57 protein-coding genes (2 of these 57 running past the window's edge) are annotated in these 57671 nt (G+C 32.1%); 21 read left to right on the top strand and 36 right to left on the bottom strand.

Features of this window, described 5'->3' with window-relative positions:
- The 10 genes from DG508_RS00745 to DG508_RS00700 all read left to right on the top strand — a co-directional run.
- Positions 1–1500, top strand: partial view of a TonB-dependent receptor gene (locus tag DG508_RS00745; protein WP_108866329.1) — the 3' portion only. 768 nt of this gene lie to the left of the window's left edge; 1500 of the gene's 2268 nt are visible here — the last part of the coding sequence; its start codon lies off the left edge, out of view; the stop codon is at positions 1498–1500.
- A 1-nt stretch (position 1501) separates the two neighbouring features.
- The gene (locus tag DG508_RS00740) at positions 1502–1969 is read left to right on the top strand and encodes a thioredoxin family protein (RefSeq protein ID WP_108866313.1); all 468 of its coding nucleotides are present in this window, start codon (positions 1502–1504) and stop codon (positions 1967–1969) included.
- A 1-nt stretch (position 1970) separates the two neighbouring features.
- Positions 1971–2888 (top strand): metal ABC transporter solute-binding protein, Zn/Mn family, encoded by a 918-nt coding sequence (locus DG508_RS00735; RefSeq protein ID WP_108866312.1) that lies wholly within the window; start codon positions 1971–1973, stop codon positions 2886–2888.
- Between the two features lie 161 nt (positions 2889–3049).
- The gene (locus DG508_RS00730; protein WP_108866311.1) at positions 3050–3787 is read left to right on the top strand and encodes a metal ABC transporter ATP-binding protein; all 738 of its coding nucleotides are present in this window, start codon (positions 3050–3052) and stop codon (positions 3785–3787) included.
- Positions 3788–3936: 149 nt separating this feature from the next.
- Complete coding sequence (locus tag DG508_RS00725) at positions 3937–5067, top strand: metal ABC transporter permease (RefSeq protein WP_108866310.1); 1131 nt, start codon at positions 3937–3939, stop codon at positions 5065–5067.
- The gene (locus DG508_RS00720; protein WP_108866309.1) at positions 5060–6220 is read left to right on the top strand and encodes a metal ABC transporter permease; all 1161 of its coding nucleotides are present in this window, start codon (positions 5060–5062) and stop codon (positions 6218–6220) included. The genes DG508_RS00725 and DG508_RS00720 overlap by 8 nt, the downstream gene beginning before the upstream one ends.
- Before the next feature lie 33 nt (positions 6221–6253).
- Entirely contained in the window at positions 6254–6619 is a 366-nt protein-coding gene (locus tag DG508_RS00715; protein ID WP_108866308.1) for a hypothetical protein, read from the top strand.
- A 379-nt stretch (positions 6620–6998) separates the two neighbouring features.
- The gene (locus tag DG508_RS00710; RefSeq protein WP_108866307.1) at positions 6999–9482 is read left to right on the top strand and encodes a TonB-dependent receptor; all 2484 of its coding nucleotides are present in this window, start codon (positions 6999–7001) and stop codon (positions 9480–9482) included.
- Positions 9483–9671: 189 nt separating this feature from the next.
- On the top strand, positions 9672–9974 hold the full coding sequence (locus tag DG508_RS00705) for a hypothetical protein (protein WP_108866306.1): 303 nt from the start codon (positions 9672–9674) through the stop codon (positions 9972–9974).
- A complete protein-coding gene (locus tag DG508_RS00700) occupies positions 9974–12058 on the top strand; it encodes a PepSY-associated TM helix domain-containing protein (RefSeq protein ID WP_108866305.1) in 2085 nt (694 codons plus the stop codon). Before DG508_RS00705 ends, DG508_RS00700 begins: the two co-directional genes overlap by 1 nt.
- 48 nt (positions 12059–12106) lie before the next feature.
- Here the strand turns inward: DG508_RS00700 and DG508_RS00695 are convergent, their stop codons facing one another.
- The 7 genes from DG508_RS00695 to recR form a co-directional block, all read right to left on the bottom strand.
- Positions 12107–12829 carry a GNAT family N-acetyltransferase gene (locus DG508_RS00695; RefSeq protein ID WP_159090570.1) on the bottom strand — a complete coding sequence of 241 codons (723 nt, stop codon included), beginning with the start codon at positions 12827–12829 and terminating at the stop codon, positions 12107–12109.
- 54 nt (positions 12830–12883) lie between these two features.
- Positions 12884–13333: a DMT family transporter gene (locus DG508_RS00690; RefSeq protein ID WP_108866303.1), complete on the bottom strand. Its 450-nt coding sequence runs from the start codon at positions 13331–13333 to the stop codon at positions 12884–12886.
- Positions 13330–13959 (bottom strand): NAD(P)H-dependent oxidoreductase, encoded by a 630-nt coding sequence (locus tag DG508_RS00685; RefSeq protein ID WP_108866302.1) that lies wholly within the window; start codon positions 13957–13959, stop codon positions 13330–13332. The genes DG508_RS00690 and DG508_RS00685 overlap by 4 nt, the downstream gene beginning before the upstream one ends.
- A gap of 63 nt (positions 13960–14022) precedes the next feature.
- Entirely contained in the window at positions 14023–14628 is a 606-nt protein-coding gene (locus DG508_RS00680; RefSeq protein ID WP_108866301.1) for a Crp/Fnr family transcriptional regulator, read from the bottom strand.
- A gap of 12 nt (positions 14629–14640) precedes the next feature.
- Entirely contained in the window at positions 14641–15858 is a 1218-nt protein-coding gene (locus DG508_RS00675; protein ID WP_108866300.1) for an SMI1/KNR4 family protein, read from the bottom strand.
- A gap of 282 nt (positions 15859–16140) precedes the next feature.
- Positions 16141–17472 (bottom strand): dihydrolipoamide acetyltransferase family protein, encoded by a 1332-nt coding sequence (locus DG508_RS00670; protein WP_108866299.1) that lies wholly within the window; start codon positions 17470–17472, stop codon positions 16141–16143.
- A 173-nt stretch (positions 17473–17645) separates the two neighbouring features.
- Positions 17646–18266, bottom strand: coding sequence for a recombination mediator RecR (recR, locus tag DG508_RS00665; RefSeq protein ID WP_108866298.1), 621 nt, complete (start codon positions 18264–18266; stop codon positions 17646–17648).
- 107 nt (positions 18267–18373) lie between these two features.
- Here recR and DG508_RS20915 point away from each other — a divergent pair, with 107 nt between their 5' ends.
- The 5 genes from DG508_RS20915 to secA all read left to right on the top strand — a co-directional run bounded on the left by DG508_RS20915 (position 18374) and on the right by secA (position 23542).
- Positions 18374–18541, top strand: coding sequence for a hypothetical protein (locus DG508_RS20915; protein WP_159090568.1), 168 nt, complete (start codon positions 18374–18376; stop codon positions 18539–18541).
- A gap of 14 nt (positions 18542–18555) precedes the next feature.
- Positions 18556–18990, top strand: coding sequence for a GNAT family N-acetyltransferase (locus tag DG508_RS00660; protein WP_108866297.1), 435 nt, complete (start codon positions 18556–18558; stop codon positions 18988–18990).
- Positions 18991–19017: 27 nt separating this feature from the next.
- Positions 19018–19593: a cob(I)yrinic acid a,c-diamide adenosyltransferase gene (locus DG508_RS00655; RefSeq protein ID WP_108866296.1), complete on the top strand. Its 576-nt coding sequence runs from the start codon at positions 19018–19020 to the stop codon at positions 19591–19593.
- A gap of 139 nt (positions 19594–19732) precedes the next feature.
- The gene (locus tag DG508_RS00650; RefSeq protein ID WP_008272287.1) at positions 19733–19954 is read left to right on the top strand and encodes a DUF2795 domain-containing protein; all 222 of its coding nucleotides are present in this window, start codon (positions 19733–19735) and stop codon (positions 19952–19954) included.
- Positions 19955–20185: 231 nt separating this feature from the next.
- Positions 20186–23542 (top strand): preprotein translocase subunit SecA, encoded by a 3357-nt coding sequence (gene secA, locus DG508_RS00645; protein WP_108866295.1) that lies wholly within the window; start codon positions 20186–20188, stop codon positions 23540–23542.
- 161 nt (positions 23543–23703) lie between these two features.
- On the opposite strand, the gene DG508_RS00640 is transcribed toward secA, so the two are convergent.
- The 3 genes from DG508_RS00640 to DG508_RS00630 all read right to left on the bottom strand — a co-directional run bounded on the left by DG508_RS00640 (position 23704) and on the right by DG508_RS00630 (position 25977).
- On the bottom strand, positions 23704–24576 hold the full coding sequence (locus tag DG508_RS00640; RefSeq protein WP_108866294.1) for a type IV pili methyl-accepting chemotaxis transducer N-terminal domain-containing protein: 873 nt from the start codon (positions 24574–24576) through the stop codon (positions 23704–23706).
- A 431-nt stretch (positions 24577–25007) separates the two neighbouring features.
- Entirely contained in the window at positions 25008–25406 is a 399-nt protein-coding gene (locus tag DG508_RS00635; protein ID WP_108866293.1) for a hypothetical protein, read from the bottom strand.
- Positions 25390–25977, bottom strand: coding sequence for an RNA polymerase sigma factor (locus DG508_RS00630; RefSeq protein ID WP_108866292.1), 588 nt, complete (start codon positions 25975–25977; stop codon positions 25390–25392). Before DG508_RS00630 ends, DG508_RS00635 begins: the two co-directional genes overlap by 17 nt.
- A 153-nt stretch (positions 25978–26130) precedes the next feature.
- On the opposite strand from DG508_RS00630, the gene DG508_RS00625 reads away from it, so the two are divergent.
- Complete coding sequence (locus tag DG508_RS00625) at positions 26131–26496, top strand: DUF6249 domain-containing protein (protein ID WP_108866291.1); 366 nt, start codon at positions 26131–26133, stop codon at positions 26494–26496.
- A gap of 285 nt (positions 26497–26781) precedes the next feature.
- On the opposite strand, the gene DG508_RS00620 is transcribed toward DG508_RS00625, so the two are convergent.
- The 4 genes from DG508_RS00620 to DG508_RS00605 form a co-directional block, all read right to left on the bottom strand.
- Positions 26782–27429 (bottom strand): hypothetical protein, encoded by a 648-nt coding sequence (locus tag DG508_RS00620; protein ID WP_159090566.1) that lies wholly within the window; start codon positions 27427–27429, stop codon positions 26782–26784.
- A gap of 602 nt (positions 27430–28031) precedes the next feature.
- Positions 28032–29408, bottom strand: coding sequence for a hypothetical protein (locus tag DG508_RS00615; RefSeq protein WP_108866289.1), 1377 nt, complete (start codon positions 29406–29408; stop codon positions 28032–28034).
- Positions 29392–30003 (bottom strand): hypothetical protein, encoded by a 612-nt coding sequence (locus DG508_RS00610; protein WP_108866288.1) that lies wholly within the window; start codon positions 30001–30003, stop codon positions 29392–29394. The genes DG508_RS00615 and DG508_RS00610 overlap by 17 nt, the downstream gene beginning before the upstream one ends.
- Positions 29987–30478, bottom strand: coding sequence for an RNA polymerase sigma factor (locus tag DG508_RS00605; protein ID WP_108866328.1), 492 nt, complete (start codon positions 30476–30478; stop codon positions 29987–29989). The genes DG508_RS00610 and DG508_RS00605 overlap by 17 nt, the downstream gene beginning before the upstream one ends.
- A 402-nt stretch (positions 30479–30880) precedes the next feature.
- Between DG508_RS00605 and DG508_RS00600 the strand changes: the two genes are divergently transcribed.
- Positions 30881–31435: a DUF2911 domain-containing protein gene (locus DG508_RS00600; RefSeq protein ID WP_108866287.1), complete on the top strand. Its 555-nt coding sequence runs from the start codon at positions 30881–30883 to the stop codon at positions 31433–31435.
- A gap of 85 nt (positions 31436–31520) precedes the next feature.
- Entirely contained in the window at positions 31521–32594 is a 1074-nt protein-coding gene (gene meaB / locus DG508_RS00595) for a methylmalonyl Co-A mutase-associated GTPase MeaB (RefSeq protein ID WP_108866286.1), read from the top strand.
- Positions 32595–32687: 93 nt separating this feature from the next.
- On the opposite strand, the gene DG508_RS00590 is transcribed toward meaB, so the two are convergent.
- The 3 genes from DG508_RS00590 to DG508_RS00580 all read right to left on the bottom strand — a co-directional run bounded on the left by DG508_RS00590 (position 32688) and on the right by DG508_RS00580 (position 35211).
- Complete coding sequence (locus tag DG508_RS00590; protein ID WP_108866285.1) at positions 32688–33929, bottom strand: acyloxyacyl hydrolase; 1242 nt, start codon at positions 33927–33929, stop codon at positions 32688–32690.
- Between the two features lie 186 nt (positions 33930–34115).
- A complete protein-coding gene (locus tag DG508_RS00585; RefSeq protein ID WP_108866284.1) occupies positions 34116–34649 on the bottom strand; it encodes a hypothetical protein in 534 nt (177 codons plus the stop codon).
- Between the two features lie 268 nt (positions 34650–34917).
- A complete protein-coding gene (locus DG508_RS00580; protein ID WP_199912737.1) occupies positions 34918–35211 on the bottom strand; it encodes a hypothetical protein in 294 nt (97 codons plus the stop codon).
- A 332-nt stretch (positions 35212–35543) separates the two neighbouring features.
- Between DG508_RS00580 and DG508_RS00575 the strand changes: the two genes are divergently transcribed.
- Together DG508_RS00575 and DG508_RS00570 are read left to right on the top strand one after the other, a co-directional pair.
- Positions 35544–37040, top strand: coding sequence for a BCCT family transporter (locus DG508_RS00575; RefSeq protein ID WP_108866283.1), 1497 nt, complete (start codon positions 35544–35546; stop codon positions 37038–37040).
- Between the two features lie 53 nt (positions 37041–37093).
- On the top strand, positions 37094–39325 hold the full coding sequence (locus tag DG508_RS00570) for a transglycosylase domain-containing protein (protein ID WP_108866327.1): 2232 nt from the start codon (positions 37094–37096) through the stop codon (positions 39323–39325).
- A gap of 5 nt (positions 39326–39330) precedes the next feature.
- Here DG508_RS00570 and DG508_RS00565 read toward each other — a convergent pair whose 3' ends face one another.
- The 16 genes from DG508_RS00565 to DG508_RS00490 all read right to left on the bottom strand — a co-directional run bounded on the left by DG508_RS00565 (position 39331) and on the right by DG508_RS00490 (position 54970).
- Entirely contained in the window at positions 39331–39912 is a 582-nt protein-coding gene (locus DG508_RS00565) for a phosphatase PAP2 family protein (protein ID WP_108866282.1), read from the bottom strand.
- Positions 39913–39933: 21 nt separating this feature from the next.
- On the bottom strand, positions 39934–40161 hold the full coding sequence (locus DG508_RS00560) for a hypothetical protein (protein WP_103865581.1): 228 nt from the start codon (positions 40159–40161) through the stop codon (positions 39934–39936).
- A gap of 71 nt (positions 40162–40232) precedes the next feature.
- Positions 40233–41318 (bottom strand): OmpA family protein, encoded by a 1086-nt coding sequence (locus DG508_RS00555; protein WP_108866281.1) that lies wholly within the window; start codon positions 41316–41318, stop codon positions 40233–40235.
- A gap of 155 nt (positions 41319–41473) precedes the next feature.
- Positions 41474–42844: an MATE family efflux transporter gene (locus DG508_RS00550; RefSeq protein ID WP_108866280.1), complete on the bottom strand. Its 1371-nt coding sequence runs from the start codon at positions 42842–42844 to the stop codon at positions 41474–41476.
- A 192-nt stretch (positions 42845–43036) separates the two neighbouring features.
- Positions 43037–43579 (bottom strand): hypothetical protein, encoded by a 543-nt coding sequence (locus tag DG508_RS00545; RefSeq protein ID WP_108866279.1) that lies wholly within the window; start codon positions 43577–43579, stop codon positions 43037–43039.
- Between the two features lie 116 nt (positions 43580–43695).
- Entirely contained in the window at positions 43696–44556 is an 861-nt protein-coding gene (locus DG508_RS00540) for a GNAT family N-acetyltransferase (protein ID WP_108866278.1), read from the bottom strand.
- Between the two features lie 117 nt (positions 44557–44673).
- On the bottom strand, positions 44674–46062 hold the full coding sequence (locus DG508_RS00535; RefSeq protein WP_108866277.1) for a M20/M25/M40 family metallo-hydrolase: 1389 nt from the start codon (positions 46060–46062) through the stop codon (positions 44674–44676).
- A gap of 19 nt (positions 46063–46081) precedes the next feature.
- Positions 46082–46960 (bottom strand): PPK2 family polyphosphate kinase, encoded by an 879-nt coding sequence (locus DG508_RS00530; RefSeq protein ID WP_108866276.1) that lies wholly within the window; start codon positions 46958–46960, stop codon positions 46082–46084.
- A 106-nt stretch (positions 46961–47066) separates the two neighbouring features.
- Positions 47067–47588, bottom strand: coding sequence for a hypothetical protein (locus tag DG508_RS00525; RefSeq protein WP_108866275.1), 522 nt, complete (start codon positions 47586–47588; stop codon positions 47067–47069).
- A gap of 179 nt (positions 47589–47767) precedes the next feature.
- Entirely contained in the window at positions 47768–48931 is a 1164-nt protein-coding gene (locus DG508_RS00520; RefSeq protein WP_108866274.1) for a sigma-54-dependent transcriptional regulator, read from the bottom strand.
- Positions 48931–49776, bottom strand: a complete 846-nt coding sequence (locus DG508_RS00515; RefSeq protein ID WP_108866273.1) for a DUF6268 family outer membrane beta-barrel protein — start codon at positions 49774–49776, stop codon at positions 48931–48933. Before DG508_RS00515 ends, DG508_RS00520 begins: the two co-directional genes overlap by 1 nt.
- 79 nt (positions 49777–49855) lie before the next feature.
- Entirely contained in the window at positions 49856–50743 is an 888-nt protein-coding gene (locus tag DG508_RS00510; RefSeq protein WP_108866272.1) for a mechanosensitive ion channel family protein, read from the bottom strand.
- A 4-nt stretch (positions 50744–50747) separates the two neighbouring features.
- A complete protein-coding gene (locus DG508_RS00505) occupies positions 50748–52058 on the bottom strand; it encodes an ABC transporter permease (protein WP_108866271.1) in 1311 nt (436 codons plus the stop codon).
- Positions 52051–52980, bottom strand: a complete 930-nt coding sequence (locus DG508_RS00500) for an ABC transporter ATP-binding protein (protein WP_108866270.1) — start codon at positions 52978–52980, stop codon at positions 52051–52053. Before DG508_RS00500 ends, DG508_RS00505 begins: the two co-directional genes overlap by 8 nt.
- 319 nt (positions 52981–53299) lie before the next feature.
- Complete coding sequence (gene dnaJ / locus DG508_RS00495) at positions 53300–54412, bottom strand: molecular chaperone DnaJ (protein ID WP_108866269.1); 1113 nt, start codon at positions 54410–54412, stop codon at positions 53300–53302.
- Between the two features lie 6 nt (positions 54413–54418).
- Positions 54419–54970, bottom strand: coding sequence for a nucleotide exchange factor GrpE (locus DG508_RS00490; RefSeq protein WP_108866268.1), 552 nt, complete (start codon positions 54968–54970; stop codon positions 54419–54421).
- A gap of 164 nt (positions 54971–55134) precedes the next feature.
- Here DG508_RS00490 and DG508_RS00485 point away from each other — a divergent pair, with 164 nt between their 5' ends.
- Positions 55135–55809, top strand: coding sequence for a YceI family protein (locus DG508_RS00485; RefSeq protein WP_108866267.1), 675 nt, complete (start codon positions 55135–55137; stop codon positions 55807–55809).
- Positions 55810–55897: 88 nt separating this feature from the next.
- Here the strand turns inward: DG508_RS00485 and DG508_RS00480 are convergent, their stop codons facing one another.
- From DG508_RS00480 to DG508_RS00470, 3 genes are all read right to left on the bottom strand, one after another.
- Positions 55898–56803 (bottom strand): TIGR01777 family oxidoreductase, encoded by a 906-nt coding sequence (locus DG508_RS00480; RefSeq protein ID WP_108866266.1) that lies wholly within the window; start codon positions 56801–56803, stop codon positions 55898–55900.
- Positions 56804–56888: 85 nt separating this feature from the next.
- The gene (mnmC2, locus tag DG508_RS00475; protein ID WP_108866326.1) at positions 56889–57563 is read right to left on the bottom strand and encodes a tRNA (5-methylaminomethyl-2-thiouridine)(34)-methyltransferase MnmC2; all 675 of its coding nucleotides are present in this window, start codon (positions 57561–57563) and stop codon (positions 56889–56891) included.
- Positions 57564–57574: 11 nt separating this feature from the next.
- Positions 57575–57671 carry the end of a DUF4920 domain-containing protein gene (locus tag DG508_RS00470; protein ID WP_108866265.1) on the bottom strand. The gene runs 407 nt beyond the window's last position, so only the last 97 of its 504 coding nucleotides appear in the window; the start codon falls outside the window, past its right edge; it ends in the stop codon at positions 57575–57577.

Genomic DNA, 57671 nt, shown 5'->3' with positions numbered 1-57671 from the left:
AATGTAGGTTCTGCAACAGCTTTGGTTGGTGCTAATTATTTTCTGTATGATCAAATCATTGATAATAATGAGGATGGTTTTACCGATCTAACCTTACAGGATCGTATATCGGTATTCAACAAATGGAATTTCAAAAGAAAAAGTGGTAAAAACTTTACACTAGCAGGTAGATTCTACTATGAAGATCGATGGGGAGGAGAAAATGAATGGGATAAAACATATAGAGGTAGTGATCAAGTATATGGCGAAAGCATATATACAAATCGATATGAACTATTAGGTAACTATGAATTACCAATAAAAGAATCTGTAGCATTGTCATTTTCTTACACAAATCATGATCAAAATTCCTATTACGGAGATGTATCTTACCAAGCTGAACAACGAATTGGTTTCACACAGCTTACTTGGGATAAGAGAGTGAAATCACATGACCTACTTGCAGGGATTGCTTATCGCTACCAATATTATGACGATAATACACCTGCAACAGCCATTAGCACTACTAATGCCCCAGAAGAAAAAAATGTACCAGGAGTATTTCTGCAAGATGAGATAACAATAACTCCAAAACAAAAATTATTACTAGGAACTCGATTTGACTATGATGATGATCACGGAACTATCTTTACTCCTAGAGTAGCGTATAAATGGAGTATCAATCCTAATAATATTGTTAGAGTGAATGCTGGTACAGGTTTTAGAGTAGTTAACTTATTTACAGAAGATCATGCTGCACTTACAGGATCTAGAGATGTAATTGTTGAAGAGGATCTTAATCCTGAGGAATCTTATAATATCAACATCAATTACGTTAAAAAGATTTTTCTTGATAATGGATCATTCATTGGTTTAGATGCTTCTGCATGGTACACACATTTCTCTAATGCTATTCTACCTGATTATGAGACAGACCCACAAGAGATACGCTATAGTAATCTTGATGGGTATGCGGTTTCTAAAGGTGTAAGTTTAAATTCTAATGTTAATTTTTCTAATGGGTTAAAACTCATGGCAGGTATAAGTGCACTAAATGTTTCTAGAACAGAAAATGGTGTACGATCTCGTCAGGAATTAACAGAGAGCATTACTGGAACATGGGGAGTAACTTATAAAATACAGCCCTTGCGTCTTACAATTGATTATACTGGTAATCTATACGGCCCAATGCGCTTACCAACATTAGGTCCTAATGACCCTAGAAGAAAAAACTCTCCTTGGTGGAGTATCCAAAATATACAATTCACTCACGCTTCCAAAAACAATTTGGAAATTTATGGAGGAATCAAAAACTTATTAAACTGGACTCCTAACAAAGGAAATCCATTTTTAATTTCACGTGCAGAAGATCCTTTTGATAACAATGTTCAATTTGATCAAAACGGAGATGTTTTGGTAACTCCAGACAATCCATATGGACTTACATTTGATTCTACTTATATTTATGGCCCAAATCAAGGAATGCGAGCTTTCCTAGGAGTTAGATACAACCTTTTATAATATGAGAATAATAAATAACATACTCATCTTTGCTTTATTTATAGTATGCCAAAGTGTAGTATCACAAATAAAGATAAATTCTTTTGAGTCTCTTGAAGATGCTATGAAAATTGACCCAAAACCTGTGGTTGTTTTTATTCATACAGATTGGTGTATGTATTGTAAAAATATGGAAAGTACCACTTTCAAAAACAATCAGATCATTCAAAAACTGAATACCAATTTTTATTTTATATCCTTAAATGCAGAAAGTCGTGAAACGATTAACTTTCTTAATAATGACTTTCGTTTTAACTCAAATGGACATAAAACAGGAATACATCAACTAGCAAAAGAGCTTGCCGTTGTAAACAATAAAGTTGCGTATCCTACATTAACAATACTTAACAAAGAATATGAAATTATATTTCAGAAACAATCTTTTTTAAGTGCAAATCAACTTCTTAAAATTTTAGAAAAAATATCTTAAAATGATCAAACACATACTACTTATATGCGCATGTATTGCAACTCTATTTTCTTGTAAAAAAGAGGTTAAAGATAAAAACGAAAAACTCAATGTAGTGACTACAACTTCTATGATTACTGATTTAGTAAAAAACATTGGTGGTGATCTAATTGAAGTCAATGGATTAATGGGTAGTGGTGTAGATCCACATTTATATAAAGCCAGTGAGGGTGATGTCTCTAAGCTAATAAATGCTGATGTGGTATTCTACAATGGCCTCCACCTAGAAGGAAAACTTGTAGAGGTATTTAAAAAAATGGCACATCAAGACACCAAAACTATTGCTATTGGAGAAAGTATCGACAAAAACACATTGATCGGTTCAGACTATTTTGCTTCAAACTACGATCCACACATATGGTTTGATGTGGCAAATTGGAAAATTATCACCACATTCGTTATTGATCAACTCAAAACTATTGATCCAAAAAATGCAGAAGCTTTTGCTAGTAACGGAAAAATATACCTAGATCAACTTGATAAGCTAGAAACTACTTTAAAAAACACGATCAATACACTACCCATAGAAAAACGAATTTTGGTTACTGCTCATGATGCTTTTAGTTATTTTGGTAAAGCTTATGATTTTGAAGTAGTTGGATTACAAGGATTATCAACAGCTACAGAAGCTGGAGTACAAGATGTACAAAAATTGGCTAATTTTATCATTGATAACAAGGTGAAAGCTATTTTTGTAGAAAGCTCTGTACCTAAACGAACTATAGAAGCACTACAAGCCGCAGTAACATCAAAAAATCATCAAGTCACTATCGGAGGCACATTATTCTCTGATGCTCTTGGCAACCCAAACACCAAAGAAGGAACGTATATCGGTATGTTTGAATACAATGTAACTACAATTATAAATGCGCTTAAATAACTATCATATAAAAAAGGGTTATTTATTACTATTTTAATATGATATGTCATATCAAAATTACATCGAAAAACATTTATTTTTATTGATCTATTCTGCTATATTTATCAATATTTCTCTGATGTGGCAATATGCTTACTATTGTCTCTTTAACAAAATGATATATGAGTAACAAAATTGCAGTTCAAATAGATGACCTTACTGTAGCTTACAACTACAAACCTGTATTATGGGATATTGACCTAACAATCCCCGAGGGTGTACTTATGGCAATTGTAGGCCCCAACGGAGCTGGAAAATCTACTTTGATTAAGTCTATTTTAAATATCATAAAGCCTATTGCGGGAAGTATTCAAATCTACGGAAAGCCATATCACAAACAACGCTCACTAGTTGCTTATGTTCCTCAAAAAGGAAGTGTAGACTGGGATTTCCCTACAACAGCATTAGATGTTGTAACGATGGGTACTTACGGTAGTCTTGGATGGATCAAAAGACCTGGTCAGAAAGAAAAAAAAGCCTCTCTCGAAGCTTTGGAAAAAGTAGGAATGCTCGCTTTCAAAAACAGACAAATCAGTCAACTATCAGGAGGACAACAACAACGTATCTTTCTAGCAAGAGCCTTAGTACAAAATGCCGCTATTTATTTTATGGATGAACCTTTTCAGGGAGTTGATGCAACGACAGAAAAAGCAATTATCAATATACTAAAAGAGCTGAGAAAATCAGGAAAAACAGTTATCGTAGTACATCATGATTTACAAACCGTTCCTGAATATTTTGATTGGGTAACATTTTTAAATGTAAAAAAGATCGCTACTGGTCCTGTAAAAGATATCTTTAATGATGATAATTTGACAAAAACATATGGTATTAATTACAAGGTTAGTGTACAACAATAAAAATTAGTTTTTAGAAAAAAAGGACTCGTAATTAAAAGATAGAAACGAGTTATAAAATAATTTATGTCAGAAATGAAATTTAACTTTGAAGATTTAATAGCTACCCCATGTTATAAATTTCCTAAAACAAAAAAATTACCTAAACATTAATGGATATAAAAGAATACATAGAACTTGTTTTTACCGATTACACGCTACGTACCATTACATTAGGAACTGCTATACTAGGAGCTATATGCGGTATGTTGGGTAGTTTTGCAGTATTGCGTAAGCAAAGCTTATTGGGAGATGCCATTTCTCATGCTGCATTACCAGGTATTGCAATTGTTTTTCTTATTATTGGCACCAAAAACAGTTCCCTATTTTTGTTAGGTGCTTTAATTAGTGGGTTGGTAGGAACATTCTGGATTCGAGGGATAATTAGTAAAACCCATCTTAAATCAGACACAGCTTTAGGATTAATATTATCTCTTTTCTTTGGCTTTGGAATGTTATTATTAACATATATTCAAAAAATGCCTAACTCAAATCAAGCTGGATTAGAAAGTTATCTTTTTGGACAAGCAGCAACTCTTCTAGAAAGCGATGTATGGCTTATGGTTATCGTTACAGCAATCAGTCTGGTTGTTTTGTTACTTTTCTGGAAAGAACTAAAAATATTGCTATTTGATTCTGATTACACCAAAACACTAGGTTTTAATACCCAGTTTTTAGATATACTCATCACCACCTTTATTGTCATTGCCATTGTATTAGGTTTACAAACTGTAGGTGTAGTACTTATGAGTGCCATGCTACTTGCCCCTGCTGCTGCTGCAAGACAATGGACCAATAGTCTTGGAGTTATGGTTACACTCGCGGCAATATTTGGAGCATTTTCTGGTGTTTTAGGAACCGCTATTAGTGCCAGTCATAATAATCTATCAACTGGCCCTGTGATTGTATTGGTAGCTGGTGTCTTTGTATTGTTTTCCTTTATTTTTTCTCCAGGCCGAGGGTTATTATTTAGAGAAATCCGATTTAGAAAAAACCGAAACGATTTACAATTACACAAAACATTATCTTTTATGTATGACATTGCGAGTACACATGAGGATATTTCTCATCCACATGCAATTAAAATTTTAAATAACTTTCAAGGGTTTACCAGAAAATCACTTCAAAAATTAGAAGATAAGGATTATGTAAAAATTCAAGGTAATATGTGGCACATGACAGAATCAGGATATCATACTGCTTCTAATTTATACAACCAATTAATCAAAGAAGAAGATGAGTAGTGCACAAATAGAAATACAACTCATTGCAAGCCTTGTTGCAATAGCATGTGCTATTCCTGGTACTTTTCTTGTATTACGAAAAATGGCACTAATTACAGATGCTATTAGTCACTCTATACTACCTGGAATTGTTATTGGTTTTTTTATTACTCATGATTTATCCTCTCCATTATTAATTATTTTGGCTGCTGCAAGTGGTGTTCTAACGGTAGTATTAGTCGAATTTATTCAAAAGACAGGATTGGTTAAAGAAGATACAGCTATTGGTCTTGTTTTTCCAGCCTTATTTAGTATCGGTATTATACTTATTGCTCAAAACGCTAATGATGTACATTTAGATGTTGATGCTGTATTACTAGGGGAATTAGCCTTTGCTCCTTTTGATCGTTTATATATAAGAGGTACAGATGTAGGGCCAAAATCCTTATGGATTATCGGTTGTATTGTTGTTATTACTTTAGGTCTTTTATTTACTTTTTTTAAAGAACTAAAAATTAGCACGTTTGATACTGGTCTTGCCGCCGCTCTAGGGTTATCACCAGTTATAATGCATTATGGATTAATGACCGTTGCCTCGATAACTACAGTTGGAGCCTTTGATGCTGTTGGTGCTATTTTGGTAATTGCATTAATGATCGCTCCTGCTGCTACAGCTTACCTATTGACAAATGATTTAAAAAAAATGCTTCGACTTGCAGTATTTTTTGGTGTGAGCAGTGCCATTATAGGGTACTGGGTAGCACATACACTAGACACTTCTATTTCTGGATCAATGACTACTGTTTTGGGGCTTATATTTTTATTTGTGTATTTATTTGCCCCCAACAAAGGGCTATTCTCTGTACTATACAGACAAAAACAGCAACGCATTGAGGTTTCTTTACTTACTTTTCTTCTGCACCTAGGAAATCACAAAGAAGAAGATGAACGCCATGTAAAACATCTAAATGAGCATATTAACTGGCAAAAAGTACAATCAAAATCTGTTCTTGATCTGGCACTTAAAAACAATATGATTACTATTGATAATGATATTGTTTCTTTGACAAAGAAAGGCAAAAAGTTTACCACAAAAGCTATTGACTATATCATAAGCAATAAAAACTCTGAAATAGAAACCATGAAAGATCGTTTCTTCTTATTCAGGGGATAAACAAAATAATTACATATAACTCACCTATATCATATGGCTATAGTATCTTCTAAGTATTATCAACTTCTATTCGTAATTCTATTCTTTACAGTTATATCTGGGCACAGTCAAGTAGACACTGTACACTTAGTAGAAAAAAAGTTAAAAAAACGTACAATCATATATGTACAAAACGATACCGATGAAGAAAAGAATGTGTTTTTAAAAATAAACCCTGTAGGATATAGAAAAAGTGCACAGCGACCAATTATCAAAAATATCCCTGCCAAAAGCAAAATACAGATGCGTATCCTCATTCCGTTACTTAATGTAGAATCTCACTACACATATGATTTGATTGTAAACAAAGAAGCAGAAACTATAGATTTAAACAATGTAAAACAAAAAGATAGCCTGTAACAAGAAGCTCTTTTTATCTAAACCAATAATTCTTCACAAAAAAAAGGTTGAAGGTAGCCTGTTACTTTTCTACACAGTTACATAGTATTCTAACTTTGAAATAACTCTATTCAATTTTTCTTTTTAACTAAATTAAAAACCTCCCCCTCCCATTTAACCAAATTCAAATAAAAACTGGTATAAAAAGCCTTTCTGTTACTTTAAATTATTAAGTAAAAATTAATAATCATATAAAAAATCATAGTAATCTTCTTATTTACCTAACAATCTCTTAATGAATTCTATTTTTATTTAGATTTATTACAAATAATCTTGGATAATTATCATCACCCCACTACATTTGCGCGAAATGGACTACTTAAAATAACAAATAAAAGTAATGAAAAATCAATTATCAATCTTATTCTTTTTAACCCTAGGCGTCTTTGGGTTTTCCCAAAATGGGACAGTCAAAGGAACAATATCCGATAATACTCAAGCTGTATTATCTGGAGTTAACGTATTAATAAAAAACTCAACTCGAGGAGTACAAACCAATGAAAATGGAATTTTTGAAATAGCAAACATACCTAATGGGGACCATACACTAGTAGTGTCTTATTTAGGATTTAAAACCAGAGAGTTCTCTCTTACAATAGCTAATAACGAAACAAAAGAACTGGGGGCTATCATTTTATATGAAGGAAATGAAATACTATCAGAAGTCTTTCTGGTAGGAGAACAAGCGAATAAATTTTCTAGAAAAAAGACAGCATATGTAGCTAAATTACCATTAAAAGATTTAGAAAACCCTCAAGTATACAGTACAGTTACTTCTGAGTTATTAGAATCTCAACTAGTAACTAGTTTTGACGATGCTTTAATCAATGCTGCTGGAGTCAATAAACTTTGGGAAGCTACAGGACGTTCTGGTCAAGGGACCAGTTATTACAGTATGAGAGGTTTTTCTGGCCAATCTTCATTTATTGATGGTCTTCCTGGGTTTACATTTAGTGCTGTTGATCCTTCTTATATAGAACGTATAGAAGTATTAAAAGGCCCTACCGCTACCCTTTTTGGTAGTACTGTGCCATCATTAGGAGGGCTAATTAACGTAGTTACCAAAAAACCATATCAAGGCTTTGGAGGAAGTGTTACTTACACTGGAGGTTCTTTTAATACACATCGAGTATCTGTAGATATCAATACTCCTCTAGGAAATTCAGAAAATCTTTATTTTAGATTAAACACTTCTTATCTTACACAAGATAGTTTTCAGGATGCAGGGTTCAAAAAAACATTCTTTATTGCACCTTCTCTTTCATATAGAGTAAATAATCGACTTAATCTTTCTTTTGGTATTGAATATTCACGTACTAAACAAACCAATCCTTTAATGATTTTCTTACGTAGAGGGTATCCATTGGTTTCTAATACTATTGAAGAATTTGGACTCGATAATGATAAATCATTTACCAATGATGATATCTTCTTGACAGTACCTACCTTGACTACACGAGCAGTAGGAGATTACAAAATTTCTGACCAATGGACTTCTCAAACTATAGTAGCCACTAGTAATACAGATAGTGATGGATATTACCAATATATAGTAGAAGGGGCGGCAGTACCATTATTAGCTTCTCCTGACCCTAATACTCAAGCTTTTGCCAATCAACTTTTACAACAAGATGTACTTACCAGAGTAATAGACAAAAGAGATGAATATGCCTCTACTATAAACGTTCAACAGAATTTCATAGGAGATTTTAAAATCGGTAAAATACGTAACAGAATGGTACTCGGTTTGGATTATTTCACAAAATCCAGTGGGTTTCGCAACAAATTTAGCAATCCTAATCTTCCAGGGTTTCCATTTTTTGATGCTTTCTTTTTACCAAATGGAGAGGTGTTACCAACCCCTTTTACACCAAACAGTAATTATAGAATTACCAGAGCAGAACTTGATCCTATTTTTGATTTGATGCCTGCTACTATTATCGATACTAAATCTCAAACTTTTGCTGCATACGCATCTGATGTAATCAATTTTTCTCCCAACTTATCTGCAATGATTGGATTACGTTTAAACTATTTTGATCAGGATGGTGACGAGAACGAACCTTTGGATGACTATACTAAAACAACATTTTCTCCAACTGCAGGAATTGTATATCAACCTATATTAAACAAACTATCTTTATTTGCTAATTACCAGACTGGTTTTATCAATGTTGATCCTAATGTTGGTACTGATGGTACTGTAACGACTTTTGATCCTTTAAAATCAGAGCAATTTGAAGCTGGGGTTAAAACCAATTTGTTCAACGGTAAACTTAATGCAGGAATTAGTTATTATCATATCATAGTGAATGATAAAGATGCTCCCGATCCTACCGACCCATTATTAGTACGAAGAATTTCTATTGATGAAACAATAAGCCAAGGAGTTGAAATTGAAATTAATGCAACTCCTATTAATGGATTAAATATAAGAGCCTCTTATTCTTATAATGAAAGTGAGATTTCTAGTACTGATTTTGATGTTTTAAAAGATACTAGACCAGAAGAAGCTGGACCAGAAACTCTTTATAATTTTTGGGCAGATTATAAATTCCAAAAAGGAACATTTTTAGAAAACTTTGGTATCGGAGCTGGTTTTAATGGAGCTTCTGAATACTTCACACTAAACAATAATACCTCTGGTCAATTTACACTTCCTGAATACACTATAGTAAATGCTTCATTATATTATGATGCTAAAAAATTCAGAATAGGTATAAAAGCTAATAATCTTACAGACGAAGAGTACTATAAAGGTTGGAGCACAATAAACCCACAAGCGCCACGTGCATTTTTGGGTACTATATCATATAAGTTTTAACACCTCTTATAGTTGATATTAATTCATATTTGAAACCCCAAATAACTCTAAGTAAAACAGCTTAGAGTTATTTGGGTTATAACAAACAGATAGTTATTAGTACTAATATTTCATTATAAAAATTACTATACAGGTTTATTTCGAATTCTATTTTACACATTTTTAATCTTCTAATTTATATTCTAAACTATGCCAGCAAACCCTAAATATTTAAATAAATCACCTTGGCAGCAATTTGCCAAAATTTCGGCAGGAATAGTAGGTGGTTATATTATCAGTGCTTTATTGCATATGTGCTTACCACTATTTTTACCTAATCCTAAAGAAATTTTAATTTCATCAATATTCACTTCATTTATTATCTGGTGTACGTTTTTGATTATCCCTTTCTTATTCAAAAATGGATGGAAAGCTTGGCTATTATACCTTACTATCACAGGAGTACTCTTTGGAATATATTATTTAGGAAATCAAAATAATCCATTTATCTAATGAATAAAAGAAATCACAACGTATTATTCAACACACATACTGTAAGTGGCATTGTTATAAGTTTTGCATTATACGTAATTTTCTTTGCAGGTGCATTTGCATTGTTTAGGGAAGAAATCACAATATGGGAAGAGGGAAAAACAAAAACACATATTGAAGGAAAAGACATTGATTATGATCATATACTAAAAAAATTAGATACCGAATATGAATTAACTGGTAGGGATATTCAGTTTAACATAGAGACTCAAGCTAATAAACTTTATGTATCTATGGATGTTAGCAAAGATTCCTTGGCATCCGAAAAAGGAAAAGAGTATCATTATTTATATTTAGACATTAATTCATTAGAAACACAATCATATACCGAGTATTATAGTCTAGGTGAATTCTTATATCGATTACACTTCTTTGATCAGTTCTCTTATATAGGTATATATCTTGCTGGTTTTGTATCCTTATTTTTCTTATTCGCTATTGTCACAGGTGTTATTGTTCACTGGAAAAAAATTATCCCTAATTTTTATGCTTTCAATCCCAGAGCCACGCTAAAACGCCTTTGGACAGATGCACATACGGCTTTAGGAATAATAGGACTACCTTTTCAATTTATCTTTGCCGTAACAGGTGTATATTTCTGTTTAAGTCTATTGGTACTTATTCCCGCAAATTTTCTATACAATGGCGATCAAGATAAACTTATAAAAGATTTACGTCCAGAAAGTGAAGTTTTTGAGTGGATTAAAAAGACGGATCAAAATATTCCTGAATTCAATAAATTTGCTCAGCAAGCATCGAATCGTTGGGATAACTTTCATCTAAAAAAAGGGTTTATTCGTAATTACGGAGGAACCAATATGAAATATATTTTGAATGGAGAATTGGAAAGTGATCAACGTTTTATTGGTAAAGGACGTCTTTCTTATACGATTACAAAAGGGAAAATTGAAGTAGAAAAAGACCCCTATGAAACGGTTTACAAAGAAGATGTTCAACGAGTACTAGGACGTCTTCATTTTGCTGATTATGGAAATATTGCTGTAAGAATCGCGTATTTTATTCTAGCATTGATTACTTGCTTCGTCATTATTACAGGTGTTTTAATTTGGATCGAAGCGCGTAATAAAAAGAATATGACGATTAGTCAACGATTATACACTGCCAAAGTAGGACATATCTATATGGCAATCTGCTTATCAATGCTTCCTGTTACTGCACTGGCATTTATATTTGTCAAAATATCAAATGGACATTTTGAAGATAAGTTAACTGCTATTTACTACTTCTATTTCATTACATGGTTAATCACAATTCTATTTTTTAGGTTCAAAAGAGATAATTATTTCACAAACAAATGCAGCCTATTACTTGGTGCAATATTTGGTTTTTTAATTCCAATTATTAATGGGTTTGTATCAGGGAATTGGATATGGGATACCTATACCAATCATCAATTTGATATCTTATTTATTGACCTTCTATGGATTATCATAGCAGTATTTTCTTTGATCTTTTATTTTAAAATACAACCTCAGGTAAAAGAGCAAAGCGCATACAACAAAAACCCTATAGACTATAAAAACATTGCTTCTTTAAAAGAAGAAGAAAGACAACTTACTAGGCAAAGTATAGATACCTCTCTAGTAAGTGAATCATCAGAAGTAGAACAAAACAATTCAAACTATCTCCCTATGAAAACAAAAATTATTGTATTATGGATGCTTATCATCCTAGGATTTATATTTCACCATATTTATGGACTAGCGACTGTATTCTTTAATGAATCTGTATTTATTGAAGGCTCTACAGGAGAAACTCCTTTTTGGGCACATCAATGGCGTATCTTGATGGAAGGTCTTGCCTTTTTGTTTGCTGTGCTCACAGTGCAACTATCTCAAAAATGGTTTCGATGGACCTCATTTATATGGGCAATCATCGTTGCGCTTTTTAATGTATACCATGTGGCAGAAGCAATTATGCATGAAGCCTCCAATTACTCAGAAATATGGATTCTTTTATTGATGGCAGTAGCTAGTATCCTACTCGTTATCAATTTACATAAATGGAAAAAAGAAAATAACTAAACCATATGTATCTAACAAGCTCAGGTCCTTATCAGACCTGAGCTTTTATCATATTATATAGTTCTTTATTATAAATTGTTCTTCAAACCCTAAACCGAGATATATATTTTTTCCCATCGCAGAGGCTTGTAATGTCATATACTCACTTCCTCTAGTAATAGCATCGTTTATTAATAATTTCATGATTTGCCCAGCAAACCCTCTTTTTCTCATTGTTGGGATAACACCAATACCATGCACTCCTGTGATTTTGCCAGTTTGATGTACTATTATTGTTGCAATAGGTTGATTTTGGTAATATGCTAAATGATATTGAATATCTTTTTGAGTTCTCATCAATATTTCAGAAGATATCCTATATCCAAATGCCATAGGATATAATTCTGCCCATATGCTTGCTTCTTCCTCTTTTGTAACTGGTTTTATGGTAACTGTTTTTTCTATCTCAAAAAAATCATGTAATCTTAAATGCATTCCTACTTGTTCAAATTTTAGCTTGAATCCATTTTTTTCAAAAAGTTGATATGAATCACCTCCTTTTATATCCCAATGAGGAACAACCAAACCTGAGGTTCTTATTTTTTCTTTAGTCAAGTCAATATTTTTTTGCTCTACTTTCTTATGAAACCACAATCTATTAGGCCAATCTCCTTTTTTTATTGCTAAACAATAGTCAAATTCTGGCGTTGTTGTATAAGTATCAAAAGGAACACCTGCTGTTTTCCATAAAGAGGTAAGGTTATTGATATTAGACACTATCATTTTTGACATTTCTTTCATGTATTTAATTATATTATTATTTTAATATGAAAATTTGCGATGATTTTACTTTATGGTAATAAGTATAATCCCTATACTCATCGAGACTACTCCTATTATTCTTTTGAGTGTCATAGGTTCTATAGGCAAGTTCAACCACCCAAACTGACCCGCGAATAATGAAAAAACTAGCTGTCCACATAGTCCAAGTGAGATCATTGTTGCAATACCTAATTTTGGAATTGTATAATAATATATGCTAACTCCAATAACACTACATAATCCACCTGTAAACCATAAATAAACAGGCACTTCCTTTAATTCACTCAAATTTGGCACATCTCTTACACTTACAACTATACATATAAATGCAAAAACTAGACTGCTAAAAAAAGCTACAGCAGATGCCATTAATGGGTTTTTTAAAATCACTCCAAGATGCGCATTCAATCCCCCTTGCATTGCCAGAAATACACCTCCTACAAAAGCTAAAACTACCAAGACATACTGATTCATAGAGTTTCAAATAATTTATCAGCAGGTTTTCTCGTTTTTGGTGTAAATTGTGTTTGATCCTGATCTGATCGATACCCTATTGTCGCAATAACCGCTGTACTTAACCCTTTTTCTGTAAGCTTTAATATTTCATTATATTTCTCAGAAACAAACCCTTCTATTGGGCAAGCATCAATTTTAAGATCAGCGCAAACATTCAATAAATTACTAAGAACAATATAAGTTTGTAAAGCAGTCCAATGAGCAATTTCTGATTTTGACTTTTCTTTAATTTTACTTTTTATAAAATCGCCATACTGTACCAAATCATTCTTACTTGCTTGTGTCATTACCTCTTTGAGTCCTATATATTGATCTATATCTTGATCTGTTACCGTAGTATAGTTACAAAATACAATGAGATGAGATGCATCTGTTATCTGGTTTTGGTTCCATGAAAATTTCTTTAACTCCTCTCTCAATTCTTGATTTTGTATGATTAATATCTTATACAACTGAAGACCATACGAAGATGCTGATAACCGAAGTACTTCTTTTATTGTAGCTAAATCTATATCAGATATTTTTTTTGAAGGATCAAAAAGTTTTGTGGCATAACGCCATTCTTGGTTCTGTAATACTGTCATATCTATCTTAATTTAGCACAAAAATAAAATAGAGTACTCAGCTATGCATTTACATATGTTGATTCAAGAATTTTTCTTTATCTCTTTTCTTATTCTACTAAGCTGAGTAGGCGTTACTCCAATATGTGATGCTATATGTAATTGTGGTATTCTTTGATCTATATTTGGATATTCTTGTAAAAGTTGAAGATATCTTTGTGTTGCATTCTCCATAACCAAAGAGATTTCTCTTTGCTCTTTTTCTATTACCCAGTTTTTTTCGAGATAAGCGATATAGAAATTTTTGAGATCTTCTTTTTTTGTAATGAGATCTCTATATTTCTTATAATTAATAGCTATTAATACAGAATCTTCTAAGGCTTCTAATGTAAAAGCTGAAGGTGTCTTTTGTAAATAGGATACTGTTGATCCTGCAAAATCATTTTCAAGAAAAATATTTTTATTATACGTATCCCCATCACTATTAGTAAAATATGCTCTTAATGCTCCCCTACACACGTAATAAAAGTTCTTTGCGACCTCTCCATGCCTAAGCAAAACTTCTTCTCTTTTCAATGTTTGAAAACTAATGATGGATCGCATCAACAACCAGGATTCTTGCTCTATAGAAGCATAACTTTCGAATTTTGATTTGAGTTCTACAATACATGCCTCTTTATCAGTTATCATTTTTAATACTATTTATTCTATTTCAGATAATAAATCATCTATAGCCTCATCTACCAAAATTCTTATATGTTTGTCAAAGCCTCTGGTATTACACATTTCTTTTCTTTCGTCTTCTATAAAATACCCCCATTCATCTTGATTGAAGTTTACAATGCTTACTTCTCCTGTTTCTTTATTAAGAGTATTAAAATCTAAACAATGATAATACACGCTTTGCAATGATTCATCGCCCGTAGAGAATATAAATACCTTATTCAACCTTTCTTTTGCTTCTATTGAATCTTCTTTTTCTACATCAATATTCCAATAATCTTTTAGTGCATCTGTCATAGTTTCATAATCAAGAAACATCTTTCTATTACATTGACTTTCTTTTCCAAATATCAATAAACCATATTTTACCACAAATTCTTTATAACTAGGAGGAAATACAATCCCTAGAGATATTTCATGCTTTTGTAGCTCATCTTCTGATATTTGCTTATAAAAATAAGGCTTCCAGTACAATTCGAGATCTTCTTCAAAATCTTCTGTAATATCCACCTCTTTCTGGATAGTTTTAATTACTTTTTCATAACGCCTTATAGCTTGAATTGCTGTTTCGCTATCAGGCCCTTTTACATATCTGGTAAAATCGACATCTTGTCGATCTAACAACTCTCCTGATTTATTGTAGAAATTATAATTCAAAGGAGAGACTCCTACTTTTCTAGAAGCTTTCCAGACACCTTTTAATTTACATTCTTCATCAGGAAAATACTCTTCTGTTTCTTGAGTACATCGATAATAGTTTCTTATCTCATATCCATCACTATTATATGACATCTCCATTGCTATTTCTCCATTAGGATGATATCTCTTTGCCGACTCCATATTCCCTTCATTATCAAAAAAGGTATGACAACATAAATGACCCGTTGGAGCCAACCACCATTTCCACTCACCTATTTCATCTCCTTCTTCATTTCTTTCTCCTTGTCCCCACTCCATATCATCTTCATCCCAAACAGCATCTTTTGGCACATGAGCTGGAGGAAAATAAGTTTCAGATATTTCTTCTCCATATTCATCAAAAACAATTCTTAAATACAAACGCCCATCTGGCAACCAATAATTCCACTCCCCAATTTTCACTCCTTCTTTATTTTCTTTTCCTACTCCCCAATCCTGATCCGATTCATCCCATATTGCTTCTGAAGGAACGGTTTCTGGTCTTTTATCTGCCTTCATTACTATTTTTGTTATACTATTTAAGAGTTTCTTACTCTATCTTATAGGTTCTCACAGTATAAATATAAGTTATCTGTCTATAATATTGATATTACAAAATATAAATAGTTACTACTACTTACCCCCCTCTTTTTCGGTGAAAAAACACTGTATTCACATCCCATTTTCAATCAAAAAAAAATCAAAATGCATTAGATACTAGTATAACTACAGGATATGACATAAAAAAAATACCACTCTGATGGGTGGTATTTTTTTATGTTATAACAAAGATGTAAGAGACTAGAACTCTCTATTCACATCCCAAGCTTCAAGGTATTCTTGTACTCGTTGTACAAACTGCCCACCTAAAGCACCGTTTACAACTCTGTGGTCATATGAATGCGATAAGAACATTTTATATCGAATACCTATAAAATCTCCTTCTGGAGTCTCAATTACTGCAGGAACTTTTCTTATTGCTCCTAATGCAAGTATACCTACTTGTGGTTGATTGATTATTGGTGTTCCCATGATACTACCAAATGTACCTACATTGGTTACTGTATATGTTCCTCCTTGTATATCATCTGGTTTTAAAGCATTATTACGTGCTCTATTTGCCAAATCATTTACTGCCTTTGTCATTCCTACCAAATTCAATTGATCTGCATTTTTGATAACAGGAACTATCAAATTACCATCTGGTAATGCTGCGGCCATACCAAGATTTATGTTTTTCTTTTTAATGATGGTATCTCCAGAAACAGAAATATTCATCATTGGGAAATCTTTGAGAGCCTTAGCTACTGCTTCCATAAAGATTGGAGTAAACGTAAGATTTTCTCCTTCTCTTTTCATAAAATCAGCCTTTATTCTCTTTCTCCAATTCCATATATTGGTTACATCGGCTTCTATAAATGACTGTACATGTGCTGATTTTTGAATAGATTCTACCATATGATGAGCAATTAGTTTACCCATTCTGGTCATTTCTATAATTTCATCTTCTCCTGATGCTACTACAGGAGCTACTTTTGACACTTCTTTTTGTTTGGCAGGAGTTGCTTTTGCTTTCACTTCTTCTTTTACAGGCTTAGCTGCTACCTTTCCATTCTTACGATCATCAACAAATTGTAAAATATCGTTTTTGGTTACACGACCATCTTTACCTGTTCCTGATATAGAATCCAATTCGTTTAACGAAATACCTTCTGCTGTTGCAATATTTTTAACTAATGGAGAATAAAACTTACTACTCTCTGAGAAATCTGTAGTAGCAGTTCCTACTACTTCTGTAGCTTCTGCTATTTGCGTTTCTATCTCTACTGCTTCTTTTGGAGTTTCTGGAGATGTTGTTGCTTCTTCTACTGCTGATTCTACAGTTCCTTCTCCTTCTGTCTCTATAACAGCTATTACCTGACCTACCTGCACAACATCATCAACCTCAAAAAGTTTTTCGATCAGTACTCCTTCTACCTCACTAGGTACTTCACTATCTACCTTATCTGTTGCAATCTCTACAACTGCATCATCTAGTTCGATAGTATCCCCAACTTCTTTTAACCAAGTTGTTATTGTTGCTTCTGCAACACTCTCACCCATTTTTGGAAGCTTTAGCTCAAATTTTGCCATATCCTTAATCAAAAGTGTTTATTAGTTATCTTTTTTGCGAATTTAATTAAATTTAAGCTTAAAAGTTAGTTTTTATCTAAAATTTAGCTTTTCTATTGTTTTTCAACCTATCATATCTATCAACCCAGAAGGTCAAAATCTCTACAACTATTTTATTCTTTCTATATTCTATATTACGAATTCTTTAATGCTTTTTCAAAAGGAATTCTATTACGTATACTTCTTCCTAAAGTAACTTCATCTGCATACTCTAATTCATCATTAACACCAATTCCTCTTGCTATGGTAGAAGTTGTTATATCAAAATCTTCTAATTGTTTATATATATAAAAATTAGTTGTATCTCCTTCCATAGTTGCACTCAGTGCAAATATCAATTCTTGCACTTCTCCTGATTCAACTTTTTGAATCAATGAATTAATAGTCAATTCTTGTGGGCCAATACCATCCATCGGACTAATCTTACCGCCAAGCACATGGTATAAACCTTTGTATTGTCCAGTACTCTCAATAGCCATCACATCTCGTATATCTTCTACGACACAAACAATCCCTCTATTTCTAGATGGGTTACTACAAATATCACATATATCAATATCGCTTATACTATGACATGTTTTGCAAAACTTGATATCTTGTCTCAATGTCCCCAATGCATTTACCAAATGCTCTGTCTGAGCCTTGGGTTGTCTAAGTAAATGTAATACCAATCTCAGTGCAGTACGTTTTCCTATACCTGGTAATTGTGATATTTCATACACTGCATTTTCTAATAATTTTGAAGAAAATTCCATAGCGCAACAAATTTAGCATTTTTAATGAACAACTCTTTATAAATAGTATAGTAATCTTACTGTGAGATTGAGACCTTTTTTGCTATTTTTACTTCAAAAGTAAAATAATGCTAGATTCACTTTCTCAAGAAACTCAACTTATTCTTATGGTTATAGCCATAGGAATTCTATTTGCTCTTGTTTCCTGGAACACTAAACGAAATAAAAAGAAGCTATATAATCGTGATGAACGAAATTTCAGGAAAAATTATTCTAAAAAGAAAAGCAGAAAATAATTGCACTTACTAGAATGAAAAAAATACATGTAAGAAAAGCTACCCTCAAAGATCTAACATGGATAAATACTACTTATCAAAATATAGACTTTTTACCCTCAGATTTTAATACTGAGTATATTGCTCTAGCAGAAATAGAAGGTATAAAATGTGGACTAGGGAGAATTATTTATGTCGATAAAAATAACTTGGAGTTAGGAGGTATATATGTATTAGAACAATTTCGAGGAACAGGAATCGCAAAAGAGATTATCTTACATTTATTAAAAAATCATGAACACTATAAAAAAATATGGTGCTTACCATTTAAGTACCTTTGTTCTTTTTATTCCAAACTAGGTTTTCTAGATCAAAAAATACACAACTACAAAATTCCAGACAAAATAGATCATAAATATAAATGGTGTAATCAAAACTATAATAAGGAGGTACTTTTATTAGTTAAGTAATTATCTACCATAAAAAATTGCAATTCAATGAAAATATATACAAAAACTGGAGACAAAGGAACTACTGCTCTCTTTGGTGGTACTAGAGTACCAAAACATCATATTCGTATTGATAGTTATGGTACTGTTGACGAGTTAAATTCTTATATAGGGCTTATCAGAGATCAAAAAATAGACTCTCAGAGTACGCAAACGTTAATAGATATTCAAAATAAACTTTTTACTGTGGGAGCTGTTCTTGCAACTGATCCAGAAAAGGCAATCTTGAAAAACGGTGAAAAGCGTTTAAATATACCTACCATATCTAGTAAAGATATTGAGTTACTTGAAAAAGAAATTGACAAAATGAATGAATCGCTTCCTCCCATGACACATTTTGTATTACCAGGAGGACACCAAACCGTGTCATTCTGTCACGTTGCGCGTTGTGTATGTCGAAGAGCAGAGCGTTTGGCTACCGCATTATATGAGATAGAGCCATTTGAAGAAACCACACTACAGTACTTAAACCGACTATCTGACTATCTTTTTGTACTGGCACGAAAGTTGACACTCGATCTTAAAGCAGAAGAAATTGAATGGATTCCTAAAAAAAATTCTTAACTTTTAGAAACTGTATAAAATTAACGAGGGAAACCTTATAAAAAATCACGTTCTTATTATTATTGTTGAAATAATCAATTTTTTACTTGACTTTTTAAACTAAAAAATTATTTTTGCAAAAAATTAAACCAGTAAGCATATGTATTGGACTTTAGAATTAGCATCTTATTTAAGTGATGCGCCCTGGCCAGCTACAAAAGACGAATTAATCGATTACGCAATTCGTACTGGAGCACCTTTGGAAGTTGTAGAAAACCTACAAGCAATTGAAGATGAAGGAGATTCATACGACTCTATAGAAGAAATATGGCCGGATTATCCTACAGATGAAGATTATCTTTGGAATGAGGATGAATATTAAATTAACGAAATAGTATTAAAAGTCTCGCAAGAGGCTTTTTTTTTGCGTAAATTACGCCTCTCTTGTGATGATTTTACATTACAAAAGTATTGTATAATATGGCCTATATAGGTCCTGAGATAACAATAGACTTCCAAATATTGGATTAGACTAGAATGTTACCCTATTGAAAAAATTAATAGTTTCTTTTTTTTGAAACTAAAATCTCATTAAACACACAACCATAAAATTATGGGAATATTAGATTCTGTATTAAAAGTATTTGTTGGAGATAAATCCAAAAAAGATATAAAAGAAATTCAACCCAAAGTTGAACTTATAAAAAAAGCAGAGAAAACTGTAGAAGGGCTTTCTCATGATGAATTACGTGCTAAAACTGTTGAATTTAAAAACAGAATAAATGACGCCCGTACTGAAATCAATTCTAAAATAGAAGCACTTACCGAAGAAGCTAATACTACTGAGGATATTGACAAAAAAGAAGATATCTACGGAGAAATCGACAAACTAAAAGAAGAAGCTTATAAAGCAACAGAAAAGGCATTGAATGAGATTCTTCCTGAAGCTTTTGCTGTTATAAAAGAAACTGCCAAACGTTTTGCTAATAATGATTCTATAGAAGTTACTGCTTCTGCATATGATCGTGAGCTTTCTGGTAACAAAGAACATATCACTCTTACCGATGAAAAAGCAATTTGGGCTACAAGCTGGGATGCCGCTGGTAAAGAGGTGAAATGGGATATGGTTCACTATGATGTACAGCTTATAGGGGGTATTGCTCTACATGAAGGGAAAGTTGCAGAAATGCAAACTGGAGAAGGAAAAACACTTGTAGCTACACTTCCTGTATATCTTAACGCATTATCTGGCAATGGTGTTCATCTGGTAACCGTAAATGATTACCTAGCACGTCGAGATAGTGAATGGATGGCGCCTATTTTTCAGTTTCATGGACTTACAGTAGACTGTATCGATAATCACAGACCTAATTCTGAAGAGCGTAGAGCAGCATACAACGCTGATATTACTTACGGAACTAATAATGAATTTGGTTTTGATTACTTGAGAGATAACATGTCTCATGCACCAAAAGACTTGGTACAACGCCCGCATAACTATGCTATCATAGATGAAGTAGATTCAGTATTGATTGATGATGCACGTACTCCTCTAATTATTTCAGGTCCTATACCAAAAGGAGATATCCATGAGTTTGATGAACTAAAACCTAAAATTGCAGATATTGTTTCTGTACAACAAAAATACCTTACTACAGTGCTGGCAGAAGCTAAAAAACTGATAAAGGAAGGAGATGCAAAAGAAGGAGGTTTTAAACTATTACAAGTATATAGAGGAATTCCTAAAAATAAAGCGTTAATTAAGTTTTTGAGTGAAGAAGGTGTAAAAATGCTTCTTCAAAAGACAGAAAACTTTTATATGCAAGATAACAACCGTGAGATGCATAAAATTGATGCAGATCTGTATTATGTTATCGAAGAAAAGAATAACCAGATTGACCTTACCGATAAAGGAGTTGATCACCTTTCTGGGAAAGATGATCCTGATTTCTTTGTTTTACCACAAATCGGTATGGAAATCGCCAAAATCGAAGGCTTAGAGCTATCTAAAGAAGAAGAAGCCGAAAAGAAAGAAGACCTTTTTAGAGAATATAGCGTAAAAAGCGAGCGTATCCACACCCTACGCCAGTTACTAAAAGCATACTCATTATTTGAAAAAGATGTAGAGTATGTAGTAATGGATAACAAGGTAAAGATTGTTGATGAACAAACTGGTCGTATCATGGACGGTCGTAGATACAGTGATGGACTACACCAAGCTATTGAAGCAAAAGAAAATGTAAAAATTGAAGATGCAACCCAGACTTTTGCAACAGTAACACTTCAAAACTATTTCCGTATGTATGGTAAGCTGTCTGGTATGACAGGTACCGCGGTAACAGAAGCAGGAGAGCTTTGGGAGATATATAAACTCGATGTAGTAGAAATTCCTACCAACCGACCTATCGCAAGATATGACCGTGAGGATTTGGTATACAAGACCAAACGAGAGAAATACAATGCCGTTATAGATGAAGTTACAGAATTATCTAACGCAGGAAGACCTGTACTTATTGGTACTACCTCTGTAGAGATATCTGAGCTATTAGGTCGAATGCTAACCATTAGAAAGGTACCGCACAATGTATTAAATGCAAAACTTCATAAAAAAGAAGCCGATATCGTTGCCGAGGCTGGTAATGCAGGTATAGTAACTATTGCAACAAACATGGCAGGTCGTGGTACAGATATTAAATTATCAGACGAAGTAAAAGCTGCTGGCGGTCTTGCCATTATAGGTACCGAACGTCATGATTCTCGTCGAGTAGATAGACAGCTTCGTGGTCGTGCAGGTAGACAAGGGGATCCAGGAAGTTCTCAGTTCTACGTATCATTAGAAGATAATCTTATGAGATTATTTGGATCTGAGCGTATTGCTAAGATGATGGATAGAATGGGATTAAAAGAAGGAGAAGTAATCCAACATTCTATGATTTCTAAATCTATAGAAAGAGCGCAGAAAAAAGTAGAAGAAAACAATTTTGGAGTGCGTAAGCGATTACTAGAATATGATGATGTAATGAATGCGCAACGTGAGGTAGTATACAAACGTCGTTACCATGCACTATTTGGTGAGCGTCTTCGTGTAGACATTGCCAATATGATCTATGATACTGTAGAGGTAATCACAGAAGGAAATAAAGTTACTCAAGATTTCAAAAACTTTGAATTTGAACTAATTCGCTACTTCTCTATGAGTAGTCCTATTTCTGCAGAAGAATTTGAAAAAATGGATGCTCAAAAAATTGCTGGAGAAATTTATAAAGTTGCATACGTACATTACCAAGACAAAATGGAACGTAATGCAGAGGCAGCTTACCCTGTTATCAAACAAGTTTATGAAGACCCAGCTAGTAAATATGAGCGAATTTTGGTACCATTTACAGATGGAGTCAAAAGCATTAATGTAGCAACCGATCTTCAAAAAGCATATGATTCTCAAGGAAAACAACTGATTACCGATTTTGAAAAGAACATTACACTTGCCATTATTGATGATGCATGGAAAACGCATCTTCGTAAAATGGATGAACTGAAACAAAGTGTACAATTAGCTGTTCATGAACAAAAAGACCCATTATTAATTTACAAATTCGAAGCTTTTGAATTATTTAAAGCAATGATCGAAGAAGTAAACAAAGATGTTATTTCGTTTTTATTCAAAGGAGAATTGCCTACTGGAAATACTCAAGATATTTCTGAAGCTAGACAAGTACGTAGAAAAGAGAATCTAGAGACCTCTAAAGAGGAAATCCCTAATATGGATGAACGTGCTGCACAAAATAGAGCTGCTGGAGAAACACAAAACAGACCACAGGTTACCGAAACAATTACACGAGAGCAACCAAAAATAGGTCGTAATGATAAAGTTACTATTAAGCATGTAATGAGCGGAGAAAATAAAACTGTAAAGTATAAGCAAGCGATTCCATTAATCGAAAAAGGAGAATGGGTTATCGTAGACGAATAAAAAAATAATTACATATAAAAAAACCTGAAGTAGTTACTTCAGGTTTTTTTATATCACTTTATTAAATAGAAGTGATGTAAACTTTTTTTTGATTCTGGCGAAAAACAGTTATTTTTTATAGCGAATTGAAAAAAGTTTACATCACTTCATACTATAAAAAACTAAATACTTACTTTTTCATACAACAATGTAATCTCATTAAACACCTTGGTTAGCTCATTACTCATTTTATACACTTCTGCTTCATCAAGCTCTTGATTTGTTAATTTACTCGCATTTTTCTTAATCGTATTCCATTTAGAAAATGCTAAGCCAATCTTCTCATCAATTTTAGGAGTATTAAACTTAGATATTAGTAATTTATTGATCGCTCCATCCAATTCATGAAAAACATTACGAAGCATTTGAGTAGAGTTCTTATTTTTAAGCTCCAGTTGATTTGCAAAATAATAAAATGCCAAACGCTGTGATAACATTCTTTGCCTTCCTGAAATATTTATTATAGTTTCTAACGCTATTATATCTTCTATAGCATCAGCCTCTTCGATACTATTTTTATTATTTTGAATGGTTTTTTTGGATGCTGAAATAATAGACACCACAACATCATTTGTTGCTTTTAATAAATCTGTATTTGTATCTATTAGCTTTTTAGCATTATCATAATTTGGTTGCCCGTCAATAAGGTTTTTAAAATTCTTCCACAACTCATTGACTTTTACCAATCGATCAGTAGTTTCTTTAAACTTACAGTTTTGTATAAGAACTCGGTTTTGTTCTTCAAAAACTATTTGACTGGTTAATAAATCTCTTTTTGCTTGTGCATCATTTGTGTTGTTTAATAAATATAAATATGCTTTAGATATTTTTTGAGTAAGCATTCGTTGTTTACCAGAAACATTAATCGCATTATTAAATGATAATGATCCGTATTCATTATTTTTTTGTGCATGAAGTTGTATTGAGTTCATATATACTAATCCTATTACAAATAACATTAATACAAACTTAAAAGGGGGATTTTTACTTTTCATCTGGATAGATTCAATTGTTTATTATTTTTAAAATTTACTAGCAAATAATAAGAAGTTAAGTCTATTTTTTATCGACCCACAAAGGCATTCTTATCCATTTGCAACGGCAAAAGTATTCTAGACAATACTCAAGAAATATGACCTTTATCAGTATATAAGTCCGCCTAAATAAGTATACCAAGACTTAGCTTACTGTTTAACAGTATTAATTTTAATTTTTATTTAGAGAGTTTTAACTAAAAAATAGATTTGAACTCGTTATTGAGCCCTTTCAAGTCACTTATAATTGCAAAAAAGTTTCAGTAGTAGTCAAAAAAAATCAAGACCTACAATAGAAAAAGTAGTTCTTTAAAAAAAGTGATTATCTTATAAATGTACAAACAATCGTTTTATATTTCAGTTACAAGAAGTATATACCTACAACATCAGGATTACATAGAAAACTTTTTATCTATCCTTCTTTTCAATATTGGTATTTGCACAAAAAACAAAATTGCAAGAAGTAAAATACCGTAAATAGTTGATTTAGGAAATGTATAGTTAGAAAATGGATTTTTTATATTTGGTAATGATTTTATAAAAGAAAAATCAATCCAACTTAATAATGATATTTTTGTATCTGATAAAAATGGAATACTAGATAACAACACTACCAATAGTAAACCAATACCCCACCAAACCTTTTTAGAAATTAAAGGCTTATACACAAACATCGCTGGATCTTCAAGAGTATCTACCTGATTCATAATATTGTCCAAAAAATTAACAGGTGGTTTTTCTACTCCTGCTTCTTTGATTAGGCTCTTAATATTTTTATATTTCTCTTCCATTGCTACCACTCATTTCTGGATATATGTAATATTGTAATAGTGAATATAGCTTTTTTCTACTACGATACAATTTTATTTTTACATTATCAGCTGTTAAATTTACTATCTCTACAATTTCTTTCACACTTTTTTCTTCAAAATAATAAAGTGTAATAATCGCTGCTTCATCCTCTGGAAGCTTCATAATACTATCCAAAATAATTTGTTTCCTTTCTTTTGCTTGCAAACAACTTAGCGCATCTTCTACAAGTGCAATATTCTTCTCTCCTATTTCTTTTATATCACTAGAGCTCACAAAACGTTTATTTACTTTTAATGCATCCAAACTCTTACGATATGCAATTGTATATAACCAAGTAGAAAACTTAGCATCACCTCTATATCTATCAAGAGCCTTATATGCTTTAACAAAAGTATCTTGAGCAACTTCTTCTGCCTGTTCTTTGTTCTTAAGCATACGATACACCACAGTGTATACTAAACTTTGATAACGCTCTACTAAAACTGAAAACACATTGACCTGCCCGTCGAGAACTTTATCTATATAATATTGATCTGATTGATGGTTCATTTTGTTATAAGACGCCCCCCTATCTCTTTTGGTTACATCTTTTTTGCTAAAAAAATAAAACTATTTTTTCCCTTTTTTTTGTAACCGTCTTAAATCTTTGTTCGTCTTAATTAGAAAACGAACAGTATTAATTAATTTTTTAAATCAAAAAAAATGGGAGCAGAAGTAATCATAATGCCTATACTATTTGGTAGTATCTTTGGAATCTTATATCTATTCATTTCAGCCAGAAACAAAGAACGAATGGCTCTTATAGAAAAAGGAGCAGATGCCTCTATATTTTACAGTAGTAAAAAGAAAAGAACAACCTCTCTCTGGAAAGTTTTTATCTTAAACCTATCACTACTACTAATGGGTGTGGGTGTTGGAATTTTTATTGCTGGTATTTTACACCTTTCTATAGGTGTAGAGGAAGACATTGCTTATCCAGGAACTATCTTTCTAATGGCAGGAATTGGCTTATTTACAGGATTTACGATGACAAAAAACCTTGATAAACAAAATAACATCGATGAATAGGTCATAGCATAACCTGTTATTACAATATTCATTTATCAAAATCCCAATACTTATCATATTGGGATTTTTTATGTACTATATACCATCAAATAATGATTACCTCATATTACACAAAATCTGCATAATAAAACACTATACAGAGTTTACTATATAGTTTCATATCGTTTCCTTATAAAAAATTTATTTAATCACATAAACAATACATTTTATAGAAAAGGTATCTTATAAAACCAAAAAGTCCTTCTTGATATTCAAGAAGGACTTTTTTATATTGTTTTTCTTTTATTACATATCTACTATAAGATCATCGCTATTATCAAACTTTTCAATTACAACAGCATCACCTCTATTATTCTCAAGAACATAAACTCCTGCTGGTAATTGACTAAGATCTATAAAATTAGTTGTCTTTGATAATATATGCACCGTATCTTTTACTTCAAATAATTTTATCTTATCTCCTTCTTCAAAATTAATTACAGTAACAAAATCTCCTTCTCTCTCTATTTCTAAAATATTCATTTCTGAACTTTTATAGTAACGCATAAACTCTTCCTCTACATCTTCTACCTGAAATTCCTGTGTACCATTCTCTGCATCATTTTCTACTATAAAATTATTTTTGATATTTTCTAGTGCTCCTACTACATCTATTTCTTCTTCTGTACGTACGATAACAACAGATTCTCCTTGATTATTTTCTAACAAGTAAGCTCCTAGTGGTAATTGACTAAGATCAATCTCTCCATGTGTTTTAGACAAAACATGATCTCCGCTTTCTACTTCAAATAATTTTATCTTATCTCCTTCTTTAAAATCAACAACCACAACTACAAGACCTTCTTTCTCTACTTGTAATATTTGGTCTACATTATTTGCATAACTGTTTACAAATAAAAATAAGCTAAAAAAATATGTTATTAATTTCATCATTTTATTACTTTACAGCGGGTATGTTATTACTTTCTTACGGTTTTCCCATACAATGATATTACATAATTATAGTTAAAAAAATTAAAAACTAGACTTTTAGATCAAGTGTTTTCGATTTTCGACAAAAGACACAAAAAGTGTTAAATAATCCTTTATAAAATGTTAAACAGCTGATAATGAGGTATTTAATTTTAATGTTTTTTCAAAAAATCAGATAAAGTGTACTATAAAACAGACCAACAGATCATGATGATGTATTTCTGACTTATCTATGTTAAACAATATGATTTAAAGAAGGGATTTTATAGTATATTTTAGAAACTAAATTTTGGAAGAGAAATAATACCATTTATCAATAGAAATTATTTCCTAAAATAGTTTCTTTTTACTCATGTTTCAGAATAAAACACATCGGTATCGATATCATCTTTGAATTTTATTTTTCTGCCTAAACCAAAAATAATTTAATTCGGATCACAGTGATTTCAATTGAGAATTTACACCTCAAAAAAAGGTATAAAAATCTTTCATATTTAAAAAAGCCCTATCAACCTTGCTGATAGAGCTTTTTTACAATTAACACTACATTACTATGAAAAAAATTATTTATTACCTAGTACAACAACCTTGCTATATTTTGCATTGATTGTAATCATTTTATCTGTACTACGAGTTTTTTGAAAACCATTTATAAAAACATTTCCAAAATTATTTCTTGTATTTATTTCTAATGTTTTAGGTAAAGAAATTATACTTTGTGTTCCGCTATAAGATAGATTTAAAGCCGATTTAGGTAACATAAACTTAAAATCGCTATTCTGAACTGCTAAATCAAGAGTGGAGAATGATTCTCCAAGATTAGCTATAGTAATCACTCCGAAACTTCCAGATATTGCTCCATTCTCATCTAGTTGTTGAATATAAATATTACTAGAATCTGTATTGGCAAGGAGATTTTTAGCATTTTGTATCCTACAGTTCTTAACATAATTCAGAACCAACCTTCCGTTATTCCATTGCTTGATAAAAACAGGAGAATAAGCAGCCTTAATAAAAGTTTGTTTACCATCTATAACATTGCCCATAAGTTTGGTATGAGACAGAGATGCTTTTAAATTATTAGTTTTCTCTGCTAATTGTACATCTCCATGGCGAATATTAAGTTTTAATTTAGCTTGTTTTGGCATATATACTTTTATTATTTTACTACTACCATTTGTAGTTGCTTTACTATTGCTATACCTATATACAGTAATATTAGCCGTTCCTGATTGTTGTTTTCCTATATCTTGTATTAATTGTGATGCCCAAGCATCCATTTGCTGACCATATTGCTTACTCCATGTCTCTAAACGAATTTCTACTTGACCTGATGGAGCATTTGATTCTTTTGCAAATTGATTAGCCCACTTTTGTTTTTCTTTGCTTATATCGTCTTTAAACTTTTCACGTATTTGGCTTTCCCATTGTGTGATATATTTTTCATCACTTTTATTGACTCTTTCATCTTTATAAGTAACATTGGATTGATTCTCAGAAAGTGCATTTGGCATAGGGTTTTTAGCCATATTCTTCATAATAGGCTCTAGCATACTGGTAATCATTGGTTCCAGCATTCTCAATTCTTGCAAGTTTCTATTTGATGTAGTATTACTAGAAGTGGTCACGCTTCTACTCCATAAATTACCTGCTGTAGAATTAATGGTAACTTGTTGATCATCTCCTAATACACTCACTTGCCAACTATCCAGTATTCGTTTGCTATTTTCATCAGAAAGATCTCCTTCTAAATATGCTTCTACTACTATAGTATTTTTATTCCATGTTTCAAAAACAATATTAGTATGACTGGTATTAAGATTTACAGTGACATCATTATCAACTACAAGTTTTTTGCTCAACTTGTCCTGTCTGTCTTGTGCAAACAATCCTGCACAGCACAGCACCCCAATTGTAACAATATTAAGCTTGTATTTCATTGTAATTTTGGTTTTCAATTCGCTCTAATTCTTTTAGTTTATCTTTTAATCTATTCAAGAGGGATAATCGTATCGTTAAATTTTCCATCATTGCTTCTACACTCTGTACATTAGGTCCTACCTCTATCAATTCTTTATTGAGCTGCTGGTATTCTTTATCCAGATTGTTTAATCGTGTCATAAAACTTTCTACCAGCTCTCTATTAGAATCATCTATTGTTATCTGAGATAATTGAAATTTGATACTGGTAAGTATACTATTTTCGACTTCTTCATACTCTGGAGATATTTCTGCTAAAGGCGAGGTTTGTTTTGTCAATATAATTGACGAATTTTTTACTGATTCGTTATCAAGGTTTACTACCTCAGTTCCTTCAGCATTATTTACATTTAATTGATTATATGTTAATAATGACACAGAGAATATAACAACTATACTGGCAGCTATATTAAGCCAATGATATGGGAACTTTTTTGTTTTTTTGGGCAACTCTTTTTCTAATCTGGACAAAAAGCGTTGTTCATGTCCTTCTTGTATGCGCTCAGAAGGGATATGTTTATCCTTTTTTAATAACTCTCTAATATCCTGTGCCATCTCTCAAATGTTTTAATTGTTCTTGCAATTGTTTTTTACCTCTATGTACTAACGTTCTCGAAGAAACGGGTGTTATATCTAATATTTCACTAATTTCATTATGGTCATACCCTTCTATCAAAAACAGCATGACTGCATATTTATATTTTTCTGGTAATGTTTCAATTGCTTTTTTCACCTCATCTACAGTAACAGAGTCTGACACAGACCAATCATTCTGTTCCTCTACTGTTGACATAACCTGCTCATTAATTGCTACCATATTCATTTTCTTGGCTTTTAGCATATCTATGCTTTTATTAATTACAATTCGTTTTAGCCAAGCTCCAAAAGTAACATCTCCCGTAAACTGATGAAGCTTTGCAAATGCCTTAATAAAAGATTCTTGCATGGCTTCTTCTGCCTCGAATGGATCTTTAAGAAAACGCAACGCTACATAATACATACCATCACAGTATTTATTATAGAGTTTCATTTGCGCTCTACGATCATTAGTCCTACATTGTTGTATTAGCTCGCTTTGTAACAAACTTTCTTAACTTTTGGTTAGTGATTATTTTTCAAAAAAATCGTCTTTTCAATGGTATTCATTTATATAGACGGAAACACATATTCTGTGTTGCAAAATTAAGTATAAAATTTACGTTTATTTAATAATTTAAGTCATTCCAAACTGTTAGCCATACAAAGTAAAGATCTCTCCTATAGGGTATCCAGTTTTTTAAACATTAATAGTATCAAAGAGTCATAAGGTAGAGTTATACTTAATAAACCTGCCATAAAGGGAAAAATATTATTGTGCCTTATATACAATTCTATCTATAGAATATGTAAATTCCATCTTTAAAAATGTTATATTTAAGATTAAAAAGAAATCATGACAAAACTTCTAAAACAAACTGCATTCATTGTATTAGGGTTAGCGGTAATTGGATTTATAGGGATGTATTTTCTAAAACAGAACACTAAAAAACACAGTCCAGAAGAAACTATTACTCATACCGCAAAAGGAACTGATTTTACTGTTTTTTATAACCGCCCCTATAAAAAAGGTAGGGTTATTTTTGGTGATCTTGTTCCATTTGATCAAGTGTGGAGAACTGGGGCAAATGAAGCAACTACTTTTACTACTAATAAAGATATACAGGTTGATGGCACTATCCTAAAATCAGGTACGTATACATTATGGACTATCCCTAATCCAAAATCATGGAAAGTCATTTTCAATAGTAAAAAATATGATTGGGGAGTACATATGAATGGTACGGCAAAACGAGAAGCCAAATTTGATGTACTTACCGTCGAAGTGCCCGCACATCCTCTACTCAATGTAGTAGAACAGTTTTCTATATATTTTGAAGATATGAATGAATTTACAACTATGTATATTGCCTGGGATAGAACTGTTATCGCCATTCCCATCAAAAGTTAGTCCCTAATAGATATGTAAACCTTTATATCGAATATATGAGTTTACAAAAAGGAATGCATAACTTTGTCATAAATCTATTTATTCTGTGTCTAGTAATTCTGCCAAAAATACTACCCCTCTATCAAAAGTACCTTCTAGTACTAGCAATCTGTCTATTAACAGGTTTAAAAAACTACAGCAAAAAGAAATTTTGGTTGATGCAATTTTTAAATCGATTGTTGCCAATGATACAGCAGCGTTAAGCAAAGGAATTACATTGATAGAAAGTACAAAAAAGAGCCATCTAGAAAAGGGGCAACAACTTATAGAAATGTGCCTTCCTTATGCTAATAATTCTGTAAGAATAGGTATAACTGGAGTTCCTGGAGTTGGCAAAAGTACATTTATAGAGGCTTTGGGTAATTTATTACTAAAGAAAGGAAAAAAAGTAGCTGTTTTGGCAGTAGATCCTAGTAGTTCTATCTCACATGGAAGTATACTGGGTGATAAAACCAGAATGGAATCACTTGTACAATCCCCTAATGCATTTATACGCCCTTCTCCTTCTGGAAAATCTTTGGGAGGTGTTGCCCAAAAAACCAGAGAATCTATTATTCTATGTGAAGCTGCTGGATATGATGTAATTATTATTGAAACTGTTGGCGTAGGACAAAGTGAAACCGCTGTACATAGCATGGTAGATTTTTTTCTATTACTAAAACTTGCTGGCGCAGGTGATGAACTACAGGGAATAAAAAGAGGAATTATAGAGATGGCAGATGCTCTTGTTATCAACAAAGCAGATGGAGATAACCTCATTCCTGCTAGAAAAGCCAAAAATCAATTTAGAAAAGCATTACACCTTTATCCACTTGCTCAAAGTAGTTGGTCTCCAGAAGTACTTACATGTAGCGCTATAGAAGGTACTGGTATCGCAGATATCTGGATAATGATTCTAAAATACCTTGATATTACTGCTAAAAATGGCTTTTTTGAAGAAAACAGAATCCAACAAAACAAATTTTGGCTATTACAGACTATAGAAGAACAATTAAAAACTTCTTTTTATAACCATCCAAAAGTTAAGGCCGTTTTAGATACTCAAACAACAGCTGTACAACAACATAAAATAACTCCTTTTGCCGCTGCTAGATATCTATTAGATATAAGTAAAAAGTAATCCTCAAAATAAAATCGCTACCTAATGTATTATTCTAATTTGACTAAAAGTTTACATTCATTTTATATACAGAATAACGCATTGGTATCATTTCTAACGAAAACGGTATACATACCCTACTCCAAACTCAGAGAAATCAGCTTGTCCTAGATTTGCATTAATATGTGCAGCCAGAAAAAAATTGTTTACAGGAGATTTATACGTATTAAACAAATAATACTTTATTCCTAATCTACTAGATATAGTACGTTTTACATTATAATACCAATCTAACTCTCCTAATTTGGTATATTTATCATTATAAAACTCTCCTTGACTTAATTGCCAATCTATTTTATAAAAAGGTTTATAAATATTGAACCCTAAATCAAATTCTATTCCTACATGCCCCAGTAACAATTCACTAGTTACAAAAAACCCAAAATTGGTAGCATACCGATAAGGATATTTTCTAAAATGTGGCACTTGCTCACTGATAAGCTCCTTATTATCATTTATATGATCATAATAATGCTCATAAAACCGATAATACCCTCCTACTCCAAATTTATAAGTTCTATTAATAATTTTACCCATAGATAGTGCTGTAGAATACACTTCTTTTTTATCATTAAAAATTCGAGAAAGTACATTTTGACCAATTCCTGTCCTGAAAGAAAAATAGTACTCTGAAGATTTCTTTTTTGTTACATTTTGCTTCGTATCCTTATCATTAATATGCTCAGGATTATTTCCTATCTGTGAAGATAAACTGAGCAAAAACGAATTAAGTCCTTGGTTAGGTAATCTTGTGTGGCCATTAGAAAAATGAGTATACCCCAATCCTATGCGCCAATCTATTTTCTGTCTTTTTACAATATCGTAATATAAAAATGATCTAAAAGACCAATTAATATCTGTAGTAATAGCTCTATTAAATGGGTTTGTATCAGGGTCATATTTAGTATCTAAATACGATGCCCCCATTGCAATGTTAAAATTCCATCTTTCTGAATACTTTTTAAACAAACCTACTTCTACAAAAGGCATAATAGTATATGCAAATCCTATTTTTTCTGTATTTCCAAAATTAGTAACACCTAGTGAAACCCCTGTTTTTGGATATCCCAACTCAATAGCCCATTGCTCATCAGATCCCTTACTATGCATCCCCATACTAACAAAAAAAGAGGTTTGTAATTTAGTTTTAGGAAAATCAGTATTCGCTTCCATTGTTTTCCCTATAAGAACTTCGGGAGTTATAAAAAGTGACTTCTTGTTTTTTATAGTTGATGTTTGTCCTCTTAATTGAACTCCAATAAATAGCAGGAATAGATAGTATCTCGTTTGCTTCATGTATAATTTTGTATCAGGTACCTTGATTATTTTTCTCTATATTCATTACCCGATTATTTACATAATTACTCATTATACATACTAAAGCTTTATTTCTCATATTGATATAATCTACTATATAATTATTTTGGATAGTTACTTTTTTATTTATTAAAGGTATTAATTACTAACTCTTTAGAATTTTCTTTAAGGAATAGTTCCTATTTCGTTAAATTTCCACTCTCCTTTTATTTTCTTGAACTGAAAACTATGTTGTCCTCCTTCATGATTAAACACAGGAGCTGTTGTAGTCACCAAAACTTCATAATGAGCTATTCCTTCTATTTCTCTTTTATAAAAAACTGCTTTTCTTTCTTTTAATATCTGTACAAACTCTTCGTTAAAAATTAAATCATAGTCATTTTCTATAAAATCATCTATCGGAATATAGATATCCTTTGTATAAAGAGTAGTATACCAATCAGAATCTGTTTCTCTTTTTTTATTCAGCTCCTCTTGCTCAATTATCGTATTTTCTAGACACAAATAACAGCGTATCGATTGATTTGAAAGGGTTTTAAATCCACTTTTATCCTGTATGGCAATAATATTCAAAAACTTTTTCCAAACCTGAGTAATATCCTCTTTTTCATGAACATATTCTCTCTCATCTCTTGATGGTATAAAAGATGAAATTAATAGTGATAAAAATAAAACAGATGCTATTTTTTTAATTTTCATTAATATTTTTATAGATAATTGCAGGAAATCACGTACAAATAATTGTAGGTTAAAAAATATACTGTCCAAAATGTATTTCGATCTATATCTGCTTTTAAGTTTTAAACTTATAAAAATTTGATGTTATTACAAAAAGAAAGTAATATCAAAAAACATGTTATGGTATTATTTTTATATAGATTTCAACTTATAAGCTAACTAAAGGTTATAACTACAAAAGCAACTATCATGGGATCATAAAAATATAGTACAACTTACTAATAAAGCATTACTTATCGCTTATATCGCCGATTTCATCTTTACTCATTTCTCTGGGAATAGCACTTATTTTTGTGTCGTTTTCATCTTCTTCAAAACTCTGCATCGTATCTGCCAATCTTTTACTTATTTTAACTAGATAAATAGTATCTTCTGTTCGTACCTCAACAGCTTCTATAGCTTCATTATGTTGGTTTTTGAATAAAATAATATCCCTATCACTATAGCCATCAGGAAATTTATCTACTAAAAGATTTAAAATATTTTTATTAAGTTTCTTGTAATCAACAATCATTCTTTTCATAGTTAGTAGGTTTAAGAATTAGGTTTATATCTTAAAATAATAGTGTCTTCTATTATAAACTTTGGAGTACCTTATTTAACTTACTTCTAGCAATTTGAACTGACCGCACATCTATACTTATGCTATATGATTTCTTATTACAAGTCTAAATAAAAAAAATGAAACATTCAGAAATATCATTCAAAAAAACCAATTATTTTTTTGAAATTTTACTTGTTAAAAATCATAAATTTCACCTTACAACCAGGTATTGTCAAAACTTTTCAGGACATTTATAATGGTATTCTATTATTACAAACACAAATAGACAATATTACACCAAACTTATACTTATGAAAAACAGCCTACTATATGTATCTTTGGGCATATTAATCTTCTTTTCATTTTTTTTATATTTCTATACTCTCGAAACTTACAATGCAATAGAGACTTTTTCTATTTATATTCGTGAGCGATTTGGCAGGTTCTATCTATGGTTAGGCCTACTTTGCGTTTTATTGCTTATTATTTTAGCTTTTTCACCTTGGGGGAAAAGACGATTAGGAAACCCCTCAGACCAGCCTCAATTTTCTAGATTGGCTTGGATATCTATGTTATATAGTGCTGGTATGGGTGCAGGAATCTTATTACGTGCTGTGCAAGAACCTGTTTTTATGGTGCATAATCCCCCAATTAACACAGGAACTAACCCCAAGATTATTGCATTAGAATACACTTTTTATCAATGGGGATTTACTGCTTGGGCATTCTATGCTGTATTTGCTATTATCATAGGATACTATCTATTTGTGAAATCTCAAAAGGTATTATCTAGTAGTGCATTCTTACCTATACAACAACTGACCACATCAAACAGATCTAGAAATATTATTTTTGGGAGTATTGATGTTCTAGCAATTCTTACCACAGTATTTGGTTTGGTAGCTGCTATTGGGTTAGGTACAACTCAAATACAAGGTGGATTAAATCATATTTTTACCAAAGATTTTGGACTCAATACCACTATTATTATACTGGTCATTATCTCGGTATTGGCATTCATCTCTGTTTTTAGAGGAGTAAACAAAGGAATTAAAATCATCTCAACCTGGAATATCTATATCACTCTAGGCTTATTGTTTTTTGTCTTTATACAAAGTGATATTGTATCAATCATCAATCATTTTTTTATTGCCTTGTATCATTATATAATTGATTTTATTCCTCTTAGCTTAGCTTATGGTCAATATAATCCAGGAGAAAAATTTCTTACAGACTGGACCTATTATTATTGGGCTTTTTGGTTGGCATGGGCTCCTTTTACAGGAATTTTTATTGCACGTATCTCCAAAGGCCGTACTATGAGAGAAGTAATTTTAGGAGTACTTCTTATACCGAGTTTGGGAACATTTTTTTGGTTTACCACTTTTGGGCATTCAGCTTTTGATATTATTGAGGGTTTTGGAACGTATCAAGGACAATTTGACAATGTGTTTAGTTCTATTTTTGTCTTTTTTGAACACTATCCATTGCAAGGTTTCATCAATATACTCACCCTTTTATTATTAATAAGTTTTTTGGTAACTTCTCTAGATTCTGCAATTTTTGTATTGAGTATGTTTACAGATAATGGCAAACAAGAACCTTCAAAAAAGCACCGCCTTTTATGGAGTAGTATACTTACTATCTTTTGTATTGGCATTCTTCTCTTAGGAAATGTAAAAACAGATATCAATGTATTAATCGCTATGCAAAAATTACTTATTATTACCTCATTGCCTTTTTCTTTATTAATGGTAATAATGATTGTATTATTTGTATGGTATTACAGAAAAAACATAAGAAATTAACAACCTCTAATAATATAATATTTTCGACGTTATGTATGTCGGTATACTACTATATGGTAAAGACAATTTTACAAAAAAAATGGGTCAAAAAGTTCTTATATATATCATGTGGAATCTCTTTTTTGGCACTATGCTTTTATACAAGTATCTATTTTGGAGTATGGGGAAAATTACCCAACAAAGAACAGTTAAGCTCTTTGAAACAGGCAGAAGCCACTCAAATACTTGACAAGGACAATCACCTTATTGGTAAATATTACATCTATGATAGGCAACCAATAACGTATAACGACCTGCCACAACATCTTATAGACGCACTTATTGCTACAGAAGATGTACGTTTCTATGAGCATACTGGAGTAGATAACACAAGCCTGTTACGTGTATTTTTTAAAACTATATTACTGGGCAATAAATCCTCTGGAGGCGGAAGTACAATAACTTTACAATTAGCAAAAAATCTTTTCGGAAGAAAAAAACATATAGTACTTAGTACCGTAGTAAACAAAATTAAAGAAGCATTCATTGCCAAAAGAATTGAGGATATTTATTCTAAAAGTGAAATTATCACCCTATATTTCAACACAGTACCTTTTCCTGATAATACATATGGAATTGAAAGTGCTTCTCAAAAATTCTTTAACAAATCTACTTCTCAACTCAATCTATCTGAAGCAGCTACACTTATTGGATCGCTAAAAGCTAATCATAGTTTTAATCCTAGACTCTTTCCTGAAAGAAGTCAACTCAGAAGGGATGTTGTATTACAACAGATGGTAAAATACAACTATATAAGCGCCAATCGATCCAACAGAGCCATGAATCAGCCTATCGTTTTGGATTATCAATATTTTAACCACGACCTTGGCCTAGCCCCTTATTATAGAGAAGAAGTAAAGAAAGAATTAATAAAGGCTTTAGAACATCGTAAAAAACCAGATGGTAGTGCATATGATATTTATAATGATGGATTAATCATACACACTACTCTAGATTATAAAATGCAGTTTCTGGCAGAGAACGCCATGAAAGAGCATATGAAAACTTTACAATATGATTATGAAAAATCATATGGTAAAGATGCTCCTTGGAAAAACAATCCAGATCTTATCAAAAATGCAGTAAAAAACCTTACTGCTTATACCACTTACAAAGAGCAAGGACTTACAGAAAAACAAATTAAGGACTCTCTTTCGGTAAAAAAAGATATTGAATTATTTGAGTGGAATGGTAATATTACTAAAAAAGCATCTTCATTAGATAGTCTACAACACTATTTAAAATTTCTTAATACGGGTATGATTGCTATAGAACCAACAACAGGTGCTGTAAGAGCATACCTTGGCGGAATTGATTACCGCTATTTCAAATATGATCATGTCTCACAAAGTAAACGACAAGTAGGCTCAACTTTTAAACCTTTTGTATATACCACTGCTATAGAAAATGGTATCAAGCCCTGTTCTTATTTCTCTACAAAAGAAATTACGTATACAAATTTAGAAAACTGGACACCAAAAAATGCTTCTATAGAAAATGATCCGCATCTTAATTTTACCTTAGAAAAAGCACTAAGTAATTCTGTAAACACTATAGCAGTAAAAGTATTAAACAGAGTAGGCATACCCAATGTTATTGATCAAGTAAAAAAACTTGGTATTACAACTGCTTTATCTCAAAACCCTGCAATGGCTTTGGGTACAGATGCTATCAAGCTTAAAGAGCTTGCGGGAGCATATTCCAGTTATATAAACCGAGGTAAAAATACAGCTCCCTTTTACATTTCTCGTATCGAGGATAAAAATGGGCATACCATTGCTTCTTTTACTCCTAAAATAGCAGATACTGTTGCTTATAGTGAATATACAAGATTGGTCTTACTAGAGATGATGAAATCAACAGTAAAACAAGGTACCGCAACCAGACTCAAAACTTATTACAATCTTGATAATGATATTGCGGGTAAAACAGGAACAACACAAGACAATAAAGATGGGTGGTTTGTTGCCATTACTCCAAATCTAATTATTGTTACTTGGGTAGGCAATGATAATAACATAGGTTTTAAAACTACTGCGTTGGGTCAAGGAGCCAATACCGCATTACCGATTTTTGCAAAATTGTATCAAAAAATGAATCAAGACCCATATTTTGATCCTATTACCAAAAGTAAGTTTGAAGAAACCCCTCCAGAAATCCTAAACGATATGTCATGCAAACCTGAAAAAAGAGATAGTTTTTTCAAAAGGCTTTTTGGTAAAAAAAGGAAAAAGAAAAGGTTTTAAACTTTTTACCTAGCAGTACCAGTATCGCCATATTTTTGGATTAAAAATGTATGTAGTTTATATGCTAAGGTTCCAAACAAAATTCCAAAAACCATACCTGTAACTACATCACCAGGATAATGTACTCCTAGATAGATTCTACTATAACTTACAACAACAGCCCATACTACCATAAATGGAAATATATATTTTAAATATTTACGTAAGGCTAATCCTGTAAAGAAGGCTAGTGCCATAGAATTTGCTGCATGCCCAGAAAAATACCCATGTCTCCCACATCGTTCTGCGATTATACGTGTAAATTCTGATACCCCAACTGCTCCACATGGTCGCGGTCGCATAACCAATACATTTTTAAACAAATTTGCCGTTTGATCAGCTACTGCGATTAATAATGCAACAACTACCAAAGTGATGATCGTACCTCTAATTCCAAAATATTTATAAAAAAAAACAAGAAGTATTAGATACAAAGGAATTTGATAGAATTTTTCAGTCATAAATAACCAAAATCCATCCCACATAGGAGATCCAAGGTTATTGAGATATAAAAAAAGGTCTTTATCTAGTTGTATAAGGTCTTCCATTATAGCGTATTTATTTGTTTTTTATTCACCGTATCTTTCTATCTCACGATCATAAAAATTATTGGCTTCTATAAACAAATTTTCTGCCTCACTCAATAATTCTTTCTCATCATCTTTATCAAACTCTTCTAGCCATTCAACTTCATCATTTTGCAGATTAATTATAAATCTGGGAAACTCTGTATGAATTACAAAGATGGCGTCTGGATAATCTGTATTATCACCTAATAAGAATTTTGGGAAGTCCATAATGAATACTTAAAATTACAAAACCTCAAAGGTACTTTTTTTGGGGAATCCAGAAAATTATTATGTAATTACTATTCAATTTTAATTTCTACTCTATTATTTGATTCTGGATCAAGGTTTGGATCTTTATCAACTATCGGACTTGTATTTCCTGAAGCAATGACTTCTATTATAGATTCATCTATTCCTTTTTCTATAAAATATTTTTTTACATTACTGGCTCTCATTCCAGACATAATTTCATTCTCAAAAGACGAACCTGCATCGTCTGCATGCCCAATAATTTTTACAGAACTTACTTTGAATATGCTTACGTATTGTATGTAAGAATCTAATGCTTTCTTGATTTCTTTATATGCTTCGCTTTCGCCTACCAAAAATTCTATAGGAGAAAAATCAAGTGCCATATCACATACTTGCCCAGAAGTTAGGTTTTTGGTACCTCTCATTTCCATTAGTAATACATCATCAATAAAATAATACGCTGTATCAAAACTACCTCCTTTTACCGATTTCCCTTTAGGACTATCAGCAAAATATCCTAATGAAATATATTTTTCTGTTCCTTTTGCTCTATACACTCCACAAACCTTGGACCATCCTTTTGTATTACATATCATTTTTGATGATTGTACATGCAAAGGGTATTTTGAGGTCGTAGTAATTTTTGGGACTCTTGCTGTAAAATAAGAACCTATAGACGAGGTACATGAATTTGAGATTCCTTCTCCTAAAGAGACATACATGTGAAAATAATAATATTTCCCTTTTGATAAAGGTTTTTTTAGTTTGGCAGTTACCCCTTCTTTATAAGGTCCTCCTGCAATATACATCCCTACTTTTCCTTCTCCTGTTCTAGGTTCCTGCTCACCAAATTGTTTTAAAAAATTAGGAGATTTATGAATAAATCTAATCTCTTCTAATCTTGGGTGATAAGCATCTGGTGAATTGATTGCTGATTTCCAATCTTTAATAATTCCAAAATTCTGCATCTCCATTGCCATTCTAGAAATAGCTACGTTGGTAGTTTCAAAACTGGGATTAGGAATAAGGTTCTGGGTTTTACTATGAGTAAAGTTTTGGCCTGTACTACTTTGAGCAATCAATAGAGTGAAGATAGCAAGCAGCAGACAAAATTTAGAATTTGGGACTCTCATCTTTTGTATTCTGTTTTTTTGGAAAGATAGTTAATTATTCGTTAATACCAAATAAACGTATTAAGTATAAAAAAGGTATTTCATCTTCCTTTTTTATTTAAAAATTTCTACAAAAACATACTGACACATACATAGAAAATAACAGAAATAAAGGGTTACTTTTTGTGAATCAACTTCTTGGTTAACACATTAAATCTAGCATATAACAATAATGCAGAAGCAGAAAGACCTGCTAATAATCCTATCCAGATTCCTGAGCTTTTATATGTTGTATATAATCCTAAATAATAACTAATAGGAAATCCAATAACCCAGTAAGCGATAAATGTAATCAGCGTTGGTATTTTTACATCTTGTAATCCTCTTAGTGCTCCCAGAACTGTTACTTGTATTCCATCAGAAATCTGAAACAAGGCAGCAATTACTAATAATTTGGCTGCAATCATGATAGTTTCTGTATTATCTGTAAGGCTTTCTGTCTCTTTAATATCCAGATAAATCTGCGCTAGTGGTTCATTAAATAAAATAAAAATAAAAGCAAATACAACTTCTATCAAAAAAGTTAATAAAAATATAGAGATCGCAATTCTTCTTAAATCTTTGAAATGCCCAAGCGCTTTTTGATTTCCTACTCTTACCATAGCAGCTACATTTAATCCCATTGCTACCATAAAAGTCATAGATGCAAGATTTAATGCGATTTGATTTGCTGCTTGCGGTTTTTCTCCTAAAATTCCAGACAACCAAATAGCCGCAGTAAAAATAGCTACTTCAAAAAACATTTGTAATGCTGATGGAAAACCTAATGCTATAACCTTACGCATCATTTTACTTTCTAAAATAAAAATTTTAATCTGTGTAACATACGGTTTTGATTTTTCTTTACCTCTTAAGAAAATCCATAAAAAAACAACCATTACAAATCGGGAGACTAATGTACCTACCGCTGCTCCTACAATTCCCATTTTTGGAAATCCAAACTTTCCAAAAATCAACAAATAATTTAAAATTATGTTTACCAAGTTGGCTATCAATGTTGCATACATAGGTATTTTGGTCATTGATAATCCATCAGAAAATTGTTTTAATGCTTGAAAAACTATTAACGGAATCAAAGAGAATGCTACCAGATCCAAATAAGGTATCGCAAGCTCTACAACTTGCGCTGATTGTTTCATTGAATACATCAATGGTTTTGCTAACAATATCAATAAAAACAATATAGTCCCTAGAGTAGTACACAAAACCAAACCATGCTTGAATGCCGATTTACCAGTATCAAAATTATTGTTACCATCTGCTTCTGCTACTAGCGGTGTAATTGCTGTAGAAAAACCAATTCCCAAAGACATGGCTATAAACATAAAGCTGTTTCCCAGAGATACTGCTGCCAGTTCTGTGGTCCCTAATTGCCCCACCATTATATTATCAATCAAGCCTACAAAAGTATGCCCAAGCATACCCAGCATTACTGGTGCTGCCAATGTTAAATTATACTTGAATTCTCTGGTGTATTGTTGTAGCATTTTACAATTTTGAGAACGCAAAGGTATCAGAACCCTTAAGAATTCAAATTATTCTTATCGTATTTTTAACGTTGCCTATGATTATTTAAATCTTTTCTAAAGAAGAAATTGAGGTTACCTTCTATGGATATCTAAACTCATTCTATGACTTATATGTTCTATACAATACCATCGACACTACTATAGAATCAGTTATTCATCTACTGTAAGCTCATTATCATTAGGAATTTCATATTCATTACATATTTCCTTTTTTTCTTCATATGTTTCTGGGGAGACTTCTATCCAATATTCATCTCCAAAAAAATTAAAGAAATAACGTTTATCGATATAGAGTTCAAACGCCTCTTCTACCTTAAAATAACTACTATCTAAAACTTGGTTACCTAGTGTATCTTTATGGGTAATAGAGGTATATTTTTCTTTGAGATAATGCACATACACCTCTTTATCACAAAAAAGAATATGTTTTGGTTCTCCTGCTCCTTCATCCCAATTAACATCTCCTCTATCTACAGTAAAATTATAGGTGTATTGATGTGTAGAATTATAAGTATGATTGGTTAAAATCCCTTTGTAACTTGTGTTTTTATTGATTTTTTCTACAACCAGATGCTTCCCGTTTTCTAATAATTTATTTGTCTTATCTACTTTTGTGATCGTTTTTGAAGTACAATTACTAAATAGCACTAAAACTGATATTAAGGATAGTGTTTTATATACTTGGTGTTGCATTTTGTTTTCTTAATGTAATTCTTACTAATCAAACAAAGATAAATAATATGAAATATCACAAAGTTTTTATTTACACTACTACATTTTATCAAAAAACTATGATATTGTCTACACAATTATAATTGTAACATCATTTCATATTGCCCATCTCCTTTAGGCAACTGTAAGCTATCGCAAAAGCTTCTAAACGGTTGATAGTTCTTTTCTATATTAATTATTTTTACTGTTTCTGATTGAGACAAGTACAGTAGTTCTTGTAATAACATCATCGCAATACCTTGTCTTCTATATTGATGATGAATTGCTAACTGAGCAATATCTCCTGTATGCCTTTCTATAATACCATACCCAACACATTCATCTTTGATCAAAACTTGCAGTATGGTAAATCTATCAAGTTTTCTTTGTATGGCATCAATACTATTTTGCCATGATGGGAGAATATCCCAAAATGATTGAGCTTTATTCCAGTCAAGTGATGTTACTTTGTCTATAATTACATCTTTTATTGATGATTCTTTCCTATTAGTCAATAAAGACTTTGAAAATATATAATAATCAAAAACTCTATTGATCATAAAACTTTTTTTATTGTACAGAGATATCGCATTTTGATTAGTCTTTATAACTTCAAGGAGGTATTGCTTAATGCCATTTCTTATCAGATCAGCAATAGCATAACTAAATAAATCTTTGGCAATTCCTTTTTTCTGAAAACACTTGCTGATTCCAGTACCTGTATCATAGGATGTATAAACCCCATTCCAGTTCCCAACTCCATTTAATATAAAACCAACGAGTTGGTTATTATCAAAGGCTCCATATGATAATTTTAGATCCCCTCCTCTTCTTTCAAACATATATCTTAATTCTGACTCTGTAGGTTGCATTGGCACCTGATAATCAGAAAAAGCATCTATAAAAACAGAATGGATTTCACTAAAACTTGTATGCTGCAAGTTTTTAAATTCTAACATTGACAGTAATTTTACAACACTAAATTATGTTTATGACAGAGCTCTATTTATATTTTTCATAAATCTCTATTTTCCAATTACATAACAGTAATCATCTATACTTCTAAGGATTAGCAATTATTTTACTCCATATTTATCAAAAAGATATATTAGGCTTGTCATGGTTGCAGCTCCTAATTCTAATTCTCTTTTATTCACAGCATCAAAAGTATCATTCTTTGCGTGATGATAATCAAAATATCGTTGTGAATCAGGTCGCAATCCAGCCAATACCATTCCTTCTTTTTTTAAGGGCCCTATATCTGCACCACTTCCTCCTTTAGTAAAAGAGTGAATTAAATAAGGTTCAAAAAGAGGTTTCCAGCCTTGCACCTGCTCAAAATTTTCATCATTACAATCAAAAGAGAATCCTCTTGGAGTAAACCCTCCTGCATCACTTTCTAAAGCAAAGACATGGTTTTCTTTTTTACTTTTAGCAACTTTTGCATATTTTTTACCGCCACGTAATCCATTTTCTTCATTCATAAACATCACTACTCTGATGGATCTTTTTGGTTTGTATCCTATCTCCTTAAATAACCGCAACACCTCCATAGATTGTACAATTCCAGCTCCATCATCATGAGATCCATCGCCTAAATCCCAAGAATCCAGATGCCCTCCTACTACCATATATTCATTAGGGAATTCTGCACCTGTAATTTCACCAATTACATTATAAGATTGTACATCTTTCCAGGTACGACAGTTCATGTTTAGGCTAAATTTTACTTTTGGGTTTAATTTAAGCATAGAGCTCAATAAATCTGCTCCATTGGTACTAATTGCGGCGGCAGGAATTTTATCGTTGTCGTTAAGGTCACCATAACTCATTGCACCTGTATGCGGAAAATCATCTAATCTCAGGTTCATAGAGCGTACAATCACACCTACTGCTCCAAACTTTGCTGCTTCTGCCGCTCCAGAGTAACGTTGATCCACGCATCCTCCATATGCTTTGAATGTTTCTATAAGATCCGCCTGCATTGGTCGATTATAAAATACTATTTTACCTTCTATCGCAGCTGTTCCTAGTTTTCTAAGTTCTTCTACACCTTGTACTTCTACTACGGTTGCTTTTATTCCACCTATCAATGTAGGTACAGACCCTCCCAATGCACATATAGGTACATTTGTTGTTTTACCTGGCTCTGTTTCAATATAGGCAAATTCTGTTACTCCTCTAGTCCATTTGGGTACCATGACTGGTTGTAACCACACTTTATCAATGCCTAGCTTTTTTAATTCTTTTTCTCCCCATTCTACCGCTAATTGCGCATTTACAGATCCAGATAATCTTCCGCCTATCTGATTTGATAAATAATCTAGCCATGCATAACTCTTTCCGTTAAGCAGAGAGGTCCTATATATTTTTTTTAATATAACCGAATCTTCTTTGGCATCATTTTGCGCATATCCATTTAATGATAAGATAGCAAAGACAATGGGGATGATTATTTTTAACATACTATGTGTTTTAACTTTTTTATTCGTTTTCTAATTGTTGTTTATACAGATCCAGATTTGCTTTTGTTTTGTCATCTAGTTCTGGCTCTTGTATATCATCGTATTCTCGCAATGTATCATATAGTGTTTTTGCTACAATATATCTTGCAACAGGTTTATCATCTGCAGGAATTACATACCATGGTGCATGGGGTAATGATGTTCTATTAATAGCATCCTGGTAGCATAATTGATATTGATCCCAGAGTTTACGTTCTTCTAAATCTCCTGCAGAAAATTTCCAGTTTTTTTCTTTTTTTTCTAGCCTGCGAAGCAGTCTATTTTTTTGTTCTTCTTTTGATAAATGCAGGTAAAACTTATAGATCAATGTACCATTATCTGCAATATGCTTTTCAAAATTCCTGATTTGTTCAAAACGTTGATCCCAAAAATCATCATTTATATCTTCAACTGTATCTATCTGAGGGATATTTTCTCCCATTATATATTCTGGATGTACTCTTGTTACCAACACATTTTCATAATGTGTTCTATTAAAAACCCCAAATTTACCACGTTGTGGCAGAGCTATATAATGTCGCCATAAATAATCATGTCCTAATTCTCGTTCTGTTGGCACCTTGAAACTATGTACAATTATACCTCTGGTGTTGAAATCTTTAAACACTTCTCTTATCAGGCTGTCTTTTCCTGCAGTATCCATACCTTGAAGGCATATTAGTACAGCATATTTACCATGAGCATAGAGGGTATCTTGAAGTTCTCCTAGTTTCTCTCTAGTTTTTTCGAGTTCTTTTTCTATCTTTTTTTCGTTCTCTCCTAGATCTAAAGTAGTCGGTATTTTGGATAATTCTACAGTTTTTGATACCTTAAAATCTTCGTGCGCTATCTTCTTCATATCATGATTTGTGTTTGCCTCCGAAAGATACTAAAGTTTTAGATTTGTAAGAAAATAGTTTGGTATTCTATTAATCTGTAGGATCAAACTTACTCACCAAATATATTTATCTGGCATTAAAATCATAGCTAAAACCTATAAGGAATGTATCATATCTTCTGCCTAAGCTTTTGATATTAAGTTCTGCAAAGATATGTACTGGTATTGTTATTTGATGTAAAGCTCTTAATTTGATCTGTCCTCCATGATTAAAATTACCTGTTCTAATTCCTAAAAAGGCTTCATCTTCTATGGTTTCAAAAAAACTAGAATCATTACCTATATACCCCATACCTGCAGTAATAGTAGTTGGATACCAATTAAATAAGATTAAATTTACGCCTACCGCCAATTCATTATACCCCTCATACGCATCGGTTGCACTTATGGTAAATGAGCGATTATACTCTCCTATAAAAGTGGTGTAGCAATTAAAGGCATATTCTACCCTTCCTCCTAAAGTCAATTCATTTGCTGCTCCCAAGTTTTTTGCTGCTATAAAACCATAATTGGTTGCTCCTGGGTCATATTGAGCAGATATAGTATTGGATATAAATATTGGTATGATTAAAAATAAAATTCTTTTCATTTATTTACAGGCATATCTATCTTGGTCGTTCAATAAGATAAATTAATTACAATCAATAATTAATTATTGATTCAAAGTTTAGAATTTAAGGTGATCATACGCTAATTATACCAATTTATTTTTTTAATAGATTAAGAGTTCCCTTTTTAATATCAAAAAAACTATCGAATAACTAATAGTTACTTAGCTGCAAATAATTTTACATCTTCTTCACTTACTTCTTTACCACCAAGAATGATCAAACGCTCTACAACGTTACGTAACTCTCTAATATTACCTGTCCAATCATATTGCTGTAATTGTTTTATCGCTTTATCAGAAAACTTTTTAATAGGAGATCCTTGCTCTTTTGATATTTTTTTTGCAAAATATTCTACTAGTAAAGGAATATCTTCTCTTCTATCATTTAGGGCAGGGACTTTTATCAAAATCACTGCTAGTCTATGATACAAATCTTCTCTAAATCTATTCTCTGCGATCTCTTTTTTCAGATCTTTATTTGTAGCAGCAACTACACGCACATTTACCTTTATATCTTTATCACTACCTACGCGCTGAATTTTATTTTCTTGCAAGGCTCTAAGCACTTTTGCTTGTGCAGAAAGACTCATATCTCCTATTTCATCCAGAAATATAGTTCCGCCATTGGCTGCTTCAAATTTACCAGCACGATCTTTATTTGCAGAGGTAAAAGCTCCTTTGACATGTCCAAAAAGTTCACTTTCTATTAATTCTCCTGGTATTGCAGCACAGTTTACTTCTATCATTGGTCCTTTTGCGCGATCACTCTTTTGGTGAATCCAATGTGCTACTAGCTCTTTACCTGTTCCATTAGGCCCAGTAATCAAAACTCTTGCATCTGTAGCAGAGACTTTTTCGATTATATTTTTAATATCAGAAATCGCTGAAGACTTCCCTATCATTTCATAGTTCTTAGAGACTTTTTTCTTCAGCATCTTATTCTCTACCACCAATTCTTTACGGTCAAGAGCATTACGTACTGTATTGAGTAATCTATTTAAATCAGGTGGTTTAGAGATATAATCAAAAGCTCCTAATCGCATTGTATTTACCGCTGTATTAAGATCACCGTGACCAGAGATCATAACCATAGGAATTTCTGGTTTTATCTTTTTTACAGCTTCTAGTACTTCTACTCCATCCATCTTTGGCATTTTGATATCACAAAGAACTAGATCGTAATCCTCTTTTTTTATTTTTTCTATTCCAGCAAGTCCGTCTTCTGCTTCAAATACTTCATATTCATTATTTTCTTCAGATAAAATTTTCACAAGAACTCTTCGAATTGCCGCTTCGTCTTCAATTACTAATATTTTTGCCATTATATTTTTAGTTTTATTCCGCTTCGCAAATAAAATGTATTCTTATCATTTATACGTAATACATCATTTTGATTCTTATCTCTTAAGCGAATTTCATTACTTAATGTATATCCTGCATAGGTGTAGAACAATAAGTGTTCCGTAAAATAATATTCATATCCTAATGCTCCCAAAAAAGTAAGCATTGATGCATTTTCTGCTATCTTATTATTCCCATTCGCATCTGTAAACACTCTATTACTTTGCAAATTACCATAAAAACGATCTAATCCTACAAATGCTTGAAGTGTATTTTTTTCATTAAAAAAATATTTTATACTTGTTTTGGGTGTACCTATAGAATATGACCAACTAGGATGAAATCTTTTAAAATAGTTAATGATTGGTAACGGGAAGTTGAGACTTGCAGGAGTTGTATATTTTAGCCCTATAACCAAACCTGCTGTTTTTGGGGTGTCCTTATTTTTGTAACTCTTTACAAAATATACAGATCCCGTATATCTAAAATCATCACTTTTTACCCCCGACTCTTCAAAATTAGATGAGATTCCTACTCCTGCCTTGGCACCAAATCGCCAGTTGTTCTTCATCTTAAAAGTATACCCTAATTCAATACCCGCAGTATGAAAGTTATTGATCTCTTCTTGCGTATTGAATAGCAGCGCATCCTTTATTTGTAAATTATTAAATCTATACTGCGGACTGATCACAAAGTAGGTTCCTTTATCGTCCATTTTTATAGGGTAATTTGCAGAAATCCTGAATCTACTATATACATTATCACTTTGCGCCTGTGGAATATACGTATATTCTATTCTTGCCAAATTAGTACCTTGACATCGCATCGCCTTACAACAGCATAAAAACACACATATAAAAAGCAGAAGGTTTTTTATCATTTTTGTAGCATCTGTATCCTTTTTATCATTCTTTTGTAATAGTAACTTCTCGCTGTGGGAAAGGAATATTTATATTATGCTCTCTGAATAAACGATCTATTTCAAATCTTATTTCACTTTTAGGCACTCCTGCCAAAAAACTGTTATTAATAGTAAACATTATTTGAAAATTCAATGAGCTATCTGCAAAATCTGTAAACAGAACCAATGGAGGAGGTTCTTTTAGAACATTGGGACTAGATAAGGCTGCTTTTGTCAACAAATCTTTGACCAATTGAGTATCACTACCATATGCAACCCCAACAGAAACTGATTCTCTGGTTAGAGTTCCATTCTGTGTCCAATTGTATAAAGAAGAGGACATATATTTATGATTAGGGATGATCAAAACCTTATTATCTATTGTTACAGCTCTGGTAGTCCTGAGTTTTATTTCTTCTACTCGCCCTACTTTACCTTCTAACTCGATAATATCTCCAACATCAACAGTTTGGTCTATAAAAATAATTACTCCCGAAAAAATATCTTGAATAAATGTTTGTAGTGCTAATCCAACACCTACTAATAAGGCCGCAGAAGCTGCAAACATTCCTGTAATATTAAATCCAATACCATCAAGGGCAAAAAAAATAACAATCAAATACACGAAATATTTTGAAAAAGAAAAGACAGATTCAAACTTCAACCGATCTTGTCTTTTCATTCTACGGGTAAAAAACCTTTTGGTAATTTTGAGAATAACCGATGTTATTATAAATACAATAATTACAAAAAGTAATAATCCTACAGTAAGTATAAAAGGATGTTCTTCTGTTCCGAAATGAAAAATTTCGAAATTCAAAAACTCCTGCATCATGTTCCATATATTTTTAGGAATCACCTCTTTTACATGATCTGTAATATCTTCTTGCATTATTTTAATATTTCATCCATTTAAATAACTCTTTATAGGTTGGTTTTTTACCATACATAAGTATTCCTACTCTATATATTCTTCCTGCCAGCCATGTTATAAAGATAATACTTCCTATCAACAGTAGCATCGAAATCAAAACTTCCCACCAGTGAACTCCAAAAGGGATACGCATTAGCATTACTATAGGAGAAGTAAGTGGTATCATAGAAAACACTGTTGCTACAGTGCCATGAGGGTTTTCTATAACTGAGAAAAAACCTACATAGATTCCTAACATCAATGGCAAAATGATAGGCAACATAAATTGCTGTGAATCGGTTTCACTATCTACTGCCGCTCCAATAGCCGCATAAATAGAGCTGTATAAAAAGTATCCACCAATAAAGTAAATCAAAAACGATAGTAATAATGTTAATAGAGGAAGTTTTTTTAGTTCAAATAAAATTTCTGTTGCATTTGCGACTATTCCTCCTTGATTTTTTTCTAATAATTTCAGTGCTTCTTGCATATTATTAGGATCTACATCTAAATCAATAAAAATACCAGCTATAAACATTAGAACCCCTCCTAAAATTACCCAGATAGCAAACTGAAGAATCCCTGCAAAGGATGTTCCTAGGATTTTCCCCATCATTAATTGTAAAGGTTTTACAGAAGAGATAATAATTTCTATAATACGATTTGATTTTTCTTCTATTACAGAACGCATTACCATATTACCGTATATAATGATAAACATCATTAAAAAATACCCTGCAGCACCACCAAAAATCATTTTGATATAACTAGACATTTTTGATGTTTTCTCTCCTGAGAAGTTTTCTAACTGGATTTCTACTTTTGCTCTAGAGTTTTCTATCGCTTCAATATCCAACCCCTTCTCTATAAAATTCTGATTCGTTAATTTTGTAGTTATAATCGACTCTATTGTATTGAGAGTAGATATACTTGGTGCTTCATCAGAATAAAATTGTATAGGTAAACCTTGTCCACTATTTGTACTGCTCTCAGGTATATACAATAACCCATCCAATTTTTTTAGTACTACAGAATCTTTTGCATCATTGAGAGTAAGAAGACTGTAATCAATATAATTAATAGCATCTGAATCTTTAAAATCATTCTTAAACAATCCTGTTTCATCAAAAAATGCCAATTTTCGGACCTCATCATTATTAAGTGTCGCTAGCCAAGCTATTAAAGAAACCATAGCTACCATGATCAAAGGACTAAGAAAAGTCATAACCACAAATGTCTTATTACGAACACGCGCTATGAATTCTCGTTTGATTATTAATTTAAGGTTACTCATTATCTGTAATAGTTTTTATAAATATCTCGTTAACTCCTGGGATTACTTCATTAAATCTCATGACCTGACCTTTATTTGACAGGTATTGTAATAATTCATTTGAAGATAGATTATTATCCAATGTTATCTTCATCTTAAGTTGATCATCTATTGTTTTAAAATCTGCAGGCACTACCTTAAATTTATCTTGCAATTCAGCATATACTTGCATGGAATTATCTGCCAGTAAACCAACCTCAAAAGTATTGGTTTTATATGCTTTCTTTATATCTGTTACTTTTCCTTCTAGTATTTTCTTTGATTTATGAATGAGTGCAATATGATCACATAACTCCTCTACACTTTCCATACGATGTGTAGAGAATATAACAGTTGCTCCTTCTTCTTGTAGCTGTAATATTTCATCTTTGATCACATTTGCGTTGATAGGGTCAAAACCACTAAATGGCTCATCAAATATCAATAGTTTTGGTCTATGAAGTACGGTAACAATAAATTGTACTTTTTGAGCCATCCCTTTAGAGAGTTCTTGTATTTTTTTGTCCCACCAGTGTGTAATATCAAATTTATCAAACCAATATTTTAGACGCTCTTTTGCTTCTGTTTTACTCAACCCTTTGAGCTGTGCAAGGTATAATGCTTGTTCTCCTACCTTCATAGATTTATACAAGCCTCTCTCTTCTGGCAAGTACCCTATATCTTTAACATGATGCGGTTGTAGTGGTTCATTATCCAGAAGCACATTTCCTTCATCTGGTAATGTAATTTGATTAATGATTCTGATTAATGTCGTTTTACCTGCTCCATTAGGACCTAGTAATCCAAAAATGCTTCCTTTTGGTACTTGTATTGACACATTGTTTAATGCTGTAAAGGTTCCAAATCGCTTTGTAGCTTGTTGTACCTCTAAAAGATTAGCCATAAATAATAAAAATGTAAGTTGTAGTTTATATAAGACTCGAATGATACGAAAAGTTAAATACTTATGCTAATTATGACATAAATTAATGAGATAAAATGACGTATAGTTAATGGTTTCTTATTAGTCTAATGTTATAAATAGCATTTTCATAGAAAACAAAACCCACCCTGAATACAAGTATTAAGGATGGGAAAAAAATTGCTATGAAAAAGAAAAATTATCACTAAATGCGCTAGTGATGTCTCAAATATACAAATTTTTCTTAATCAAACGTTAATAGGTTTAAATGATTCTTAAAGGATCTTTTTGATCGCATTCTTTAAGAAAACATATCTTTTACTTTTTCAAAAAATGATTTTTCGCCACTATCAGGAGTAGGTATAAAGTGATCATCTTTTGCCATTTTTTCAAAAAACTCGCGTTGCTCTTTGCTCAACGTCTTTGGTGTCCAGACATTTACATGTACTAAAAGATCTCCTTTACCATATCCATTAATACTAGGAATTCCTTTTCCTCTCAATCTCAATATCTTACCACTTTGCACTCCATCTTCAATCTTAATACGCACCTTACCTGATACTGTATCAATCTCTCGTGATGCGCCCAAAACAGCTTCAGAAAAGCTTATGTACAAATCATAATGTAAATTATTACCCTCTCTTTGCAATTCAGCATGCTCCTGCTCTTCTATTGCTACCAAAAGATCTCCTGCAATACCATTACCAGGTGCTTCATTACCTTTACCAGATACTTTGAGTTGCATTCCATCTTCTACTCCTGCAGGGATTTTGATACTTACTGTTTCTTCAACTATTTTCAACCCTTGTGCATCTGCATCTGATGGTCTCTGATCTATAATTTGTCCTGCTCCATTACATGCTGGGCAAGGTGAAGATGTTTGCATTCTTCCTAAGATCGTATTTGTAATTCTGGTAACTTGTCCAGCTCCATTACAGGTAGTACAGGTTTTATAAGTAGTTCCTGGAGCCTGAATTTTACGTTTTACTTTGATCTTTTTCTCAACACCATTTGCAATTTCTTCTAGCGTAAGTTTTACTCTTATACGAAGATTACTTCCTTTGGATCTACGTTGTCCGCCGCCACCAAAACCACCGAAGCCACCGCCAAAACCACTACCAAAAATATCACCAAACTGGCTGAATATGTCATCCATATTCATACCTCCGCCACCTCCGCCAAAGCCGCCACCTTCAAAAGCTTGATGACCATATTGATCATAACGTGCTTTTTTATCAGGATCACTCAAAATCTCATAAGCTTCAGCTGCTTTTTTAAACTTTTCTTCAGCAGTTTTATCATCTGGATTTTTATCTGGGTGATATTCTATTGCTTTTTTTCGATAAGCTTTTTTTATCTCTGCTGCGGTAGCGTTTTTGTTTATCCCTAATATGTCGTAAAAATCTTCTTTCATAATTTTTTATTGACCAGTCACTACTTTTGGAAAACGTATTACTTTTTCTCCTAGCGTATATCCTTTTTCTATTACGTCTACAATTTTACCTTTTAGATCATCGCTTGGTGCGGGAATCTGGGTAATTGCTTCATGATTATCTGCGTTAAAAACATCTCCTGCTGATACTTCTACTTCAGCAAGCCCTTTACTTTTTAATGCTTCTTTTAATTTATTATGAATCAACCCTACTCCTTCTACCAAAGCTGTATCTTCTGATTTCTCTATTTCTTTTAGAGCTCTGTCAAAATCATCTAACACAGGTAACATAGACTGTATAACATCCTGACTTGCTGTCTTGAATAACTCAATCCTCTCCTTAGAAGTTCGTTTTTTATAGTTTTCAAACTCTGCAAAAAGTCTTAAAAACTTATCTTTTTCTTTTCCTAATTCTTCTTTGAGTTGTGTTTCTGCATCTATTACTTCTTCTGTTTCTGTTTCTGCCTCTTCAACAGTAGTATCAAGTACCTCTTCTACTTGATCTTTTACATCTTCAGTTTTTTTATTTTTCTTACTCATGTAACTCGTACCTTTTTATACCTTTTCGTTTTGAATCTGCAAAAGTACTGCCATTTTTGAATTAATGTCATAATGTCACAGGATTTTTTAGTATATATTTAAGAGTATTATTTTTTATAAAAAATACTTTTGACCTAATTTTTTAAATTAAAAAACTAATACTTATGAAAATTAGATTTATCAGCGCACTTGCTATTGCCGCTTTGGCAATATCTGCTTTCTCTTGCAAGGGAGAGAAAAAGAACGAAACAGAAGCTACCTCTGCAGAAGAGGTTAAAGAGGCTCCTGTAGAAGCTGTTACTTACACTGTAGATGCTGCATCAAGCTCTATAGACTGGGTTGGATTTAAACCTACAGAAAAACATACTGGTACCATAAAACTAGCTAGTGGAACACTTACAGCAAAAGAAGGTGTATTAGAAAGTGGCTCTTTTGTTATTGATATGACATCTATAAATGTTACTGATCTTGAAGGTGATGAAAAAGCTGGATTAGAAGGCCACCTTAAAGGTGAAGGTGAAGGAAAAGAAGATCACTTCTTTAATGTTGCCAAATACCCTAAAGCTACTTTTGAAATTACAGGAATTACAGAAAAAGAAGGAAAAACATATCTTGAAGGTAACTTTACTTTAAAAGGTATCAAGAAAAATATTTCATTCCCTATTACAACATCTGTTGAAGGTAATGCAATCACTTTAACAACAGAGGCATTTACTATTAATCGTACAGATTGGGGTGTAAATTATGGTTCTAAATCTGTTTTTGAAAACTTAGGTGATAAGTTTATAAAAGATGATATCGAATTAAAAGTAAGCTTAAAAGCAACTCCTAATTCATAGGTATATAGCTTTATAGCAGAAATAAAAAAACCTGAATTTTATAAAATTCAGGTTTTTTTATTTAATAATCAAGAAGAAGAAATAATGATTACTCTACGAGAACATCTATTGCTTGAGTTATACTGCCGAATTCAAAATAAAAACCTGAATTCATAACCTTATCACTACAAACACGCTGACTAGAAAACAGCAAAATATACATCTCTCCTAACATTAATTTCATCATAAATCTGGGGATAGATGGCATTACTATTTTTTTATTATACTTTTTTGCGATTGCTCGTGTCAGTTTTTTATTAGAAATAGGATTGGGAGATACTGCATTATAAACCCCTATTAATTTTTCTTGCGCTATAAACATAAACATACGTGCAAGATCTTTTACATGTATCCAACTCTGCCATTGTTTACCATGACCAAAGAAAGCTCCCAGACCCAACTGTATAGGTTTTGCCATTTTTGGAAATGCTCCCCCTTTTTCTGATAAGACTAACCCAATACGGAGTATACTTACATCAACCCCAATCGTCTTAAATTGCATAACGGCATTTTCCCATTGTGTAACTATCTCTCCTAAAAAACCTGTATCTTTTTTATCACTATCTTCCATATAATAATTCTGAAAAGAATCAGGGTAAATCCCTATAGCACTTGCCGAGATTATATGACGAACATTATGCGCTGTATTTTGTAAAGTCTTTAGAATAAGAGAAGTTGTATGAATCCTGCTTTCTAAGATTTCTTTTTTATAAGAAGATGTCCATCGTTTTGCTACTGTTGCCCCAGCAAGATTTATAATCACTTCTACTCCTTGAAAACAATTGGTATCAATTTCTCTTTCTTTGGGATTCCAATAAAAGCCTTTATAGTTAACTAAAGATTGTAATTTCTGCTTACTTGTACTAAGATAATTAACATCAAAATTTGCTTGATGGCAAAGACTTACTATTTCTTGACCTATCAAACCAGTAGCTCCTGTAATTAAAACTTTCATCGTATCGATATTTGGCTACAAAATAATGTCACTGTATTACAAAACCTATTTCTTTATTATAGTTTAACAATCGTTTACCGTCTCATTATTTTTTGGTCGCTCTAAGCATTTCTCGTTTCCCTGGTGGTCCTGGTAGTCTTTCTACCACAAAACCAACTTCTTGCATAGCACGCCTTACACTCCCTTTGGCTGAATAAGTAACCAGAACTCCATTTGATCTAAGAGCTGTGTACATTTTTTTAAAAATATCTACTGTCCATAATTCGGGTTGAACCCTTGCTCCAAACGCATCAAAATAGATAAGATTAAAACAATCATTGTCGTTAATCTCAGCAAATAATTGCTTACGTTTAGTAAGAGTAAAAGTAGATGACACCTTCTCTTTCTGCTCCCATTTCACCTTGTGCATAGTATCAAAAACGATTTCTTTTTGTTCTGCAAAAAGTGTCTCTGGATACTTCATAAGTATCGCTTCATCATAGTGTACAGGGTATGCTTCTATTCCTACATAATCAATCATTTGATTGATTTTCTCTGCTTCTAGAAAAGTTATAAATGCATTAAGTCCCGTACCAAATCCAATTTCAAGAATTTTTAACGGATCATATGTATGTTTACCTAAAACATGATGCAACCCTGTTTCTATAAAAACATGCTTAGCTTCATTAACCGCTCCATGTTTAGAATGGTAATGTTCATTTAGTTCAGGTAAATGAATAGTTTTTGAGCCATCGGCGGTAGTAACAATTTCTCTTTGTATCTCTCTTTGCATTATTCTTTTATCAAAACTCCTTCTGCTACAAAAGAATATGTTCGCTTTGGCTTAGTAATACTAGCTATTTCCTTTTCTGTTTTACCTGCATCACTC

Origin of the sequence: Aquimarina aquimarini (assembly GCF_900299535.1) — a bacterium.
Lineage (GTDB): Bacteria > Bacteroidota > Bacteroidia > Flavobacteriales > Flavobacteriaceae > Aquimarina > Aquimarina aquimarini.
The sequence above is the reverse complement of the archived record's forward strand: the minus strand, read 5'-3'. Positions and strand labels throughout refer to the sequence as shown.

Excerpts from the sequence above, each read along its gene's own strand:
- DG508_RS00740 (WP_108866313.1), top strand. The coding sequence starts at position 1,502 with ATGAGAATAATAAATAACATACTCATCTTTGCTTTATTTATAGTATGC.
- DG508_RS00735 (WP_108866312.1), top strand. The coding sequence starts at position 1,971 with ATGATCAAACACATACTACTTATATGCGCATGTATTGCAACTCTATTT.
- DG508_RS00730 (WP_108866311.1), top strand. The coding sequence starts at position 3,050 with ATGAGTAACAAAATTGCAGTTCAAATAGATGACCTTACTGTAGCTTAC.
- DG508_RS00725 (WP_108866310.1), top strand. The coding sequence starts at position 3,937 with ATGGATATAAAAGAATACATAGAACTTGTTTTTACCGATTACACGCTA.
- DG508_RS00720 (WP_108866309.1), top strand. The coding sequence starts at position 5,060 with ATGAGTAGTGCACAAATAGAAATACAACTCATTGCAAGCCTTGTTGCA.
- DG508_RS00715 (WP_108866308.1), top strand. The coding sequence starts at position 6,254 with ATGGCTATAGTATCTTCTAAGTATTATCAACTTCTATTCGTAATTCTA.
- DG508_RS00710 (WP_108866307.1), top strand. The coding sequence starts at position 6,999 with ATGAAAAATCAATTATCAATCTTATTCTTTTTAACCCTAGGCGTCTTT.
- DG508_RS00705 (WP_108866306.1), top strand. The coding sequence starts at position 9,672 with ATGCCAGCAAACCCTAAATATTTAAATAAATCACCTTGGCAGCAATTT.
- DG508_RS00700 (WP_108866305.1), top strand. The coding sequence starts at position 9,974 with ATGAATAAAAGAAATCACAACGTATTATTCAACACACATACTGTAAGT.
- DG508_RS00695 (WP_159090570.1), bottom strand. The coding sequence starts at position 12,829 with ATGTCAAAAATGATAGTGTCTAATATCAATAACCTTACCTCTTTATGG.
- DG508_RS00690 (WP_108866303.1), bottom strand. The coding sequence starts at position 13,333 with ATGAATCAGTATGTCTTGGTAGTTTTAGCTTTTGTAGGAGGTGTATTT.
- DG508_RS00685 (WP_108866302.1), bottom strand. The coding sequence starts at position 13,959 with ATGACAGTATTACAGAACCAAGAATGGCGTTATGCCACAAAACTTTTT.
- DG508_RS00680 (WP_108866301.1), bottom strand. The coding sequence starts at position 14,628 with ATGATAACTGATAAAGAGGCATGTATTGTAGAACTCAAATCAAAATTC.
- DG508_RS00675 (WP_108866300.1), bottom strand. The coding sequence starts at position 15,858 with ATGAAGGCAGATAAAAGACCAGAAACCGTTCCTTCAGAAGCAATATGG.
- DG508_RS00670 (WP_108866299.1), bottom strand. The coding sequence starts at position 17,472 with ATGGCAAAATTTGAGCTAAAGCTTCCAAAAATGGGTGAGAGTGTTGCA.
- recR (WP_108866298.1), bottom strand. The coding sequence starts at position 18,266 with ATGGAATTTTCTTCAAAATTATTAGAAAATGCAGTGTATGAAATATCA.
- DG508_RS20915 (WP_159090568.1), top strand. The coding sequence starts at position 18,374 with ATGCTAGATTCACTTTCTCAAGAAACTCAACTTATTCTTATGGTTATA.
- DG508_RS00660 (WP_108866297.1), top strand. The coding sequence starts at position 18,556 with ATGAAAAAAATACATGTAAGAAAAGCTACCCTCAAAGATCTAACATGG.
- DG508_RS00655 (WP_108866296.1), top strand. The coding sequence starts at position 19,018 with ATGAAAATATATACAAAAACTGGAGACAAAGGAACTACTGCTCTCTTT.
- DG508_RS00650 (WP_008272287.1), top strand. The coding sequence starts at position 19,733 with ATGTATTGGACTTTAGAATTAGCATCTTATTTAAGTGATGCGCCCTGG.
- secA (WP_108866295.1), top strand. The coding sequence starts at position 20,186 with ATGGGAATATTAGATTCTGTATTAAAAGTATTTGTTGGAGATAAATCC.
- DG508_RS00640 (WP_108866294.1), bottom strand. The coding sequence starts at position 24,576 with ATGAAAAGTAAAAATCCCCCTTTTAAGTTTGTATTAATGTTATTTGTA.
- DG508_RS00635 (WP_108866293.1), bottom strand. The coding sequence starts at position 25,406 with ATGGAAGAGAAATATAAAAATATTAAGAGCCTAATCAAAGAAGCAGGA.
- DG508_RS00630 (WP_108866292.1), bottom strand. The coding sequence starts at position 25,977 with ATGAACCATCAATCAGATCAATATTATATAGATAAAGTTCTCGACGGG.
- DG508_RS00625 (WP_108866291.1), top strand. The coding sequence starts at position 26,131 with ATGGGAGCAGAAGTAATCATAATGCCTATACTATTTGGTAGTATCTTT.
- DG508_RS00620 (WP_159090566.1), bottom strand. The coding sequence starts at position 27,429 with ATGATGAAATTAATAACATATTTTTTTAGCTTATTTTTATTTGTAAAC.
- DG508_RS00615 (WP_108866289.1), bottom strand. The coding sequence starts at position 29,408 with ATGAAATACAAGCTTAATATTGTTACAATTGGGGTGCTGTGCTGTGCA.
- DG508_RS00610 (WP_108866288.1), bottom strand. The coding sequence starts at position 30,003 with ATGGCACAGGATATTAGAGAGTTATTAAAAAAGGATAAACATATCCCT.
- DG508_RS00605 (WP_108866328.1), bottom strand. The coding sequence starts at position 30,478 with ATGAAACTCTATAATAAATACTGTGATGGTATGTATTATGTAGCGTTG.
- DG508_RS00600 (WP_108866287.1), top strand. The coding sequence starts at position 30,881 with ATGACAAAACTTCTAAAACAAACTGCATTCATTGTATTAGGGTTAGCG.
- DG508_RS00590 (WP_108866285.1), bottom strand. The coding sequence starts at position 33,929 with ATGAAGCAAACGAGATACTATCTATTCCTGCTATTTATTGGAGTTCAA.
- DG508_RS00585 (WP_108866284.1), bottom strand. The coding sequence starts at position 34,649 with ATGAAAATTAAAAAAATAGCATCTGTTTTATTTTTATCACTATTAATT.
- DG508_RS00580 (WP_199912737.1), bottom strand. The coding sequence starts at position 35,211 with ATGAAAAGAATGATTGTTGATTACAAGAAACTTAATAAAAATATTTTA.
- DG508_RS00575 (WP_108866283.1), top strand. The coding sequence starts at position 35,544 with ATGAAAAACAGCCTACTATATGTATCTTTGGGCATATTAATCTTCTTT.
- DG508_RS00570 (WP_108866327.1), top strand. The coding sequence starts at position 37,094 with ATGGTAAAGACAATTTTACAAAAAAAATGGGTCAAAAAGTTCTTATAT.
- DG508_RS00565 (WP_108866282.1), bottom strand. The coding sequence starts at position 39,912 with ATGGAAGACCTTATACAACTAGATAAAGACCTTTTTTTATATCTCAAT.
- DG508_RS00560 (WP_103865581.1), bottom strand. The coding sequence starts at position 40,161 with ATGGACTTCCCAAAATTCTTATTAGGTGATAATACAGATTATCCAGAC.
- DG508_RS00555 (WP_108866281.1), bottom strand. The coding sequence starts at position 41,318 with ATGAGAGTCCCAAATTCTAAATTTTGTCTGCTGCTTGCTATCTTCACT.
- DG508_RS00550 (WP_108866280.1), bottom strand. The coding sequence starts at position 42,844 with ATGCTACAACAATACACCAGAGAATTCAAGTATAATTTAACATTGGCA.
- DG508_RS00545 (WP_108866279.1), bottom strand. The coding sequence starts at position 43,579 with ATGCAACACCAAGTATATAAAACACTATCCTTAATATCAGTTTTAGTG.
- DG508_RS00540 (WP_108866278.1), bottom strand. The coding sequence starts at position 44,556 with ATGTTAGAATTTAAAAACTTGCAGCATACAAGTTTTAGTGAAATCCAT.
- DG508_RS00535 (WP_108866277.1), bottom strand. The coding sequence starts at position 46,062 with ATGTTAAAAATAATCATCCCCATTGTCTTTGCTATCTTATCATTAAAT.
- DG508_RS00530 (WP_108866276.1), bottom strand. The coding sequence starts at position 46,960 with ATGAAGAAGATAGCGCACGAAGATTTTAAGGTATCAAAAACTGTAGAA.
- DG508_RS00525 (WP_108866275.1), bottom strand. The coding sequence starts at position 47,588 with ATGAAAAGAATTTTATTTTTAATCATACCAATATTTATATCCAATACT.
- DG508_RS00520 (WP_108866274.1), bottom strand. The coding sequence starts at position 48,931 with ATGGCAAAAATATTAGTAATTGAAGACGAAGCGGCAATTCGAAGAGTT.
- DG508_RS00515 (WP_108866273.1), bottom strand. The coding sequence starts at position 49,776 with ATGCGATGTCAAGGTACTAATTTGGCAAGAATAGAATATACGTATATT.
- DG508_RS00510 (WP_108866272.1), bottom strand. The coding sequence starts at position 50,743 with ATGCAAGAAGATATTACAGATCATGTAAAAGAGGTGATTCCTAAAAAT.
- DG508_RS00505 (WP_108866271.1), bottom strand. The coding sequence starts at position 52,058 with ATGAGTAACCTTAAATTAATAATCAAACGAGAATTCATAGCGCGTGTT.
- DG508_RS00500 (WP_108866270.1), bottom strand. The coding sequence starts at position 52,980 with ATGGCTAATCTTTTAGAGGTACAACAAGCTACAAAGCGATTTGGAACC.
- dnaJ (WP_108866269.1), bottom strand. The coding sequence starts at position 54,412 with ATGAAAGAAGATTTTTACGACATATTAGGGATAAACAAAAACGCTACC.
- DG508_RS00490 (WP_108866268.1), bottom strand. The coding sequence starts at position 54,970 with ATGAGTAAGAAAAATAAAAAAACTGAAGATGTAAAAGATCAAGTAGAA.
- DG508_RS00485 (WP_108866267.1), top strand. The coding sequence starts at position 55,135 with ATGAAAATTAGATTTATCAGCGCACTTGCTATTGCCGCTTTGGCAATA.
- DG508_RS00480 (WP_108866266.1), bottom strand. The coding sequence starts at position 56,803 with ATGAAAGTTTTAATTACAGGAGCTACTGGTTTGATAGGTCAAGAAATA.